This window comes from Streptomyces sp. NPDC085524, assembly GCF_044541755.1.
Taxonomy (GTDB): domain Bacteria; phylum Actinomycetota; class Actinomycetes; order Streptomycetales; family Streptomycetaceae; genus Streptomyces.
Map to the genome: position 1 here is coordinate 308,466 of NZ_JBITTH010000004.1, position 54,950 is coordinate 363,415.

General features: G+C 71.9%; 55 protein-coding genes, 1 tRNA gene and 2 pseudogenes (2 of these 58 cut by a window edge). 35 read left to right on the plus strand and 23 right to left on the minus strand.

Annotated features, from left to right (window positions below):
* From asnB to ACIGFK_RS08370, 9 genes and pseudogenes are all read left to right on the plus strand, one after another.
* Window positions 1-1,321, plus strand: the 3' portion of a protein-coding gene (asnB, locus tag ACIGFK_RS08330) for an asparagine synthase (glutamine-hydrolyzing) (protein WP_376657447.1). The gene continues 533 nt to the left of window position 1, outside the view; only the last 1,321 of its 1,854 coding nucleotides appear in the window; the start codon falls outside the window, past its left edge; it ends in the stop codon at window positions 1,319-1,321.
* A gap of 69 nt (window positions 1,322-1,390) precedes the next feature.
* Window positions 1,391-2,083: a DsbA family protein gene (locus ACIGFK_RS08335; RefSeq protein WP_376657446.1), complete on the plus strand. Its 693-nt coding sequence runs from the start codon at window positions 1,391-1,393 to the stop codon at window positions 2,081-2,083.
* 19 nt (window positions 2,084-2,102) lie between these two features.
* Window positions 2,103-2,816, plus strand: coding sequence for an SDR family oxidoreductase (locus ACIGFK_RS08340; RefSeq protein WP_376657445.1), 714 nt, complete (start codon window positions 2,103-2,105; stop codon window positions 2,814-2,816).
* Between the two features lie 41 nt (window positions 2,817-2,857).
* On the plus strand, window positions 2,858-4,042 hold the full coding sequence (gene aroC / locus ACIGFK_RS08345) for a chorismate synthase (protein ID WP_376657452.1): 1,185 nt from the start codon (window positions 2,858-2,860) through the stop codon (window positions 4,040-4,042).
* A complete protein-coding gene (locus ACIGFK_RS08350) occupies window positions 4,039-4,557 on the plus strand; it encodes a shikimate kinase (RefSeq protein WP_400051005.1) in 519 nt (172 codons plus the stop codon). The genes aroC and ACIGFK_RS08350 overlap by 4 nt, the downstream gene beginning before the upstream one ends.
* Window positions 4,554-5,651, plus strand: a pseudogene (gene aroB / locus ACIGFK_RS08355) (3-dehydroquinate synthase); the annotation flags it as partial. The gene ACIGFK_RS08350 and the pseudogene aroB, both read left to right, overlap by 4 nt.
* A gap of 36 nt (window positions 5,652-5,687) precedes the next feature.
* Window positions 5,688-6,128: a type II 3-dehydroquinate dehydratase gene (aroQ, locus tag ACIGFK_RS08360; RefSeq protein WP_376657451.1), complete on the plus strand. Its 441-nt coding sequence runs from the start codon at window positions 5,688-5,690 to the stop codon at window positions 6,126-6,128.
* Window positions 6,128-6,994, plus strand: coding sequence for a shikimate dehydrogenase (locus tag ACIGFK_RS08365; RefSeq protein WP_400051007.1), 867 nt, complete (start codon window positions 6,128-6,130; stop codon window positions 6,992-6,994). The genes aroQ and ACIGFK_RS08365 overlap by 1 nt, the downstream gene beginning before the upstream one ends.
* Window positions 6,995-7,069: 75 nt before the next feature.
* On the plus strand, window positions 7,070-8,164 hold the full coding sequence (locus ACIGFK_RS08370; protein ID WP_376657450.1) for a CE1758 family FMN-dependent luciferase-like monooxygenase: 1,095 nt from the start codon (window positions 7,070-7,072) through the stop codon (window positions 8,162-8,164).
* Here the strand turns inward: ACIGFK_RS08370 and ACIGFK_RS08375 are convergent.
* Both ACIGFK_RS08375 and ACIGFK_RS08380 read right to left on the minus strand, forming a co-directional pair.
* Window positions 8,140-8,670, minus strand: a complete 531-nt coding sequence (locus ACIGFK_RS08375) for a GNAT family N-acetyltransferase (protein ID WP_376657442.1) — start codon at window positions 8,668-8,670, stop codon at window positions 8,140-8,142. The genes ACIGFK_RS08370 and ACIGFK_RS08375 overlap by 25 nt on opposite strands.
* 86 nt (window positions 8,671-8,756) lie before the next feature.
* A complete protein-coding gene (locus ACIGFK_RS08380) occupies window positions 8,757-10,220 on the minus strand; it encodes an MFS transporter (protein WP_400051009.1) in 1,464 nt (487 codons plus the stop codon).
* Window positions 10,221-10,340: 120 nt separating this feature from the next.
* On the opposite strand from ACIGFK_RS08380, the gene ACIGFK_RS08385 reads away from it, so the two are divergent.
* Both ACIGFK_RS08385 and ACIGFK_RS08390 read left to right on the plus strand, forming a co-directional pair.
* Window positions 10,341-10,820 (plus strand): MarR family winged helix-turn-helix transcriptional regulator, encoded by a 480-nt coding sequence (locus tag ACIGFK_RS08385; RefSeq protein ID WP_376657440.1) that lies wholly within the window; start codon window positions 10,341-10,343, stop codon window positions 10,818-10,820.
* Between the two features lie 110 nt (window positions 10,821-10,930).
* Window positions 10,931-11,473, plus strand: coding sequence for a LysM peptidoglycan-binding domain-containing protein (locus ACIGFK_RS08390; protein ID WP_376657439.1), 543 nt, complete (start codon window positions 10,931-10,933; stop codon window positions 11,471-11,473).
* A gap of 87 nt (window positions 11,474-11,560) precedes the next feature.
* Here the strand turns inward: ACIGFK_RS08390 and ACIGFK_RS08395 are convergent, their stop codons facing one another.
* Window positions 11,561-12,250, minus strand: coding sequence for a DUF5324 family protein (locus ACIGFK_RS08395; protein WP_400051012.1), 690 nt, complete (start codon window positions 12,248-12,250; stop codon window positions 11,561-11,563).
* 174 nt (window positions 12,251-12,424) lie between these two features.
* On the opposite strand from ACIGFK_RS08395, the gene ACIGFK_RS08400 reads away from it, so the two are divergent.
* Both ACIGFK_RS08400 and ACIGFK_RS08405 read left to right on the plus strand, forming a co-directional pair.
* Entirely contained in the window at window positions 12,425-12,952 is a 528-nt protein-coding gene (locus tag ACIGFK_RS08400) for a peptidylprolyl isomerase (protein ID WP_376657449.1), read from the plus strand.
* Window positions 12,953-12,974: 22 nt separating this feature from the next.
* The gene (locus tag ACIGFK_RS08405) at window positions 12,975-13,850 is read left to right on the plus strand and encodes a rhomboid family intramembrane serine protease (protein WP_376657437.1); all 876 of its coding nucleotides are present in this window, start codon (window positions 12,975-12,977) and stop codon (window positions 13,848-13,850) included.
* Window positions 13,851-13,965: 115 nt separating this feature from the next.
* Here the strand turns inward: ACIGFK_RS08405 and crgA are convergent, their stop codons facing one another.
* Window positions 13,966-14,220, minus strand: a complete 255-nt coding sequence (gene crgA, locus ACIGFK_RS08410) for a cell division protein CrgA (protein WP_329382439.1) — start codon at window positions 14,218-14,220, stop codon at window positions 13,966-13,968.
* A gap of 91 nt (window positions 14,221-14,311) precedes the next feature.
* Here crgA and ACIGFK_RS08415 point away from each other — a divergent pair, with 91 nt between their 5' ends.
* From ACIGFK_RS08415 to ACIGFK_RS08440, 6 genes and pseudogenes are all read left to right on the plus strand, one after another.
* A complete protein-coding gene (locus ACIGFK_RS08415; protein ID WP_376657436.1) occupies window positions 14,312-15,100 on the plus strand; it encodes a DUF881 domain-containing protein in 789 nt (262 codons plus the stop codon).
* The gene (locus tag ACIGFK_RS08420) at window positions 15,057-15,833 is read left to right on the plus strand and encodes a class E sortase (protein ID WP_376657435.1); all 777 of its coding nucleotides are present in this window, start codon (window positions 15,057-15,059) and stop codon (window positions 15,831-15,833) included. The genes ACIGFK_RS08415 and ACIGFK_RS08420 overlap by 44 nt, the downstream gene beginning before the upstream one ends.
* A 90-nt stretch (window positions 15,834-15,923) precedes the next feature.
* Window positions 15,924-16,100, plus strand: coding sequence for a hypothetical protein (locus ACIGFK_RS08425; RefSeq protein ID WP_266935629.1), 177 nt, complete (start codon window positions 15,924-15,926; stop codon window positions 16,098-16,100).
* Entirely contained in the window at window positions 16,097-16,735 is a 639-nt protein-coding gene (locus ACIGFK_RS08430) for an aminodeoxychorismate/anthranilate synthase component II (protein WP_376657434.1), read from the plus strand. Before ACIGFK_RS08425 ends, ACIGFK_RS08430 begins: the two co-directional genes overlap by 4 nt.
* A 143-nt stretch (window positions 16,736-16,878) precedes the next feature.
* Window positions 16,879-17,577: pseudogene (locus ACIGFK_RS08435) on the plus strand (class E sortase); the annotation flags it as partial.
* 43 nt (window positions 17,578-17,620) lie between these two features.
* Window positions 17,621-18,325, plus strand: coding sequence for a class E sortase (locus ACIGFK_RS08440; protein ID WP_376657433.1), 705 nt, complete (start codon window positions 17,621-17,623; stop codon window positions 18,323-18,325).
* Here the strand turns inward: ACIGFK_RS08440 and ACIGFK_RS08445 are convergent.
* From ACIGFK_RS08445 to ACIGFK_RS08475, 7 genes are all read right to left on the minus strand, one after another.
* Window positions 18,207-19,418 carry a restriction endonuclease gene (locus ACIGFK_RS08445; protein ID WP_400051015.1) on the minus strand — a complete coding sequence of 404 codons (1,212 nt, stop codon included), beginning with the start codon at window positions 19,416-19,418 and terminating at the stop codon, window positions 18,207-18,209. The genes ACIGFK_RS08440 and ACIGFK_RS08445 overlap by 119 nt on opposite strands.
* A gap of 145 nt (window positions 19,419-19,563) precedes the next feature.
* Window positions 19,564-21,579, minus strand: a complete 2,016-nt coding sequence (pknB, locus tag ACIGFK_RS08450; protein ID WP_376657431.1) for a Stk1 family PASTA domain-containing Ser/Thr kinase — start codon at window positions 21,577-21,579, stop codon at window positions 19,564-19,566.
* A 215-nt stretch (window positions 21,580-21,794) separates the two neighbouring features.
* Window positions 21,795-23,261: a peptidoglycan D,D-transpeptidase FtsI family protein gene (locus ACIGFK_RS08455; protein ID WP_376657430.1), complete on the minus strand. Its 1,467-nt coding sequence runs from the start codon at window positions 23,259-23,261 to the stop codon at window positions 21,795-21,797.
* On the minus strand, window positions 23,258-24,682 hold the full coding sequence (locus ACIGFK_RS08460) for an FtsW/RodA/SpoVE family cell cycle protein (RefSeq protein ID WP_376657429.1): 1,425 nt from the start codon (window positions 24,680-24,682) through the stop codon (window positions 23,258-23,260). Before ACIGFK_RS08460 ends, ACIGFK_RS08455 begins: the two co-directional genes overlap by 4 nt.
* Window positions 24,683-24,713: 31 nt before the next feature.
* Window positions 24,714-26,189: a PP2C family protein-serine/threonine phosphatase gene (locus ACIGFK_RS08465; RefSeq protein WP_376657428.1), complete on the minus strand. Its 1,476-nt coding sequence runs from the start codon at window positions 26,187-26,189 to the stop codon at window positions 24,714-24,716.
* A gap of 138 nt (window positions 26,190-26,327) precedes the next feature.
* The gene (locus tag ACIGFK_RS08470; RefSeq protein ID WP_376657427.1) at window positions 26,328-26,828 is read right to left on the minus strand and encodes an FHA domain-containing protein; all 501 of its coding nucleotides are present in this window, start codon (window positions 26,826-26,828) and stop codon (window positions 26,328-26,330) included.
* Window positions 26,829-26,838: 10 nt separating this feature from the next.
* Window positions 26,839-27,651 carry an FhaA domain-containing protein gene (locus tag ACIGFK_RS08475; protein WP_376657426.1) on the minus strand — a complete coding sequence of 271 codons (813 nt, stop codon included), beginning with the start codon at window positions 27,649-27,651 and terminating at the stop codon, window positions 26,839-26,841.
* 293 nt (window positions 27,652-27,944) lie between these two features.
* Here ACIGFK_RS08475 and ACIGFK_RS08480 point away from each other — a divergent pair.
* The 6 genes from ACIGFK_RS08480 to ACIGFK_RS08505 all read left to right on the plus strand — a co-directional run bounded on the left by ACIGFK_RS08480 (window position 27,945) and on the right by ACIGFK_RS08505 (window position 33,886).
* Window positions 27,945-28,027 (plus strand) — tRNA-Leu (locus ACIGFK_RS08480).
* 189 nt (window positions 28,028-28,216) lie between these two features.
* A complete protein-coding gene (locus tag ACIGFK_RS08485; protein WP_400051018.1) occupies window positions 28,217-29,941 on the plus strand; it encodes a sensor histidine kinase in 1,725 nt (574 codons plus the stop codon).
* Window positions 29,942-29,949: 8 nt separating this feature from the next.
* Window positions 29,950-30,609, plus strand: coding sequence for a response regulator (locus tag ACIGFK_RS08490; RefSeq protein ID WP_376657424.1), 660 nt, complete (start codon window positions 29,950-29,952; stop codon window positions 30,607-30,609).
* A 60-nt stretch (window positions 30,610-30,669) separates the two neighbouring features.
* Window positions 30,670-32,076, plus strand: coding sequence for a DUF2252 domain-containing protein (locus tag ACIGFK_RS08495; protein ID WP_376657423.1), 1,407 nt, complete (start codon window positions 30,670-30,672; stop codon window positions 32,074-32,076).
* Between the two features lie 480 nt (window positions 32,077-32,556).
* Window positions 32,557-33,378 (plus strand): J domain-containing protein, encoded by an 822-nt coding sequence (locus ACIGFK_RS08500; protein ID WP_376657422.1) that lies wholly within the window; start codon window positions 32,557-32,559, stop codon window positions 33,376-33,378.
* 163 nt (window positions 33,379-33,541) lie between these two features.
* On the plus strand, window positions 33,542-33,886 hold the full coding sequence (locus ACIGFK_RS08505) for a rhodanese-like domain-containing protein (RefSeq protein WP_376657421.1): 345 nt from the start codon (window positions 33,542-33,544) through the stop codon (window positions 33,884-33,886).
* Window positions 33,887-33,895: 9 nt separating this feature from the next.
* Here ACIGFK_RS08505 and ACIGFK_RS08510 read toward each other — a convergent pair whose 3' ends face one another.
* From ACIGFK_RS08510 to paaA, 6 genes are all read right to left on the minus strand, one after another.
* Window positions 33,896-35,038 carry an acyl-CoA dehydrogenase family protein gene (locus ACIGFK_RS08510; RefSeq protein ID WP_400051021.1) on the minus strand — a complete coding sequence of 381 codons (1,143 nt, stop codon included), beginning with the start codon at window positions 35,036-35,038 and terminating at the stop codon, window positions 33,896-33,898.
* A gap of 100 nt (window positions 35,039-35,138) precedes the next feature.
* The gene (locus ACIGFK_RS08515; protein WP_376657419.1) at window positions 35,139-36,239 is read right to left on the minus strand and encodes a 2Fe-2S iron-sulfur cluster-binding protein; all 1,101 of its coding nucleotides are present in this window, start codon (window positions 36,237-36,239) and stop codon (window positions 35,139-35,141) included.
* The gene (gene paaD, locus ACIGFK_RS08520; protein ID WP_376657418.1) at window positions 36,240-36,728 is read right to left on the minus strand and encodes a 1,2-phenylacetyl-CoA epoxidase subunit PaaD; all 489 of its coding nucleotides are present in this window, start codon (window positions 36,726-36,728) and stop codon (window positions 36,240-36,242) included.
* Between the two features lie 14 nt (window positions 36,729-36,742).
* On the minus strand, window positions 36,743-37,468 hold the full coding sequence (gene paaC / locus ACIGFK_RS08525) for a 1,2-phenylacetyl-CoA epoxidase subunit PaaC (RefSeq protein ID WP_376657417.1): 726 nt from the start codon (window positions 37,466-37,468) through the stop codon (window positions 36,743-36,745).
* A complete protein-coding gene (gene paaB / locus ACIGFK_RS08530) occupies window positions 37,465-37,749 on the minus strand; it encodes a 1,2-phenylacetyl-CoA epoxidase subunit PaaB (protein WP_030009045.1) in 285 nt (94 codons plus the stop codon). The genes paaC and paaB overlap by 4 nt, the downstream gene beginning before the upstream one ends.
* A complete protein-coding gene (paaA, locus tag ACIGFK_RS08535) occupies window positions 37,746-38,723 on the minus strand; it encodes a 1,2-phenylacetyl-CoA epoxidase subunit PaaA (RefSeq protein WP_376657416.1) in 978 nt (325 codons plus the stop codon). The genes paaB and paaA overlap by 4 nt, the downstream gene beginning before the upstream one ends.
* A gap of 175 nt (window positions 38,724-38,898) precedes the next feature.
* Here paaA and ACIGFK_RS08540 point away from each other — a divergent pair, with 175 nt between their 5' ends.
* The 4 genes from ACIGFK_RS08540 (at window position 38,899) to ACIGFK_RS08555 (ending at window position 42,443) form a co-directional block, all read left to right on the plus strand.
* Window positions 38,899-39,582, plus strand: coding sequence for a DUF5819 family protein (locus ACIGFK_RS08540; protein ID WP_376657415.1), 684 nt, complete (start codon window positions 38,899-38,901; stop codon window positions 39,580-39,582).
* Window positions 39,570-40,730: an HTTM domain-containing protein gene (locus ACIGFK_RS08545; protein ID WP_400051024.1), complete on the plus strand. Its 1,161-nt coding sequence runs from the start codon at window positions 39,570-39,572 to the stop codon at window positions 40,728-40,730. Before ACIGFK_RS08540 ends, ACIGFK_RS08545 begins: the two co-directional genes overlap by 13 nt.
* Before the next feature lie 220 nt (window positions 40,731-40,950).
* Window positions 40,951-41,703, plus strand: coding sequence for a TrmH family RNA methyltransferase (locus ACIGFK_RS08550; protein WP_376657413.1), 753 nt, complete (start codon window positions 40,951-40,953; stop codon window positions 41,701-41,703).
* Between the two features lie 110 nt (window positions 41,704-41,813).
* Window positions 41,814-42,443: a hypothetical protein gene (locus ACIGFK_RS08555; RefSeq protein WP_376657412.1), complete on the plus strand. Its 630-nt coding sequence runs from the start codon at window positions 41,814-41,816 to the stop codon at window positions 42,441-42,443.
* Between the two features lie 62 nt (window positions 42,444-42,505).
* On the opposite strand, the gene paaN is transcribed toward ACIGFK_RS08555, so the two are convergent.
* Entirely contained in the window at window positions 42,506-44,197 is a 1,692-nt protein-coding gene (gene paaN, locus ACIGFK_RS08560; protein WP_386467868.1) for a phenylacetic acid degradation protein PaaN, read from the minus strand.
* A 124-nt stretch (window positions 44,198-44,321) separates the two neighbouring features.
* On the opposite strand from paaN, the gene ACIGFK_RS08565 reads away from it, so the two are divergent.
* Window positions 44,322-45,845, plus strand: a complete 1,524-nt coding sequence (locus tag ACIGFK_RS08565) for a 3-hydroxyacyl-CoA dehydrogenase (RefSeq protein WP_376659015.1) — start codon at window positions 44,322-44,324, stop codon at window positions 45,843-45,845.
* Window positions 45,842-46,429, plus strand: coding sequence for a TetR/AcrR family transcriptional regulator (locus ACIGFK_RS08570; RefSeq protein ID WP_376659014.1), 588 nt, complete (start codon window positions 45,842-45,844; stop codon window positions 46,427-46,429). Before ACIGFK_RS08565 ends, ACIGFK_RS08570 begins: the two co-directional genes overlap by 4 nt.
* Before the next feature lie 80 nt (window positions 46,430-46,509).
* Here ACIGFK_RS08570 and ACIGFK_RS08575 read toward each other — a convergent pair whose 3' ends face one another.
* On the minus strand, window positions 46,510-47,088 hold the full coding sequence (locus ACIGFK_RS08575; protein WP_376659013.1) for an Lrp/AsnC family transcriptional regulator: 579 nt from the start codon (window positions 47,086-47,088) through the stop codon (window positions 46,510-46,512).
* A 179-nt stretch (window positions 47,089-47,267) separates the two neighbouring features.
* On the opposite strand from ACIGFK_RS08575, the gene pdhA reads away from it, so the two are divergent.
* From pdhA to ACIGFK_RS08590, 3 genes are read left to right on the plus strand one after another with little or no spacing between them, the layout of a single operon-like run.
* Window positions 47,268-48,401 (plus strand): pyruvate dehydrogenase (acetyl-transferring) E1 component subunit alpha, encoded by a 1,134-nt coding sequence (pdhA, locus tag ACIGFK_RS08580; protein WP_376659012.1) that lies wholly within the window; start codon window positions 47,268-47,270, stop codon window positions 48,399-48,401.
* Between the two features lie 47 nt (window positions 48,402-48,448).
* Window positions 48,449-49,417, plus strand: coding sequence for an alpha-ketoacid dehydrogenase subunit beta (locus tag ACIGFK_RS08585; protein WP_376659018.1), 969 nt, complete (start codon window positions 48,449-48,451; stop codon window positions 49,415-49,417).
* Entirely contained in the window at window positions 49,417-50,751 is a 1,335-nt protein-coding gene (locus ACIGFK_RS08590; RefSeq protein ID WP_376659011.1) for a dihydrolipoamide acetyltransferase family protein, read from the plus strand. The genes ACIGFK_RS08585 and ACIGFK_RS08590 overlap by 1 nt, the downstream gene beginning before the upstream one ends.
* A gap of 186 nt (window positions 50,752-50,937) precedes the next feature.
* On the opposite strand, the gene ACIGFK_RS08595 is transcribed toward ACIGFK_RS08590, so the two are convergent.
* Window positions 50,938-51,915, minus strand: coding sequence for an NAD(P)H-quinone oxidoreductase (locus ACIGFK_RS08595; RefSeq protein WP_376659010.1), 978 nt, complete (start codon window positions 51,913-51,915; stop codon window positions 50,938-50,940).
* A gap of 102 nt (window positions 51,916-52,017) precedes the next feature.
* Here ACIGFK_RS08595 and ACIGFK_RS08600 point away from each other — a divergent pair, with 102 nt between their 5' ends.
* Window positions 52,018-52,446: a nitroreductase/quinone reductase family protein gene (locus ACIGFK_RS08600; RefSeq protein ID WP_376659009.1), complete on the plus strand. Its 429-nt coding sequence runs from the start codon at window positions 52,018-52,020 to the stop codon at window positions 52,444-52,446.
* 28 nt (window positions 52,447-52,474) lie between these two features.
* On the opposite strand, the gene ACIGFK_RS08605 is transcribed toward ACIGFK_RS08600, so the two are convergent.
* The 3 genes in view from ACIGFK_RS08605 to ACIGFK_RS08615 are tightly spaced (each overlapping or abutting the next) and all read right to left on the minus strand, a layout consistent with a single transcriptional unit that may run on beyond the window.
* Complete coding sequence (locus tag ACIGFK_RS08605) at window positions 52,475-53,575, minus strand: potassium channel family protein (protein WP_376659008.1); 1,101 nt, start codon at window positions 53,573-53,575, stop codon at window positions 52,475-52,477.
* Window positions 53,563-54,909, minus strand: coding sequence for a molybdopterin molybdotransferase MoeA (locus ACIGFK_RS08610; RefSeq protein ID WP_376659007.1), 1,347 nt, complete (start codon window positions 54,907-54,909; stop codon window positions 53,563-53,565). Before ACIGFK_RS08610 ends, ACIGFK_RS08605 begins: the two co-directional genes overlap by 13 nt.
* Window positions 54,906-54,950, minus strand: the final stretch of a protein-coding gene (locus ACIGFK_RS08615) for an NTP transferase domain-containing protein (protein WP_376659006.1). 816 nt of this gene lie beyond the right edge of the window; only the last 45 of its 861 coding nucleotides appear in the window; the start codon falls outside the window, past its right edge; its stop codon occupies window positions 54,906-54,908. The genes ACIGFK_RS08610 and ACIGFK_RS08615 overlap by 4 nt, the downstream gene beginning before the upstream one ends.

Genomic DNA, 54,950 nt, shown 5'->3' on the forward strand with positions numbered 1-54,950 from the left:
CGACGCCGAGGGGCTGAAGGAGATCTTCAGCATCGTCAAGACCCCCGGGCACGCGGTCTTCCGCGGTATGCACGAGGTCCTCCCGGCCACGACCGTCCGCTTCACCCGCGACGGACAGAGCGTGACGACGTACTGGGAGCTCAAGGCCACCCCGCACACCGACGACCTCGACACGACGATCGCCAACGTCCGAGATCTGCTGGAGGACATCGTCGAGCGCCAGCTCGTCGCGGACGTCACCGTCGGCACGCTGCTCTCCGGCGGCCTCGACTCCAGCGCGGTGACCGCGCTCGCCGCCAAGGCCCTCACCAAGCAGGGCGTCGAACAGCCCATCCGCGCCTTCTCCGTGGACTTCACCGGCCATGAGGACCGCTTCGAGGCCAACGTCCAGTGGGCCGACCCGGACACCCCGTTCGCCGTCGAGGTCGCCGAGCAGGTCGGTGCCGAGCACATCATCGTCGAGCTCGACAACGAGGACATCCTCGACCCGGAGGTGCGCAGCACCGTCCTGCGCGCCCAGGACCTGCCGGTCTCCACGGGCGACATGGAGTACTCGCTGCTCATCCTGTGCCGTGCGCTCAAGGAGCAGATGACCGTCGCGCTCTCCGGCGAGGCTGCGGACGAGCTGTTCGGCGGCTACACCTGGTTCCACGACAAGGAAGCCGTCGAGCTGGACAGCTTCCCCTGGCACCACCCCTTCGAGAAGGCCGGCGGCATCGGCGCACTGCGCACGGTCGGCCTGTGGGACAGGCTCGGGCTGACCGAGTACGTCAAGGAGCGCTACACCCAGGCGCTGGAGGAGGTGCCGCGGCTGGAGGGCGAGACCGGCCTCGAGGCCCGGATGCGGGAGGTGACCTACCTCAACCTCACCCGCTGGGAGAACTTCCTGCTGGACCGCAAGGACCGCATCAGCATGGCGGTGAGCCTCGAGGTGCGCGTTCCCTTCACCGACCACCGCCTCGTCGAGTACGTCTACAACACCCCGTGGGCGATGAAGACCTTCGACGGCCGCGAGAAGAGCCTGCTGCGCGCGTCGATGCGGGGTCTGCTGCCCGACTCGGTCCTCGACCGCAAGAAGAACCCGTACCCCTCCACGCAGGACCGCAAGTACGAGATCGCCCTGCGCGAGCAGGTCGAGGGCCTCCTCGTCGAGGGCGCCCCGGTGCTCCAGCTGGTCTCCGAGGCCGACATCCGCAAGCTGCTGGACGTGCCGGTCGGCTCGTACGGCGTCGGCGGCCCCTGGAGTGCCCGCTCCGTGCTGGAGCGGCTCATCGAGTTCAACACCTGGGTCACCGAGTACGGCGTCCGCGTCGAGCTCTGACCGACGTGTGCCCGGCCGCCGTGCGGCGGCCGGGCGCGCGATATGCGTCCCACCCCAGGAGGATCCGACATGGTGACACGAACAGGCAGCCCGACGGTGACCGTCTGGTCGGACATCGGCTGCCCCTGGGCGAGTCTCGCCCTGCACACCCTGCGTGCGGCGGCGCGCCGCCGGTCCCTGCCGCTGCTCATCGACCACCGGGCCTTCCCGCTGGAGCTGTTCAACCGCGAGCCCACCCCCAAGTTCATCGTCGACCCGGAGATCATGGCGATCGCCGCCCGTCTGCCGGAGCTCGGCTGGCGGCTGTGGGACGGTCCGGCGCACGCCTACCCGGTGACGACCCTGCCGGCCCTCGAAGCGGTCCAGGCGGCGAAGGACCCCGCGATAGGCGGGCTGAGGGGCAGCGACGAGCTGGACGAGGCACTGCGCCGGGCGTTCTACGCCGACAGCAGGTGCATCAGCGTCCACGCGGTGATCCTCGACATCGCCGAGCAGTGCGAGCACGTCGACGCCGGGGCACTGGCGGGGGCGCTGGCCCGCGGCAGCGGACGTACCGAGGTCTACGAGCAGTGGCGGACCGCCGAAGGGCCGGACGTCCAGGGCAGCCCGCACCTCTTCGCCGCGGGCGGCTACGCCTCGCACAACCCCGGCGCCAGGTTCACGTGGACGGGCTCCCCCTACGAGGGCGGTCTCCCGCGGCTGGACGACTACAGCCCCGCCTGGGCCGATGAACTGCTCGACACGATCCACCGAGAAGGCTAGAGAAAGAAGGGCTTGAACGATGTCCGCACGTTTCGCTGGAAGGGTCGCACTCGTCGCCGGAACGGGCGACGGCGTCTGCCGGGCGACGGCCGTCGCGTTCGCCCGCGAGGGCGCCACCGTGATGGTCGCGGGACCGGATCCCGAGGAGCTTGCGGGCACGGTCGAGCTGATCCGCGACGCGGGCGGTGAGGCCGATTCCGTCGTGGCGGACATGACGCGGGGCGGCTCCGACGCGGCTGTCCGCATGGTCTCGGCCACGGTCGAGCGGTACGGAGCCCTGGACATCGCCTTCAACAACGCGACCGTCACCGGCCCGAACCGGAACGTCGCGGACATCTGCGAGACCGTCTGGGCGGAGACCCTCGCCGCCAACCTCACCGGTGTGTGGATGGCGATGAAGCACGAACTCGCCGAGATGGGGTCCCGCGGCGGCGGCGTGATCGTGAACACCGCCTGCAACATGGCGAGCACCGGACGCCTGGTCGGCATGGGGGCCTACGCCGCCTCCAAGGCCGCCCTGAGCACGCTGACCCGTACCGCCGCCCACGAATACATCGCCAAGGGCATCCGGATCAACGCGATCAGCCCGGGGCCCGCGCACGAAGCGGGCAGCACCGAGGCCGACGGGGCCACCGCCGAGGAGGTCGCCGAGACCGTGGTGTGGCTCTGCTCCGACGAGGCCGCCTTCGTGGTCGGCCACGATCTGGTGCTCGACAAGAAGACCGTGGTCTGAACCCACAGTCCGGATTTCCGACAAGGAGCAGTGAGAGAGTGCTGAGCAGGTTGCGCTGGCTGACGGCGGGCGAGTCCCACGGCCCCGCGCTGGTGGCCACCCTGGAGGGGCTCCCGGCGGGCGTCCCGGTCGACACCGCGATGGTCGCGGACCACCTGGCCCGTCGCCGGCTCGGTCACGGCCGCGGTGCCCGGATGAAGTTCGAGCAGGACGAGGTGACGTTCCTCGGCGGTGTACGGCACGGACTGTCGCTGGGTTCCCCCGTCGCGGTCATGATCGGCAACAGCGAGTGGCCCAAGTGGGAGACGGTCATGTCGGCCGACCCGGTCGACCCCTCGCTGCTCAAGGACACCGGCCGCAACGCGGCGCTGACCCGGCCGCGGCCGGGTCACGCGGACCTCGCGGGCATGCAGAAGTACGGCTTCGACGAGGCCCGGCCGATCCTGGAGCGCGCCAGCGCCCGCGAGACCGCCGCCCGCGTCGCCCTCGGCGCGGTCGCCCGGTCCTTCCTCAAGGAGGTCGCGGGCATCGAGATCGTCTCGCACGTGGTGGAGCTCGCCTCGGCCAGGGCCCCCTACGGGGTCCACCCGACCCCCGCGGATGTGGAGGAGCTGGATGCGGATCCGGTGCGCTGCCTCGACGCCGACGCCTCGAAGGCGATGGTGGCGGAGATCGACCAGGCCCACAAGGACGGCGACACCCTGGGCGGTGTGGTCGAGGTCCTCGCCTACGGGGTCCCCGTCGGCCTCGGTTCGCACGTCCACTGGGACCGCCGCCTGGACGCACGTCTGGCCGCTGCGCTGATGGGCATCCAGGCCATCAAGGGCGTCGAGGTCGGCGACGGCTTCGAGCTCGCCCGGGTGCCCGGCTCCCGGGCCCACGACGAGATGGTGTCGACCGGCGCCGGCATCCGCCGCACCTCCGAGCGCTCGGGGGGTACCGAGGGCGGTCTGACCACCGGCGAACTGCTGCGCGTCCGCGCCGCGATGAAGCCCATCGCGACCGTGCCGCGCGCCCTCGCCACGGTCGACGTCGCCACCGGTGAGGCGACGGTGGCGCACCACCAGCGCTCCGACGTGTGTGCGGTCCCGGCCGCCGGCATCGTCGCCGAAGCCATGGTGGCCCTGGTCCTCGCGGACGCGGTCGTCGAGAAGTTCGGCGGCGACTCGGTCCCCGAGACCCGCCGCAACGTGCAGTCGTACCTCGACAACCTGCACATCCGGTGACCGGCGGTCCGCTGGCCGTCCTGGTCGGACCGATGGGCGTGGGCAAGTCCACGGTGGGCGCACTGCTGGCCGAGCGGCTCGGGGCTCCCTTCCGCGACACCGACCGGGACGTGGAGAGCGGGACCGGCCGCTCGGTCAGGCAGATCATCACCGGCGAAGGCGAGCGGAGGTTCCGCGAGCTGGAGCACCTGGCGGTGGTGCGCGCGGTCGCCGAGGACGGCGGTGTCCTCGCCCTCGGTGGGGGCGCGGTCCTGCACGCGGGGACCCGCGCACGGCTGGCGGGACTTCCCGTGGCCTTCCTCGACATCGGGGTCGGCGAGGCCATGAAGCGGGTCGGCGAGGGCACCGACCGGCCGCTGCTCGCTCAGGACCCGCAGCGGCGCTGGCAGGAACTGCACGAAGAACGACGCGACTTGTACGTCGGCTGCGCCCGGGTCGTCATCCCGACGGACCGCCGTGCGCCCGAAGACGTCGTACAGGCGGTCATCGACGCATTGGAGCTGAAGAAGGCATGACCAGGCAGTCCGTGGTCCGGATCCGGATCGGTGGGAGTGCCGGCACCGATCCGTACGAAGTCCTGGTCGGGCGGCGGATCCTGGAGGATCCGGCCGAGCTCCACCGGCTGGTCGGCCCGGCCGCCCGCAGGGTGGCCGTGATCCACTCCGAGGCGCTGGCCGCCACCTCCGAGGCGCTGCGCGCGCAGGCCGAGGAACTCGGCTACGAGACGGTGTGCGTCCTGGTGCCGGAGGGGGAGGCGGCCAAGACCGCAGAGGTGGCCGCGTACTGCTGGAAGGCGCTCGGCCAGTCCGGCTTCACCCGCACCGACGTCATCGTCGGCGTCGGCGGGGGAGCCACGACCGACCTCGCGGGCTTCGTCGCGGCCACCTGGCTGCGCGGGGTGCGCTGGATCGCCGTGCCGACCACGGTCCTCGCGATGGTGGACGCGGCGGTCGGCGGCAAGACCGGCATCAACACCGCCGAGGGCAAGAACCTGGTGGGCTCCTTCCACCCGCCGACCGGTGTGCTGTGCGACCTGGCGGCGCTGGACTCGCTGCCGGTCGACGACTACGTCAGCGGTCTCGCCGAGATCATCAAGGCCGGATTCATCTCCGACCCGAAGATCCTCGAACTGATCGAGGAGGACCCGCAGGCGGCCCGTACGCCGGCGGGCCCGCACACCTCCGAGCTGATCGTGCGGTCGATCCGGGTCAAGGCCGACGTGGTCTCCAGCGACCTCAAGGAGTCGGGGATGCGCGAGATCCTCAACTACGGCCACACCCTCGCGCACGCCATCGAGAAGAACGAGCGCTACAAGTGGAGGCACGGCGATGCCGTGTCCGTCGGCATGGTCTTCGCCGCCGAACTCGGCGGGCTCACCGGACGGCTGTCCGCAACGGAGGTCGAACGCCACCGGGCCGTCCTCACCTCCGTGGGCCTTCCGGTGACCTACCGCGGCGACCGCTGGCCCCGGCTGCTGGAGGCGATGCGGCTGGACAAGAAGTCCCGCGGCAACCGGCTGCGCTTCATCGTCCTCGACGGCGTCGGCCACCCCGCCGTCCTGACCGACCCGGCCCCGGACGTCCTGGAGGCCGCCCACGCGAAGATCGCGGGCGCCCTGCAGCCGGCCACCCCCGTGTCCCGCCGGGTGCTCGTCCTCAACGGTCCCAACCTCGGCCGCCTCGGCTGCCGCGAACCCGGGATCTACGGGACGACCTCGTACGCCGGGCTCGTCGAGGACTGCCGGACGCTCGGCAAGGAACTCGGACTCGACGTCGACGTACGCCAGACCGACAACGAGAGCGAACTGGTCCACTGGCTCCACGAGGCCGCCGACTTCGCCCTGCCCGTCGTCCTCAACCCCGCGGCCTTCACGCACTATTCGTACGCGGTGCGCGACGCCGCGGCACAGCGCACGGCCCCGCTCATCGAGGTCCACCTCTCCAATCCCCAGGCCCGTGAGGACTTCCGGCACGTCTCGGTGGTCTCCCCGGTCGCGAGCGGAACCATCGCCGGGCTGGGCATCGGTTCCTACCGTCTCGCCCTGCACGCGCTGGCCGGGACGGGCGCCGAAGAGGAGGTGCGCTGATGCCCCGCCTGCGCCTCGTGGACGAGGGCCCGCGCAGGGCCGCCGTGCTCGGCTCCCCCGTGATCCACTCGCTCTCCCCGCTGCTGCACAGCGTCGCGTACGCCGCGCTCGGCCTGCCCCACTGGTCCTACGGCCGCTTCGAGGTGGACGAGCGGGCGCTGCCGGGCTTCATGTCCCGCCTCGGCGGGCGGTCCGGCTCCGTGTGGGCCGGCCTGTCCCTGACCATGCCGCTCAAACGGGCCGTCATCCCGCTGCTGGACGAAATCACCGGCAGGGCCGCCTCGGTCGAGGCCGTCAACACCGTGATCCGGCACCCCGACGGACGAGTGACCGGCGACAACACCGACATCCCCGGCATGGTCGCGGCACTGGCTGAGCGCGGCGTGACCCACGTCGAGTCGGCCACCGTGCTCGGCGCGGGAGCCACCGCGGCCTCCGCAATCGCCGCCCTCGCGGAGATCTGCTCCGGACCGGTCACCGTCTTCGCGCGGGTTCCCGGGCGCGCCGCCGAGCTGCGCGGCTGGGGCGAACGCCTCGGCGTGGACGTCAGGACGGCGCGGTGGGAGCACGCCGACCGGGCCCTGTCCGCCCCGCTCGTGATCTCCACGACCCCCAAGGGCGCCGCGGACGGTCTCGCGGGAGTCGTGCCCGCCTCTCTCGGGGTCCTGTTCGACGTGGTGTACGACCCGTGGCCCACCTCGCTGGCGGCGGCCTGGGCCGGCCGCGGCGGACCCGTACTCGGCGGACTCGACCTGCTGGTCCACCAGGCGGCACGCCAGGTGGAACTGATGACGGGTCACGGCCCCGCTCCGCTCGGGGCGATGCGGGCGGCGGGCACGGCGGCGCTGGCAGCGGCAGTCGCGTGATGCCGGGCCGGTACGGGCTCGGTCCCTGGTCCGGACGCCGTCGAACACACACAACCTGGAGGACAGATGAGCGCAGTGCAGTTCGGGATATTCACGATCGGAGACGTCACCCCCGATCCGGTGACCGGGAGGGCGCCGACCGAGCACGAGCGGATCAAGGCGATGACCGCGATGGCGGTCAAGGCGGAGGAGGTCGGGCTCGACGTCTTCGCCACCGGTGAGCACCACAACCCGCCGTTCGTCCCCTCGTCCCCCACGACCCTGCTCGCCTGGATCGCGGCGCGGACGGAGCGGCTGATCCTCTCCACGTCCACCACGCTGATCACGACCAATGACCCGGTGAAGATCGCGGAGGACTACGCGACGCTCCAGCACCTGGCCGACGGCCGGACGGACCTGATGCTGGGCCGCGGGAACACCCCGGCCGTCTACCCCTGGTTCGGCAAGGACCAGCGCAAGGCCATACCGCTGGCCGTCGAGAACTACGAACTCCTCCACACCCTGTGGAGGAAGCAGCGCGTGAACTGGGAGGGCACGTTCCGCACCCCCCTGCAGCACTTCACCTCCACCCCCCGCCCGCTGGACGGGGTGGCCCCCTTCGTCTGGCACGGCTCGGTCCGCTCCGCCGAGGTCGCGGAACTGGCCGCGTTCTACGGCGACGGGTTCTTCGCCAACAACATCTTCGCGCCCATGGGCCACTACCGGCCGCTGGTGGAGTACTACCGCGAGCGGTACGCCCACCACGGCCACGGCGCCCCGGAACAGGCCATCGTGGGCCTGGGCGGCCAGACGTTCCTCAAGCCGCGCTCCCAGGACGCCTTCCGGGACTTCCGCCCGTACTTCGACCGCTCACCGGTCTACGGCGGCGGAGCCTCCCTGGAAGACGTCGCCGCCCAGACCCCGCTGACGGTCGGCTGCCCGGATCAGGCGATCGAGAAGACCCTGGCCTTCCGCGAGATCTACGGCGACTACCACCGCCAGCTCTTCCACGTGGACCACGCGGGCCTGCCACTGGAGGCGGCCCTGGAGCAGATCGAGATCCTCGGGACGGAGGTCGTTCCGGTACTGCGCAAGGAGATGGACTCCGTCCGCCGCCCGGGAGTCCCGGACGCCCCCCGCCACCCCGCCACGCGGTCCGCCGAGGGTCAGCGCGAGAGCTCGATCCAATAGCGGCGCTTGGGGCCGATCAGCGTCTCGCGGACGTCCTCCAGGACCCCGCCGTTCGCCTCGATCGTCCGTACGGACGCGGTGTTGTCCGGGTCGCAGGTCAGCAGGACCCGGTCCAGGCCCAGCAGCCGTGCCTCGTACAGGACCTCGCCCAGCGCCCAGCCGGCCAGCCCCCGGCGGCGGGCGGAGGGGCGGATGCCGTAGCCGATGTGGCCGCCCGCATCGAGCAGGAACGCGTTCAGGTAGTGCCGCAGGTCGATGGCGCCCAGGTAGGTGTCGCCCTCGGCGATCCACCAGTACGTCGCGTGGACGCGGCCCTGCTCGACCGGCGCCGTTCGGTCGGACTGGCGGCGCAGCTTCTCCACCCAGGCCGCGAACCCCTCGGCACTCTCCACGTCGTCTCCGGAGCCGAGTCCGGCCCCGTCCATGTGGGCGTCCGGTCCCCACTCCTCCTGTGCGGCGAGCCAGGAAGCGTGCAGGCGGGGGGTGGGGGCGATGAGTTCAGGCATGGTCCGGACGATAACCCCGGCCGATGTTTCACGTGAAACATCGGCCGGGGCCGGCCGCGGGGCCGCCTGCACCCGCTGCCTCCCTGCTATCGCCGGGAGGCGCCACCCGCCCTGAGGAGGGTCGCGGCCAGGACGATCCCGGCCAGGAGCAGCGCGGCACCGATGCCGAACGCCAGGTGGTAGCCGCCCGTGAGGGCCTCGGCCGGTGTACTGCCGCTCCCGGCCAGGGACTCCGTACGGGAGGCCGCCAGTGTGGAGAGGACGGCCACGCCCAGCGCCATCCCGATCTGCTGGGTGGTGTTGAACAGCCCCGAGGCGAGACCCGCGTCGCCCTCGTCGGCGCCGGACATGCCCAGCGTGGTCAGCGCCGGCAGCGCCAGGCCGATGCCGGAGACCAGCAGCATCACCGGCAGCAGGTCGGTGACGTAGTCGGCGTGCACCGGCAGCCGGGTCAGCAGCCCCAGGGCCACGACGAGCAGGCCGAGGCCGGCCATCAGCACGTTGCGCTCGCCGAAGCGGGCGTTCAGCCGGGCGGAGACGCCGAGGGAGACCGCGCCGATCACCAGGGCGGCGGGAAGCATCGCCAGTCCGGTGGCGGCGGCCCCGTAGCCCTGCACCTTCTGGAGGTAGAGGGCCACCAGGATCTGGAAGGAGAACAGGGAGGCCACCAACATCATCTGCACCAGGTTCGCGCCGGTCACCGTGCGGGAGCGGAAGATCCGCAGCGGCACCAGCGGGGTCCGGGCCTTCGCCTGGCGCAGGGTGAAGCCGGCCAGCAGGGCCAGGGAGAGCGCCCCGAGGCCGAGGGTGTGCGCGGAGGTCCAGCCGTACTGCTCCACCTTCACCACGGTGTAGATGCCGAGCATCAGCCCGCCGGTGATCAGGACCGCACCGAGTACGTCGGCACCCGCGCCCAGCCCCGGGCCCCGGCCGGCGGGCAGGGCGGGCAGTGCCAGCAGCAGGGCGGCCAGTCCGATGGGCAGGTTGATGAAGAAGATCCAGTGCCAGTCGAGGGCCTCGGTCAGCACTCCGCCGAGCACCTGGCCCAGCGAGGCGCCCGCCGCGCCGGTGAAGGAGAACACGGCGATCGCCCTGGCCCGCTCCCGGGCCTCGGTGAACAGGGTGATCAGGATGCCGAGGCTGACGGCGGAGGCCATCGCACTGCCGACCCCCTGGAGGAAGCGGGCGGCTATCAGCACGGTGGAGGAGGTGGCGAGGCCGGCGAGCACCGAAGCGCCGGTGAAGACGGCGGTCCCGGCCAGGAACAGCTGCTTGCGGCCGATCAGGTCGCCGAGGCGTCCGGCGAGCAGCAGCAGGCTTCCGAAGGCGATCAGGTAGGCGTTCACGACCCAGCTGAGGCCCGCGGGGGAGAACCCCAGATCGTTCTGGATGGCGGGCATGGCCACGGTGACGATGCTGCCGTCGAGGACCGTCATCAGCATGGCCGTCGAGAGCACGGCCAGGGCGGTCCAGCGGGAGTGCAGCCCGCGCGGGGCGGCCGTGGACGCGCCGGGTGCGGCGGGAGGGGCGGAGGTGAGCGCAGAAGGCATCGGACTCTCCAGTCTGGGAGCGGCAGTTCTGCCGCAGGTGCGGTGCAGCAGCTGGTGCGACCGTACCAGATAGTTTCGTTGCAGACGATTTTCTTCGGATCGAATCGCTACAGTGGATGCATGACTGCGATGGCGCCCACCCGGACCGAGCCCGACCTCTCCTTCCTCCTGGACCACACCAGCCACGTCCTGCGCACCCGCATGGCAGCCGCCCTCGGCGAGATCGGACTCACCCCGCGGATGCACTGCGTCCTCGTCCACGCCCTGGAGGAGGAGCGCACGCAGATCCAGCTCGCCGAGATCGGCGACATGGACAAGACGACGATGGTCGTCACCGTGGACGCCCTGGAGAAGGCCGGACTGGCCGAGCGCCGCCCCTCCGCCAAGGACCGCCGGGCCCGCATCATCGCCGTCACCGAGCAGGGCGCGGCCGTCGCCGTCCGGAGCCGGCGGATCGTCGACCAGGTCCACGCCGACGCCCTCGCCGGCCTCGCCGAAACCGACCGCACCACCCTGCTGCGCGTGCTCGGCCTGCTCGTCGAGGGCGACCTCGCCACCCCCTCCGACAGCCCCCGCCCGGCCCGCCGCGCCCGCCAGTGACGGCATCCCCCGAACGGCCCAGTCACGCGGCCGCCCGCCGCCCCGTGGCGGACAGTGGGGGAAGGCACCGAGCCGAGGGGGGCACCACCCACGCCGGAGGCGTACAGACCATGGGACTCTTCGACTTCCTGAAGTCCGACAAGAAGAAGCCGCACGAGGCATCCGAGAAGGCGAAGGAGCAGGGCGAGCAGCGGATGGACAGCTCGGCCGCCGATGCCGCCTCGGCCACCCGGGCCGCCGCCGAGCGTATGGCCGCGGCCGCGCCCCCCAAGCCCGCCCCTCCCAAGCCGGCGCCCCCCAGGCCGGCGGCCCCGACCCCGGGATCCGCCGCGCACAAGGCGGTGCCCGTCGCCCCCAAGCCCGCCCCCCTGCCGCCGCACCCCGCCGCCGCCGGTGCCGCACCCGGCGCCCCGCACACCCCGACCCCGGCGTCCGCCGCGCACAAGGCCGTCCCCGCAGCGCCGGCCAAGCCGATGCCGGCGGCCAAGAAGCGCACGTACACCGTCAAGTCCGGCGACTCGCTCTCCGAGATCGCCCGCCGCGAGCTGGGCAACGAGGCCCGCTGGCGCGAGCTCTACGCCATGAACCGGGGCGTCATCGGCGCCAACCCCGACCTCATCCGCCCGGGCCAGGTCCTCACCCTCCCCGGCTGACGCCGGGCGCACGAGCCGCCCAACGGGCGAGGGCCCGGATCCAGGGGACCCGGGCCCTCGCCCTGTGCGCGCACGCGGCGCCGCCGGTCAGATCTGCTTGTCGTCGAAGGACGACCCCGCGTCGCGCTCCTTCTCCGCCAGCTCGTCGTCGAAGCTCGCCGGCTCCGCGTCGCTCGCCGACAGCTCCGTCGCCGCGGGCGGCTCGACGAGCCAGTCCGGGTTCGCCTGCTGGTCCCACCACCTCCACGCCGCGAAGGCCCCGATCGCCACCACGCCCGCGATCACGAAGCCCTTGACCCACTTGCCCGCGCACGCCCGCCGCTCGTGGCGCCGCAGCAGCTTCTGCACCTCCTCGGCCGACACCTGGCCGCGCAGCGCCGCCCAGGTCGCCACGGACCGCGAAGCCGCCTCCTCGGCCATCGGAGTGGCCGCCGCGATCGCGCTCTCGATGCGCGGCTGCGTGTACTCGGCGGCCTGCCGCGCCGCCAGCCGCGTCTGCTCCACCGCCCTCGTCGCCGCCCGGTCCACGTTCGGCGGCACGTGCGTGCGTGCGGCCCGGATCCGGGGCTGTACATGGCACTCGTACGTCGACCGCGCCTGTCGCGCGGCCCCGTGTGCGGCGCTCGACACCTTCGGCGCCAGGAGCTCGTTCGCGTCGTGCGCGTACTGCACCGCTGCGTCCCTCGCGGATCCGGCATACGGGGCCACGGCTTCCGCCGCGTACTTCACGGCTTCCCTGGCATGCTCGGCGGCCAGGTGCATGTCCTTGCGGGTCACTGGAACCTCCTCCTCGGCGGTGGACACAGCTCACCTTTCCACCCTTTACCGGATCATGCCTGGCATAAGGCCTCCCGGCATGCGCGACAGGGCATACGGGTGGAGGATTTCTCTGCCGTACAGCCCTCCGTGCGACCATCTGGACCGACAGTGATGACTATGGAAGGCAGATCCGTGGCCGAGAAGCTCTACGCCACCCTGAAGACCAGCCAAGGCGACATCGAGATCGAGCTGCTGCCGAATTTCGCCCCGAAGACCGTCCGCAACTTCGTGGAACTCGCCACCGGCGAGCGGGAGTGGACCCGTCCCACGGACGGCCAGAAGACCACGGACCCGCTCTACGACGGCACCGTCTTCCACCGCGTCATCAGCGGCTTCATGATCCAGGGCGGCGACCCGCTCGGGAACGGCACCGGCGGCCCCGGCTACCAGTTCGCCGACGAGTTCCACCCCGACCTGGCCTTCACCAAGCCGTACCTGCTCGCCATGGCCAACGCCGGCCCGGGCACCAACGGCTCGCAGTTCTTCATCACCGTCGCGCCCACCGCCTGGCTCACGCGCAAGCACACCATCTTCGGCGAGGTCACCGACCCGGCCAGCCGGCAGGTCGTGCACGCCATCGCGTCCAGCGCCACGAACCCGCGCACCGAGCGGCCCGTGGAGGACGTGGTCATCAAGTCCGTCGTCATCGAGAAGCGCTGACCCACGAGCCCCGGGGGAACCGATGGACACCGACCGTCTGCCGCGCTGCTACCGCCACCCGGACCGCGACACGGGAATCAGCTGCACCCGCTGCGAGCGTCCCATCTGCCCCGAGTGCATGATCAGCGCCTCGGTCGGCTTCCAGTGCCCCGAATGCGTCCGCGACGGCTCCGGCACCGGCCACCGCCCCGCCGCGAACGCGCCGCGCAACCTCGCGGGCGGGGTGGTCGCCGCCGACCCCCATCTGGTCACCAAGATCCTGATCGGGATCAACGTCGCGGTGTTCTTCGTGGGGCTGATCGCCCCGGCCGTCGTCATCCAGCTGGAGCTGCTCGGCCGCTACCGCGAGTTCGCCGGCGCCCCCGTCGAGGGGATCTCCACCGGCCAGTACCACCGGCTGCTGACCTCGGTGTTCCTGCACGTCGAGTGGTGGCACCTGGTCGGGAACATGATCGGGCTGTGGTTCATCGGCGGGCCGCTCGAAGCGGCGCTGGGCCGGGCCCGCTACCTCGCGGTCTACCTGCTCTCGGGCCTCGGCGGCAGCGCCCTCGTCTATCTGCTGACCCCGTCGAACACCCCGACGCTCGGTGCGTCCGGCGCGATCTTCGGCCTGCTCGGCGCCACCGTCGTCCTGGCGCGCCGGCTGCGCTACGAGATGCGGCCGGTGATCGTGATGGTCGTGCTGATGCTGGTGCTGACCTTCGTGCCGTTCGGCGGCGCGCTCTCCATCTCCTGGCAGGCCCATGTGGGTGGCCTGATCACGGGAGCGGTACTGGGCCTGGCCATGTTGTGGCCCGCCTCCGGCAGGAATCGCGCACTGGTCCAATGGGGTACCTGTGCGGTGGTATTCCTGCTGGCAGCGGCGGTGATCCTGCTCCGTACGGCAGAACTCACCTGATCACACCGGCGTCAACCCTCCACAGAGTTATCCACAGATCTTCTGTCTTTTCCTCAGGTGTGGATGACGCTGTGGATAACTCATGGGGAGAGCTTCCACCGGAGGGGGATCGGTGCTACTTCCACTGCGTGGAGACGCCGAATCCCGCCGCGATAAATCCGAATCCGACTACAATGTTCCAATTGCCCAGCGATTCGATGGGCAGCCGGGTCTCGGTCACGTAGAAAACGACGATCCACGCGAGTCCGATGAGGAACAGCGCCAGCATGACCGGAGCGACCCAGCTGCGGTTCGTCAGCCGGATGCTCTGCGGCTGCCGGGTCGGCGGCGGGGTGTAGTCGTCCTTCTTGCGGATACGTGACTTCGGCACGAGGGGCTCTCCTGTCGATGGGCTGGGGACCTTGCCTGCCCCGGGCGTCCGTTAGCGTAGTGGACCTGTGGCGTTGAAGGAGAAGGGTACGTTGAGCAATTCCGACGACTCCTCCGCGGGTCCCCGAGGCCGGTTCCGGACGGTCCGGCTGCTGACGGCCGCCGTCTTCGCCCTGGCCGGCCTGCTCTTCGTCACCAGTTTCAACACCTCCAAGGGTACGAACATCCGGACCGACGCCTCGATGCTCAAGCTGTCGGACCTGATCCACGAGCGCAGCCAGGACAACGCCGAACTGGAGCAGAGCCTCGAACCGGTCCGCAGCCGGGTGGACGCCCTCGCCGACCGCGACGACGGCAGCACCAAGGCGGAGGACGCCAAGCTCACCGCCCTGCGCGCGGCCTCGGGCACCGAGGAGCTGTCCGGCAAGGGCCTGACCGTCACCCTCAACGACGCCCCGCCGAACGCCACCGCCCGCATCCCCAACGTGCCCGAGCCGCAGCCCAACGACCTGGTGATCCACCAGCAGGACCTGCAGGCCGTGGTGAACGCCCTGTGGCAGGGCGGCGCCGAGGGCATCCAGGTCATGGACCAGCGGCTCATCTCCACGAGCGCGGTGCGCTGCGTCGGCAACACCCTGATCCTCCAGGGCCGGGTCTACTCCCCTCCGTACAAGGTGACGGCGGTCGGCGACCCGGGCGCGTTGCGCAAGGCCCTCGCCGCCTCTCCGGCCCTGCAGAACTACCAGCTGTACGTGAACGCCTACGGGCTCGGCTGGAAAGTGGACGAGCACAAGGCGGTGACACTTCCGGGGTACTCCGGCACAGTGGACCTCCACTATGCGAAGCCGGCCGGCCCGTCCTCCGAGACGACTCAGCCCTGACGCCGTACTGCGCCTGGCGGTGCGGACGTTCAGCGAGGTGTGCCTGACCGCGGGCACCCTGATCGTGCTGTTCGTGGCGTACGTGCTCTTCTGGACCGGGGTCAAGGCCGACCGGGCCATGGACGGGGAGATGTCGGCCCTGCGCGACCGCTGGGCGGCGGCCCCCGCGGCCGCCCCGGAGGCCGCCCCCGCACCGGCCGCTCCCGCCCCGTCCGCTTCGCCGAAGCCCGCCCCGCCCGCCGCCCCCGAGCCGGCTGCGTACCCGGCGGGCAAGGCCTTCGCCGAGATGTACGTCCCCCGCTTCGGCCGCGGCTGGAACAAGCCCGTCCTGGAGGGCACCGACCCCGACGTGCTGAAGAAGGGTCTCGGCCACTACGCCGGCACCGCCCGCCTCGGAGCCACCGGGAACTTCTCCGTCGCCGGACACCGCCGCACCTACGGCGACCCCTTCAAGGACTTCCCCGACCTGCGCCCGGGCGACGAGGTGATCCTCAAGGACGCCTCCTCCTGGTACACGTACACCGTGCGCGGCGGCCCCCTGCGCACCCTGCCCACCGACATCGGCGTGGTCGACCCGGTACCGGGGAAATCACCGTTCACCACGCCCGGCCGCTATCTGACCCTCACCACCTGCGACCCGGAATGGGGCCACAGCCACCGCCTCGTCGTCTGGGCCGAACTGACCGGCACGCGCCCCGTCGGACAGGGCGAGCCGGAGGGTTTGACCGGCTGACCCACCCGGCGGGGCCGCTGCCTTTAGTCTGTTTGCGTACCGCCCCTTGCGGTGCGTGGGACATACGTGGACGAAAAGGAAACAGGCGGCATGTACGGCTGGATCTGGCGCCATCTGCCGGGAAACGCGTGGGTACGCGCGCTGATCTCGCTCGTGCTGGTCCTCGCGGTGGTCTTCGTGCTCTTCCAGTACGTCTTCCCCTGGGCCGAGCCGCTCCTTCCGTTCAATGACGTGACGGTGGACGAGGGATCGGGAGTCACTCCTTGAGCGCGCGCATTCTGGTTGTCGACAACTACGACAGCTTTGTCTTCAACCTGGTCCAGTACCTCTACCAGCTCGGCGCCGAATGCGAGGTGCTGCGCAACGACGAGGTCGAGCTCTCGCACGCGCAGGACGGTTTCGACGGGGTGCTGCTCTCGCCGGGCCCCGGTACGCCGGAGGAGGCGGGCGTCTGCATCGACATGGTCCGCCACTGCGCGGACACCGGCGTCCCCGTCTTCGGCGTGTGCCTCGGCATGCAGTCGATGGCGGTCGCCTACGGCGGCGTGGTCGGCCGGGCGCCGGAGCTGCTGCACGGCAAGACCTCCCCGGTGGTCCACGAGGGCCTGGGCGTCTTCGCCGGGCTGCCGTCGCCCTTCACCGCGACCCGCTACCACTCGCTCGCCGCCGAACCGCCGACCCTGCCGGACTCGCTGGAGGTCACGGCGCGCACGGAGGACGGGATCATCATGGGCCTGCGCCACCGCGAGCACGACGTCGAGGGCGTGCAGTTCCACCCGGAGTCGGTCCTCACGGAGTGGGGCCACCGGATGCTGGCGAACTGGCTGGTGCGCTGCGGTGACGCGGGCGCGGTGGAGCGTTCGGTGGGGCTCGCCCCGGTGGTGGGCAAGGCCGTCGCGTGACCGCGGTCGCGCCGTCCGCGCCCACGGAGGGCCGGGCCGCGCGACGCAGGGCAGCGCAGGAGGCCGCCAAGCGTGCCGCCAGGCAGACCAGGAGGCGGGGCGGGCGGCGGCGCAGGCGGCCGGCGTCGGGCGGCCCGGTGATCGTCCTGAGCCGGCTGGGCGGGGAACTGTTCATCACGCTCGGACTGGTGATGCTGCTGTTCGTCGCCTACCAGCTCTGGTACACGAACCTGCTGGCGCAGCGGACGGCGGACGGCGCCGCGGGCTCGCTCCAGCAGACGTGGCAGAAGGACCCGGGCGGGGGCGGCAGCGGCGCCGCCTCGGGGGCCGCGCCGCCGCCCGTGACGGCCTTCGAGCCGGGCCAGGGCTTCGCGATCCTGTACATCCCGAAGCTGGACCTGAAGGTGCCGGTCGCGGAGGGCGTCAGCAAGCCGAAGGTCCTCGACAAGGGGATGGTCGGGCACTACGGCGAGGGCGCGCTGAAGACGGCGATGCCGGCGGACAAGACGGGCAACTTCGCGGTGGCGGGCCACCGCAACACCCACGGCGAGCCCTTCCGCTACATCAACAGGCTGGTGCCGGGGGACCCCGTGGTGGTCGAGACCCGGGACGCGTACTACACGTACGAGACGACCTCGACGCTGGCGCAGACCCCGCCGACGAACGTGTCGGTGATCAAGCCCGTGCCGGAGGGCTCGGGGTTCACGGGGCCGGGGCGGTACATCACACTGACGACCTGCACGCCCGAATTCACCAGCACCTACCGGATGATCGTATGGGGCAGGATGACGGACGAACGCCCCCGCAGCCAGGGCCCGCCGCCCGCGCTGACCAGCTCGTAGCCGCCGCCGCAGACCTTTCAGCCGCCCTAAGGACGAACCAGCAGTGTCCTCACGTGCCCCCCACCGCAGCCTGCTCGCCGGATTCCTGAGCTTCCTGGGCGAGGTCCTGATCACCGTGGGCCTGGTGCTGGGCCTGTTCGTGGCGTACTCGCTGTGGTGGACGAACGTCCTCGCTGACCGGCAGGCGTTGGAACGGGGCGACGAGATCCGCCAGCAGTGGAAGGCCCCGGCCGCGGGCGCTCCCGCGGAGCCGGGCGCGCTGGACGTCCAGGGCGGGGTGGGCTTCCTGCACGTCCCGGCGATGAAGAACGGCGAGGTGCTGGTCAAGAAGGGCACCGACCCGGACGTCCTCGACGACGGCGTCGCGGGCTACTACACGCAGCCGGTGAAGTCGGCGCTGCCGTGGGAGGCGAAGGGCAACTTCACGCTCGCCGCGCACCGGGACGGGCACGGTGCGAAGTTCCACAACATCGACAAGGTGAAGAAGGGTGACGCGATCGTCTTCGAGACGCGGGACACCTGGTACGTGTACAAGGTCTTCGCGGAGCTGCGGCAGACGTCGAAGTACAACACGGACGTGATCAACCCGGTCCCGAAGGAGTCGGGCAGGACCGCCCCGGGGCGCTACATCACGCTGACGACGTGCACGCCGGTGTACACCTCGAAGTACCGGTACGTGGTGTGGGGCGAGCTGGTGCGGACGGAGAAGGTCGACGGGAAGCGGACGCCGCCGGCGGAGCTGCGGTGAGGGATTTCCTGAGCTGCATCCTGCAGCTCAGGAACCGCAGCACCTGGAGCTGCACCCCCGCGCTCCAAGCCTCCAGAAGGCCCCTGTGGACGGCTGTGACGCCTCCCTGGGCGGCGAGGGCCAAGGACTCCCGGGTGAAGGCGCACGTGGCCACGTAGAGGGCCACGTCGGCCTCGTGGATGACCTTGGAGGCGCCGAGGAACTTCTGCATCTCGCCGCTGAGCACGTGCCGGAAGGGCGCGAAGTTCTTGCACCGGACGGCGACCGTGCGGCCGTCGGCGGTGCGGGCGGTGATGTCGACCCCGCGGTCGCCGCCGTGCCCGCCGTGCAGCTCGACGTCGGTGCAGCCGTCGCGGCGCAGCAGCTGGGCGACGTGCTCCTCGAACTCCCGCCAGTTCATGGCGTCGATGGTCCCGATGACCCCGGTGAGCGCCTTGACGCCCTGGTCGCGCTGGAGGCGGCTGAGCTGGACGTCGTGCTCGATGAGCTTGATCTGGATCTGCTCCACGTCATTGCGCAGGCCGAGGAGGTCCCTGCGCTGGTCCCCTGCTGTTTCGACGAGCGCGTTGAGCATGGGGACGACGGTCCTGCCGAGCAGCTTGGTGAAGCTCGCCTCGCTGAGCCGGGTGATCCGATCGTCGAGCGATTCGACGTCGGTGGGTACGGACTGCTGCCGGGACGAATCCTCGCGATCCAGCAGGTACGTGCGCACGCTCCGGGCCACCTCGCTGTCGCGCAGCAGCATGGCCACGTTGAGGATGGTGCGGCGGGTGTAGACGGCCAGGTGGACTCGCCCACCACGCCCCTGTGGATAACTTCCCTTTGAAAGAGACAGGTTGTCTCTTTCAAACCTTTCGAGGTCAGAGCCCTTGAGCGTGCGCATGCCGTTGGCGGTGAGCTCCTCGCGATGGCGCTGGCGCAGTCGGTTGACGACCTCTTCTGCGACTTCGAAGTAGGTCGCCACCATCGCTGTCGTCACATGTAGTCCGTCCGGCAGCAGCGACAGGGTCTTCACCTTGTCCAGCACTTCCGTACGCCCCAGAACGCTCGTGCGCATGGTCCTGGATTCCAGCAGCACGCTTTCGTCGATCACGTCTCTTGGTCCTCCCCGGCGGAGTCCAGTACCCCACCCCATCCGGGCTAACGAATTCGCACATATGAAGACACGTACGGAAAAAGGTCCGGCCCCTCTCCGAAGAGAGGGGCCGGACCTTTTCGAGCGAGGGCGGCCGGCGCGGCTAGCGGCGGTTGCCCAGGCCTCCGAAGAAGCCGCCGTCCTGCTGGCCCGCCATGGTGAACACGTCGACGTTCGAGCCCGTGTTGACCGGCTGGCCGGGGCCCGGGTTGGTGTTCACGACGATCGCGTTGTCGTCCGTCGGGCCGGCGATGTTGCCCAGCTTCAGGTTGGCCCGGCGGAGCTCGTCCTTGTACTGGCCCAGGGTCCGGTTGTTCGGCATCGGGACCGTGGTCTGCTGGCTGGACTTGGCGATGGTCACGCTGACCGTCTTGCCGACCTCCAGCTGCTCACCCGCCGCGTACTGCTGCTGGATGATCGTCTTGGGCGCGGCCCCGGGGGACTCCTGCTCCGTCGTGCTGCCGAGCTTCAGCTTGGCGGCGGTGAGGAGCGCGACCGCCTCCTCCTTGGTCTTGCCCATGAGGTCCGGGACGGTGGCCTTGGAGACTTCCTTGGAGACGGTCAGCGTGACGACGGAGTTCTTCTCCGCCTCGCCGCCCGACTTCGGGTTCTGGTCGAGGACCGTGCCCGGGGTGCTGTCGGCCTCCTGGACCTTGCGCTCGACCTGGAAGCCCTTGTCCCGGAGGATCTTCTCGGCGTCCTCGTACTTGATGCGGAGCACGTCGGGGACCGCCACCTTGGGCGCGCCCGTGGAGACCGTCACCGTGACCGTGGAGTCCTTGTCGACCTTGGTGTCGGGGGCCTTGTCCTGCTTGCAGACGTTGCCCTTGGGCTGGTCGTCGCAGGGTGCGTCGGCTCCCTTGACCACCTTGATGCCGACGTTCTCGCCGCTCTTCTGCGCCTGCTCCAGGGTCTGTCCGACGAGCTTGGGCACGGTCGGCCGGTTGTCGGCGCCGTCGCCCAGCAGGGAGCGGCCGATGAGGATCGCGCCGATGAGGACGAGGAGGCCGGCCGCGACCAGGAGGATCGTGGAGGCCTTGCCCTTCTTCTGGCTCTGCCGGCGGTGGGGGCCCTGGTCGTAGCCGCCGTGGCCGCCCTGGTCGGGGTAGCCGTAGCCGCCGTCGTTCGCGCTCATCGGCGGGAGCATGGAGGTCTGGCCGGCGTCGGTGGTGCGCAGGGCGGTGGTGGGCTGGTCGTAGCCCTGCTGGCCGTAGCCGTGGCCCTGGTCGTGCGGGTAGCCGTAGCCGGCGGCGCCCATGGCGGCGGTGGCCGCGACGGGCTGGCCGTCGAGGCAGGCCTCGATGTCGGCGCGCATCTCGTCGGCGGACTGGTAGCGGTAGTCGGGGTCCTTGACCAGGGCCTTGAGGACGATGGCGTCCATCTCGGGCGTGATCTCGGGGTCGAAGTTCGACGGCGGCTGCGGTTCTTCCCGTACGTGCTGGTAGGCGACCGCCACGGGGGAGTCGCCGACGAACGGGGGCCGGACGCACAGGAGCTCGTAGAGCAGGCAGCCCGCGGAGTAGAGGTCGGAGCGCGCGTCGACCTGTTCGCCCTTGGCCTGCTCGGGGGAGAGGTACTGGGCGGTGCCGATGACGGCGGCGGTCTGCGTCATGGTCATGCCGGAGTCGCCCATGGCGCGGGCGATGCCGAAGTCCATGACCTTGACCTGGCCGGTGCGGGTCAGCATGACGTTGGCGGGCTTGATGTCGCGGTGGACGATGCCGGCGCGGTGCGAGTACTCGAGGGCCTGGAGGATGCCGATGCACATTTCCAGGGTGCGCTCGGGCAGCAGTTTGCGGCCGGAGTGCAGGAGCTCGCGCAGCGTGGATCCGTCGACGTACTCCATCACGATGTACGGGATGGAGATGTTGTCGACGTAGTCTTCGCCGGTGTCGTAGACGGCGACGATCGCCGGGTGGTTCAGCGAGGCGGCCGACTGGGCCTCGCGACGGAACCGGGCCTGGAAGGACGGGTCGCGTGCGAGGTCGGCGCGCAGGGTCTTGACGGCGACGGTACGACCGAGCCGGGTGTCGTGGGCGAGGTAGACCTCGGCCATGCCACCGCGGCCGAGCACGTGGCTCAGCTCGTACCGGCCGCCGAGGCGACGCGGCTCTTCCATAACGTGCAGCCCTCTCCGTCAGTCCCGACCGCACCTGTGTGTGGTCCGGCGGTGTGCTGTTCGCGCAAAGGCTACCGGCCGATCGTCTGTGATCGGTTCGCGGCCACAGGCTGATACTGGACCGGTACCGTACGCTCGGATCCGGGCGGGAATGGTGATCCGGATCACATCCGTGGTGCCCCTTGCGACTCTTCCGTGGTGCCCGGCCCCGCCCGTCACCCCTTGCTGCTGCCCAGCACGGCTTCCATGACGACCTTCGCCACCGGGGCGGCGAGGCCGGCGCCGGAGATGTCCTCGCGGTCCGCGCTGCTGTCCTCGATGACGACGGCGACGGCGACCGGCGAGCTGTGGTCGGGGAGCTCTGCGTACGAGATGAACCAGGCGTACGGGCGCTTCTTGTTGCCCTCGCCGTGCTGGGCGGTGCCGGTCTTGCCGCCGACGACCGTGTTCTTGATCTTGGCGGTGGTGCCGGTGCCGTTCTCGACGACGTTGACCATCATCTGCTGGAGCTTCTGGGCGTTCTCCGCGGAGACGGGCCGGCTCATCTCCTGCGGCTCGTGCTTCTCGATGATGTCCAGGTTGGGCGCGGTGAGCTGGTCGACCATGTAGGGCTTCATCAGCTTGCCGTCGTTGGCGACTGCGGCGGCGACCATGGCCATCTGCAGCGGGGTGGCCGCGGTGTTGAACTGGCCGATGGAGCTCAGGGCGTTCCCGTCCTTGCCCATGGTCTTGTCGTAGACGCTCCCGAAGGCGCGGACCGGGATGTCGATCTTGGTGTTGTTGAAGCCGAACTTCTCGGCCGTCTTCACCATGTTGTCCCGCCCCACCTTGTCGCCCATGTTGGCGAAGACGGAGTTGCAGGACACCTTCAGGGCGTCGTTGAGGCTGGCCTTCTCGCATCCGTTGGCGTGGTTGACCATCGGGGTCTTGGTCCCGGGCAGGATGTACGGCTCGGGGGTGTCGGTCGGCGCGTTGATGTCCGAGACGACGCCGTTCTCCAGGGCCGCGGCGGCGGTGACGACCTTGAAGGTCGAGCCGGGCGGGTAGGTCTCGCGCAGGGCGCGGTTGACGAGGTTCTTGTCCTCGCTGTCCTTCAGCTCGACCCAGGCCTTCTCGTCGGCCTTGGAGTTGCCGGCGAAGCGGGAGGGGTCGTACGAGGGGGTGGAGACGAGGGCGAGGATGGCGCCGGTGCGCGGGTCGATGGCGGCTACGGCGCCCTTCTTGTTGCCGAGCTTGTCGTAGGCGGCCTTCTGGGCGGCGGGGTTGAGCGTGGTGACGACGTTGCCGCCGGCCTTCTTCTCGCCGGTGAACATGCCGATGGTGCGGTCGAAGAACAGCCGGTCGTCGTTGCCGGTGAGGATGCCGTCCTCGAGGGACTCCAGCTGGGTGGAGCCGAACGCCTGGGAGGCGTAGCCGGTGACGGGGGCCCACAGGGGGCCGTCGAGGTAGGTCCGCTTGAACTTGTAGTCGCTGCCGTCGGTGACCGCGGAGCCCGTGATCGGCTGGCCGCCGACGATGATGTTGCCGCGTTCGGTGGCGTACTGGGCGATCTGGACCCGGCGGTTCTCCTTGCGCGTGCTGAGTTCCTCGGCCTGGACGTACTGGAGCCAGTTGGTCCGCAGCAGCAGGGCGAGGACGAGCAGCCCGCAGAACAGCGAGATGCGGCGCAGGGGCTTGTTCATGACGGGCGGACCACCTGGGTCATCTCGGAGTCGGGGGACGGGGCGGGGGCCGGGGCGGGGCGGCGTGCGGTGTCGCTGATCCGGATGAGGATGGCGATGAGGACCCAGTTCGCGAGGACGGAGGAGCCGCCGGAGGCGAGGAAGGGCATGGTCATGCCGGTGAGGGGGATGAGGCCCATGACTCCGCCGGCGACGACGAAGATCTGGAGTGCGAAGGCGCCGGAGAGGCCGATCGCGAAGAGCTTGCCGAAGGGGTCGCGGGCGGCGAGGGCGGTGCGGACGCCGCGCTCGATGATCAGCCCGTAGATCAGGAGGAAGGCCATCACGCCGGTCAGGCCGAGTTCTTCGCCGACGGTGGAGAAGATGAAGTCGGAGTTGGCGGCGAAGCCGATGAGGTCGGAGTTGCCCTGGCCCCAGCCGGTGCCGAGGACGCCGCCGGAGCCGAAGCTCATGATCGACTGGCCGACCTGCTCGCAGGCGCCGGACTTGGAGTAGCAGGCGAAGGGGTCGAGCCAGGCGGTGACGCGGGCCTTGACGTGGCTGGCGGTGGCGCCGACGACGGTGGCGCCGCCGACGCTCATGAGCAGGCCGATGACGATCCAGCTGGTGCGCTCGGTGGCCACGTACAGCATGATCACGAACATGCCGAAGAAGAGGAGCGAGGTGCCGAGGTCGTTCTCGAAGACGAGGACGAGCAGGCTCATCGCCCAGATCATCAGGATCGGGCCGAGGTCGCGGCCGCGCGGCAGGTAGAGGCCCATGAAGCGGCGGCTGGCCAGGGCCAGGGCGTCGCGCTTGACCATGAGGTAGCCGGCGAAGAAGACGGCGATGACGATCTTGGCGAACTCACCGGGCTGGATGGAGAAGCCGCCGACGCTGATCCAGATCTTGGCGCCGAAGACGTCGGCGCCGAGGCCCGGGATGACCGGCAGGATCAGCAGGACCAGCGCGGTCACCATGGAGATGTAGGTGAACCGCTGGAGCACGCGGTGGTCCTTGAGGACCAGCAGGACGACGGAGAACAGCGCGATGGCGAGCGCCGTGTACATCATCTGGCGGGGTGCGGACTCGGTGAAGCCGCCGAAGGAGCGCTTGGCGAGGTTCTGCAGCCGCTCGGACTGGTCCAGGCGCCAGATCAGCACGAGGCCCAGCCCGTTGAGGAGGGTGGCCAGCGGCAGCAGCAGGGGGTCGGCGTACTTCGCGTAGCGGCGTACGACCATGTGCGCGATCCCGGCCAGGGCGCCGAGGCCGAGGCCGTAGAGCAGCATGCCGGGGGGCAGCTTGCCGTTGATCGCGAGGCCCACGTTGGCGTAGGCGAACATCGGGATGAGCACGGCGAAGCCGAGCAGCAGGAGCTCGGTGTTCCGCCGGCTCGGCAGCTCGATGGCGCCGATGGTGGTCGTGTTGGTGACAACGCTCATGGTGTGGCAGGCCCCCTGTGCCCGCGAGTGTCTACTGCTTGCCGCACAGGCCGACCACTTGCTGCTCCTGGGGAGTCAGCGCGGAGTCGGTGCCGGGTGTCTGGTTCTGCGCCTCGGCGTTGCGGCGCTTTTCGTCCTTCTGGCAGGCGGAGACCTGGACGCCGAGTTCGTCGATCTTGTCGCGGGCGCCCTGGAGGGTTTCCTCGCTGATGCCGGTCTCGACTTGCTTGCGCTTGAAGGGCGGCAGGTACTTCAGTTCGATGTCGGGGCGGTCGGTCTCCACCTTGGAGAGCTCCAGAGGGCCGAGCTTCTGGCTGATGCCCTTGAAGAGTGCGACGTGTTCGCCCTTGACGCCGACGTAGTACTGGTTCTGGGTCCAGCGCCAGCCGGCGTACAGGCCGCCGCCGATGACTCCGGCGACGATCAGCAGGGTCAGGGTGCGGGTGGCCCACTTGCGGCCTTTGCCGCGGCGCCTGCTGCGGGGCTTGTCGTACGTGTCCTCGTAGCCGGAGTCGCCGTTGTAGGCGTCGGCTTCGCCGAAGCTGCCGTAGGCGCCGCCGCCCGGGCCCTGGCCCTGGTCGGGGTATCCGTAGCCGGGGGCCTCGCCGCTGCCGGGGGGGCCGAAGGCGCCCGCGGGGGGCGGGGCCTGGCGGCCCAGGCCCGAGGCGCGGCCGGCGGCGCTCTGCATGGCGTTGCCGCCGTCGAAGAGCTGGTGCTGGTTCTCGGCGACCGCGCCGACGACGACGGGGGTGTCGCTGACCTGGGCGGCGAGGGTGTCGCCGCTGTCGGTGTCGAGGACGTCGGCGACGATGCAGGTGATGTTGTCGGGTCCGCCGCCGCGCAGGGCGAGCTGGATGAGGGACTGCACGGTGGCGCCGGGGCCGTGGTAGTCGGCGAGGGTCTCTTCCAGGGTCTGGTGGGAGACGACGCCGGAGAGCCCGTCGGAGCAGATCAGGTAGCGGTCGCCGGCGCGGACCTCGCGGATCGAGAGGTCGGGTTCGACGATGTCGCCGCTGCCCAGCGCGCGCATCAGCAGGGAGCGCTGCGGGTGGGTGGTGGCTTCCTCTTCGGTGATCCGGCCCTCGTCGACGAGGCGCTGCACCCAGGTGTGGTCCTGGGTGATCTGGGTGAGGACGCCGTCGCGCAGCAGGTAGGCGCGGGAGTCGCCGACGTGGACGAGGCCGAGGCGCTGGCCGGTCCACAGCAGGGCGGTCAGGGTGGTGCCCATGCCCTCGAGCTGGGGGTCCTCCTCGACCATGAGGCGCAGCTGGTCGTTGGCGCGCTGCACGGCGGTGCCGAGGGAGGTGAGGATGTCGGAGCCCGGGACGTCGTCGTCGAGCTGCACGAGGGTGGAGATCACCTCGGAGCTGGCGACCTCGCCCGCGGCCTGGCCGCCCATGCCGTCGGCGATCGCGAGGAGACGGGGTCCGGCGTAGCCGGAGTCCTCGTTGCCCTCGCGGATCATGCCTTTGTGCGATCCGGCGGCGAACCGCAGGGACAGACTCATGCGCACCTCGCCGGTCGGCTCCGGGTACAACCGGTCTCGAGCCACACTGCCCACCCTCCGGTCGGGAGCGCGCGCGTGTCCGTGTCCTCGGTGGGACGGATCACCGCAGCGTGCTCGCTCCGCTCGCTCATTCTCGTACTACTTCCGCAGCTCGATGACGGTCTTGCCGATGCGGATCGGGGCACCCGGCGGAATGGGCGTCGGGGTGGTCAGCCGGGTCCGGTCGAGATACGTGCCGTTGGTGGACCCGAGATCCTCGACGATCCACTGTCCGTCCCGGTCGGGATAGATCCTGGCATGGCGGCTGGACGCGTAGTCGTCGTCCAGCACGATCGTGGAGTCGTGGGCGCGGCCCAGCGTGATCGTCTGGCCGGCGAGGGCCACCGTGGTGCCCGTGAGGGTGCCCTCGGAGACGACGAGCTTGGTGGGCGCACCGCGGCGCTGGCGCTGCTGCGGCGGGGCCGTCTGGCGTCCGCCGGCCTGCGCTGGCGCACCCGTGGTCCCGCCGCGGCGCGAGCCGCGCTGGGTCACCCGCGTCCCGAACAGGTCGCTGCGGATGACCTGTACGGCCACGATGACGAACAGCCACAGAACGGCCAGGAAACCCAACCGCATGACCGTCAGGGTCAGCTCTGACATTGCCCCCGCTTCACCCTTCGGCTTGCCGGTAAATGATGGTGGTGCTGCCCACGACGATCCGCGAGCCGTCGCGGAGCGTAGCGCGGGTGGTGTGCTGCCCGTCCACCACGATGCCGTTGGTGGACCCGAGATCCTGGATCGTCGAGGGCGTTCCGGTCCGGATCTCACAGTGCCGGCGCGATACGCCGGGGTCGTCGATCCGCACGTCGGCTTCGGTGCTTCGGCCGAGTACGAGCGTGGGGCGCGAGATCTGGTGGCGGGTGCCGTTGATCTCGATCCAGTGGCGCCGCGGGGTTCCCGTGGCGGGTACGGGGGCCGGTCCGCCGCCGGCCGGCCGGCGCGCGGCGCCCGGGGGCGGTCCTGCGGGCATCGGCGGGGCGGCGACCGGGGGGTAGCCGTAGCCGCCGGGCTGGCCCTGCTGGGCCTGGGGCTGCTGCGGCTGGGAGGTGCTGGAGGCGAGCGTGCGGCTGCGGACCCGGTACAGGCCGGTGTCGAGGTCGTCGGCCTTCTCCAGGTGGACCTTGATGGGGCCCATGAAGCTGTAGCGCTGCTGCTTGGCGTAGTCGCGGACGAGGCCCGCGAGCTCGTCGCCGAGCTGCCCGGAGTAGGGGCTCAGGCGGTCGTAGTCGCCGGCGCTGAGTTCGACGATGAAGTCGTTGGGGACGACGGTCCGCTCGCGGTTCCAGATCGTGGCGTTGTTGTCGCACTCGCGCTGGAGGGCGCCGGCGATCTCCACGGGCTGGACCTCGGACTTGAAGACCTTGGCGAAGGTGCCGTTCACCAGACCTTCGAGTCGCTGCTCGAACCGCTTCAGGACTCCCATGGGGCACCTCCTCCGTCGTTGTCGCCCTGTACTGCTTACTGATCGTATCCACGCGTGGCGGATTCGGCTGGTTCCCCATCGGTCCTGTGCGGACGAGTGTTGGTCCTCACAAGGGATCGTAGGGGCGGCCCAGGGACAGTGTCCCGCACCGGGAGCGGAGTGCGGGAGGGGCTGTCCACGGCAGGCTGCGGGGGTCCGGGGAAAGCGATGTGAATCCACCCCGTCCGACGTGCTAATGTTTCGACGTCGCCAGGGGAACGGCCCGAAAGGGAAGAGCCACTGGGACGCTGCTCGGGCGAGTGGCGGAACGGCAGACGCGCTGGCTTCAGGTGCCAGTGTCCTTCGGGACGTGGGGGTTCAAATCCCCCCTCGCCCACATCGACGGAACGGTCGTCATCGCGAAAGCGGTGGCGGCCGTTTCGTGTTTCCCCGGGTCATGTCCTTCCGGGGGAAGGGTGATCCAGGACACAAGCCCGGGCCGGCGGGCGCCCGGTCCGACTTTCGTCGAGCGGGGCGCGACGAAAGAGGGCGGCCGGGCGGAGGCCCGGGTGTCTAGGGTCGGCGCGTGGATGTGAAGGCGAAGGCGCGGGCGGGGTGGGACTGGCTGAAGGGGCCCGACCCCTGGACACGGCGGATGCTGGCCGGTGACCTGGCCGTCGTCGTCGTGCTGGGCGTGCTCGGTCTGGGCGTCGAGGAGCTCGACAAGGGGTCCGGGCTGCGGATGGCGGCGTCCGTGGTGGTCGTCGCGGTGCTGATGCTGCTGCGGCGGCGGCTGCCGGGGACCACGCTCGTGGTCGGCTCGGCGGCGGGCGCGGTGCTGCCCGGGGCGTTCCTGGTCACGGTGGTGCTGGGCTGGTCTGCGGGGCGCCGGATCGTGGGGGTGGGCCGGGCGCTGGCCGCGTTCACGCTGGCCTTCCTCGCGGCGGTGGGTCTCAGCGTGCTGGACCAGTGGTCGCAGATGCGGCCGTTGCTGGTGCTGGTCTTCTCCACGCTGATGTTCCTGGTGATCACGCTGATGCCGGGTCTGGCCAGCCGGTACTGGTCGCAGCGCCGGACGCTGCTGCGGGCGCTGCAGGAGCGCAACGGCCAACTGCTGCGCGAGCGCGCCATGGTCGCCGGGCAGGCGCGGCTGCGCGAGCGGCAGCGCATCGCGCAGGACATGCACGACAGCCTGGGGCACCAGCTGGCGCTGATCTCCGTGCACACGGGTGCGCTGGAGGTGGACCCGAAGCTGACCGACCGCCAGCGCGAGGCGGTGGGGGTGCTGCGGCAGGCCTCGGTGGCGGCGATGCACGAACTGCGCGAGGTCGTGGGGATCCTGCGGGACGGGGTGGAGGCGCCGCTGCCCGTGGAGGAGGCGGCCCAGCCCGCGGCGCGCGGGGTGGCCGGCATCGAGGGGGTCGTGGAGGCCGCGCGGGTCGCGGGCACGGACGTACGGCTGACCGCGTCGGGGCGTCCCAGGCCGCTCGTCGCGGCCTGCGACCACGCGGCGTACCGGATCGTGCAGGAGGCGCTGACGAACGCGTACAAGCACGCTCCGGGGGCGCCGATCACGGTGGAACTGCGCTACGAGGACGACTCGTTGGTGGTGGAGATCGCCAACGGGCCAGCGGCGGGCCCGGGGGCCGGCGACGTGGTGTCGGGCGGGCAGGGGCTCACCGGGCTGCGGGAACGGGCCCGGCTGGTCGGCGGGATGGTGCACGCGGGCCCGGCCGAGGGCGGCGGGTTCCGGGTGGCCGGGGTGCTGCCGTACGGGGCCGGGCCGGCCGGGGCCGAGGAGGAGGAGGCCGGGGCCGGGGAGATGGCCGACGACTTCGGGCAGCAGGCCCAGGCGCGGGGGCTGTGGGGCGCCAGGGCCCCCAAGAGCGTGCCGCCGATGGACTGGGACGCGGTGGACCGGGAGTTGGCCGTGAAGGTGCGCAGCCGGTCCGGGGGCGTCGCCATGGGATGCGGGATCGCGGTGGCGGCCTTGGTGCTGCTGGTGATCGTGATCGGTGCCGGGGCGGTGTTCCTGGTGGGGTCGGTGAACAACGCGATGATCGACCGGGCGGAGTTCGACGCCGTGAAGGCGGGCGAGTCCGAGGAGACGGTACGGGGCCGGATGCCCGACGGGGCCAACCTGATCACGCAGGGGCTGGACCGCAAGGGGCCGCCGCGGCCGGAGGGTTCGAGCTGTCTGACGCTGCTGTCGACGGAGCCGCAGGAGGACTTGACCACCGACACCGTTTTCCGGTTCTGCTTCAAGGACGGCAAGCTCGTGGACAAGCAGGTCTACGAGGTCAAGCAGTAGGAGCGCGGGTGACAGCCGAAGTGATCAGAGTGGTGATCGCCGACGACGAGCCGCTGATCCGGGCCGGGATCAGGATGATCCTCACCTCGGCACCGGACATCGAGGTCGTCGCGGAGGCCGCGAACGGCCGGGAGGCGGTGGAGCTGGCCCGCTCGCACGCGCCCGACGTGATGCTGCTGGACATCCAGATGCCCGTGCTCGACGGGCTGACCGCGCTCGGCGAGCTGGGGCGGGCCGCGCCGCAGGTGCGGGCGCTGATCCTGACCACCTTCGGCGAGAAGGAGAACGTGCTGCGGGCGCTGGGCCAGGGCGGCGCGGGGTTCCTGCTGAAGGACTCGGCCCCGGGTGAGCTGATCGGCGCGGTGCGGGCGGCCGCGGCCGGGGACGCGTACCTGTCGCCGGCGGCGACCCGGCACGTGGTGGACCAGCTGGCCTCGGGGAAGGCCGCCGTGCGCGGTGAGGAGGCCCGGCGGCAGGTGGCGGAGCTGAGCGAGCGGGAGCGCGGGGTGCTGGCGCTGCTGGGGGAGGGCCTGTCGAACGCGGACGCGGGCCGGCGGCTGCACATGAGCGAGGCGACCGTGAAGACGTACGTGAGCCGGATCCTGGCGAAGCTGGGGTGCGAGAACCGGGTCCAGGCGGCGCTGCTGGCCAGGGACGCCGGGCTGTAGATACGGTTCAGCCCGTTCTGGAAGCGATCAATGCACGGGTGATGGGTGGGGGCGGCGCGAATGGCTGCGGTTTCGACGGTTGCCGGTCAGCGGATACCGGTGGTGGCGGGCTTCGGACCGAAGGTGGCGGCGGGCTCGCCCAAGGAGGAGGGCAAGGCGCTGCGCGGCCGGGTGCCGAGGTCGGCGCACGCCCGCTTCGAGGCCCCTGCCGGGCGGCCGGACGCCGTGCGGGCGGTGGAGGAGTCCAACGCCGGCCGGGTCGCCGAGCTGACTCCGATACGGGTGGGCCGGATGGCCGCGAACCCCTTCGCCTTCCTGCGCGGGGCGGCCGGGCTGATGGCGCACGACCTGTCCGGCGGCGTGGTGACCGGCATCGGCACCCAGCTGTGCGGGGACGCGCACGCGGCGAACTTCGGCCTGTACGGGGACGCGCGCGGGCGGCTCGTCATCGACCTGAACGACTTCGACGAGACCGTGTTCGGTCCGTGGGAGTGGGACGTGAAGCGGCTGGCGACCTCGCTGGTGATGGCCGGGCGCGTGGCCGGCGCGGACGAGGACACCTGCCGGGCGGCGGCGCTGGACGCGGTGGGCGCCTACCGGCGGACCATGCGGCTGCTGGCCAAGCTGCCGGCGCTGGACTCGTGGAACGCCATCGCGGACGAGGAGCTCGTCTCGCACACCGATGCCCGTGATCTGCTGGGCACGCTGGAGCGGGTCTCCGAGAAGGCCCGCAACAACACCTCGGCCCGGTTCGCGGCCAAGTCCACGGAGACCGGCCCGGACGGCGGCCGCCGCTTCGTGGACGCGCTGCCGGTGCTGCGGCGGGTCGGGGACGGGGAGGCTGCGGCCGTGGCGGCCTCGCTGGGCCCGTACCTGAGCACGCTCCAGGGGGACCGGCTGCCGCTGCTGGCCCGTTATGCGATCCACGACGTGGCGTTCCGGGTGGTGGGTACCGGGAGCGTGGGCACGCGCTCGTACGTGGTGCTGCTGCTGGACCACCGGGGCGAGCCGCTGGTGCTCCAGGTGAAGGAGGCGCGGCCGTCGGTGCTGCTGCCGCACCTGCCGGCCGGTTTCGAGGCGGCGCCGGTGGAGCACGAGGGACGCCGGGTGGTGGCCGGGCAGAAGCGGATGCAGGTCGTCTCCGACATCATGCTCGGGTGGACCACGGTGGAGGGCCGGCCGTTCCAGGTGCGGCAGTTCCGCAACCGCAAGGGCAGCGTGGATCCGGCGGCGCTGGCCGTCGACCAGATCGACGACTACGGGCGGATGACGGGTGCGCTGCTGGCCCGGGCGCACGCGCACAGCGCCGACCCGCGGCTGCTGGCCGGGTACTGCGGCAAGAACGACGAGCTGGACGAGGCGATCGCCGCCTTCGCGGTGGCCTACGCGGACCGTACGGAGGCCGACCACGCGGATCTGGTGGCGGCGGTGCGGAGCGGGCGGATCGCGGCGGAGATGGGCGTCTGACGGGTCGCCTCGCCGGGTCGCCTCGCGGCGGGCCGGGCGGGTCTGGGCGGGGTGCTCCGTGCGGGGTGCGGTAGGGCCGTGCAGGGTGCTCCGACGGGTGCCTGGCGGCGGGCCTCGCCGGGGGCTTCGACGGGGGCTTCGACGGGGTGGCTTGTGGCGGGTCGGGCGGGGGCGCTCCGTGCGGGGCGTCTTGCGGCGGCCGGGTGGGCCCGTTCGGCGCCGGGGGCCGGATCCTCGGCTCCGGCTCCGAGGGGGGTGCCAGGGCCCGGGCCCTGGTCGGAGGGGCGGTGTCCTGCCGGAGTGTCTCCTCGTCCTCGCGCACCGAGCCGCCGCTGCGAGCGGTGAGGGTGGTCGCGCGCTCGTCCTGCGGGGCCACTCCGCCGTGTCCCCGCCCCGGCTGCGGGGCCCGGGGCAGGGGGGCTCCGGGGGATGTTTCACGTGGAACGTGGCCCCGGTGCGGGAGGGCCTTAGGCTGGCCGGGTGAGTGAGCACACCGAGCAGTCTGAGCAGACCGCCGACGAGCGGCCCGAGGCCCGGCTGGAGCGGGCCGTGCGGGCCGCCGAGCAGGCGCTGATCGAGTTCGAGATCGCGGTGGAGACCTTCCGGGTGGAGGTGGAGAACTTCTCCCGCCTGCACCACCAGAAGCTCGGCCCCATGTACACGCGGCTCGACGAACTGGACGCGCTGATCGCCGAGGCGAAGGCGGCGCGCACCGGGGACCCCGAGGACCTGCGGCGGGCGCGGGACGCGCGTTCGCTGGTCATGCCGATGCCCGGCGTGGACGAGCTGTTCCACGACTGGATGGGCTCGGAGGGGATCTCCGACGACGCGGGCGCGATGCTCACCGATCAGCCCGTGCGGCCGCCGGAGCGGGTGCGGCCGACGGAGGAGGTCCGGCGCCTCTACCGCGAGCTGGTCCGGCAGGCCCACCCGGACCTCGCCCAGGACGAGGCCGAGCGGGAGCGGCGCGACGCGTTCATCGCGCGGGTCAATGCCGCGTACGGGCGGGGCGAGGAGAAGCTGCTGCGCGAGCTCGCCGAGGAGTGGGCGGCCGGGCCCGAGGTCGCGCCGTCGGCCCCGAGCGAGAGCGAGGAGCTGTATGCGCGGCTGGAGTGGCTCTCGCAGCGCAAGGAGCTGCTGGCGCTCGTCGCCAAGGAGCTGGAGGACAGTGCGATCGGGTCCATGCTGAGGATGGCCCCGGACGACCCGGACCGGCTGCTGGAGGAGATCGCGGAGCAGCTGCTTGCGCAGGTCTCCGAGCGGGAGGCGGAACTGGCCGCGGAGCTGGCTGCCGCCGGTTGATCCGGGCCGGGTGGCCTGGTCGGCCGGGTGGCCGCCGTGTGGGCGGCCCGGGCTGCGCCCGGCGCTCGCGCTGCGAACGCCGGCGGGCTGATTCGGTCGGCGGCTGGAGTGGTGGGGGGTCGGATAGGTTGGGAGTCGGATCTGTGATGAGAGAAGGCGACGCATGAACTTCGGACCGCTTCCCTCGGTGGACGCTGCCTCGGTGCCCGCCGAAGGCTTTGTCCTGGACGTCCGTGAGGACGACGAATGGGCGGCCGGGCACGTCGAGGGTGCGCTGCACATCCCGATGAGCGACTTCGTGGCCCGCTTCGGCGAGCTGACGGAGGCCGTCGAGGACGGCCGCCGGGTGCACGTGATGTGCCGGGTCGGCGGGCGTTCCGCGCAGGTCACCCAGTACCTGGTGCGCCAGGAGATCGACGCCGTGAACATCGACGGCGGAATGCAGGCCTGGGAGCGTGCCGGGCGCCCGATGGTGACGGACAGCGGGAACCCGGCCTTCGTGCTTTAGGCAGGGCCGCTACGCGAGGGGATGGGCGGCCAGCAGGTCGCCCAGGGCCTCCTCGTGTGCGGCGGCCGGGCCGAGCTGGAGTTCCAGCTGCTTGGCCCACGCGTGGTAGCGGTGCAGCGGGTAGTCGGTGTCGGCGCCGAAGCCGCCGTGCAGGTGCTGGGCGGTCTGCACGACCCTGCGCACGCCCTCCGAGGCCCAGATCTTGGCCACCGCGACGTCACCGGAGCTCGGCAGCGGGCCGCCCGCGCCGGCCGTGGCCGCGTCGAGCCGCCAGGCGGCCTGCCAGAGGGTGACTTCCATGGCACGCAGGTCGATGTAGCGGTCGGCGGCCTGGACGGCGACGGCCTGGAAGGTGGCCACGGGGAAGCCGAACTGTTCGCGCTTGCTGGTGTACTGGCTGGTCATCGCCAGGACGCCCTCGCCGAGTCCGAGGGCCAGCGCACAGGTCCCGGCGGCCAGGAGCTGACGCAGCGACTCCCAGGCGCCGGGGGTCTCGATGAGGTGCGTGGCGGCCACCCGTACGCCGTCCAGGGCGAGTTCGGCGAACCGCTCGCCGTTGGTGGAGACCTGCTCGGCGAGTGCGAGGCCGCAGGCGGTCCGGGCGACGAGTGCGAGGACGGCGTCGCCTTCGCCGGTGTGGGCCGGTACGGCGATCCAGTCGGCGCTCTGCGCCCAGGGCACGGCGGTCTGGGTGCCCTCCAGAACCCACTCGGCGCCGTCCCGGCGGGCGGTGACGGCGAGTTCGGCCGGGTCGTGGCCGGAGCGGCCGTGCGCGGCGACGGTCAGCACGAGGCTGCCGTTACCGGCTCCGGGCAGCAGTGCGGCCGTGAGTTCGGGGCTGCCGTGGGCCTGGACGGCCATGGCGGTGGCGCAGTGCTCCAGCAGCGGCACCCGGGCCAGCACCTTCGCCGACTCGCGCAGCACCAGGCACAGGGCGATGGCATCCAGGCCGGCCCCGCCGTGTTCCTCGGCGAGGACCAGGCTCAGCAGGTCGGAACCGGCGAGCCTGGCCCACAGCGGCCGGTCGAAGTCGTCGGCGACGGCCCCGGGGGTGAGCGCGGGGCTGGGCACGCCGTCGGCCGCGACGTCCGCGAACACGGCCCTGGCCGCTTCGACGGCCGCCTGCTGCTCCTCGGTGAAGGTGAAGTCCACTGCCTGTCCTCCCGTGCGCGCACCGGATCCGTTCGGTCTGACGGTGCGTCAAGATAGAACAGGTTCCTGTAATTGCACAGGGGGCCGGGCGGGCGGCGCCTCAGCGGTCGAAGTCGATCTCCACTTCCTCCGTCACCGCGTGCGACTGGCAGGCCAGGACGAAACCGGCCTCCGTCTCCTCGGATTCCAGCGCGAAGTTCCGCTCCATCGTGACCTCGCCCGAGACGACGAACGCCCGGCAGGTGCCGCAGACGCCGCCCTTGCAGGCGTACGGGGCGTCCGCGCGGTTGCGGAGCACCGCGTCGAGGAGGGACTCGCCGTCCTGGACGGGCCAGGTGCCGGAGCGGCCGTCGAGGCGGGCGGTGACCCGCACGTGGGAGGCGGCAGGGGTCGCCGTGCGGACCGGGGCGGCGGTGTCCTCGACGTGGAAGATCTCCTCGTGCACCCGGGTCCGCGGGACGCCGAGTGCGGCCAGGGTCCGCTCTGCGCCCTGCACCAGCCCGTACGGGCCGCACAGGAACCAGCCCGTCACCTCGGCCACCGGCAGCAGCGCGGGCAGCAGGCCGGCCAGCCGCTCCTCGTCGAGCCGGCCCGACGGCAGCCCGGCCTCCTGTTCCTCGCGGGAGAGGACCGTGACCAGCTGGAACCGGGACGGGTAGCGGTCCTTGAGGTCGGCGACCTCCTCCAGGAACATCGTCGAGGCCGCGGTGCGGTCGCTGCGGACCAGGCAGAACCGGGCGTCGGGCCGCGCCGCCAGCAGCGAGGCGGCGATCGACAGCACCGGCGTGATGCCGCTGCCGCCCACGATCGCCGCGTAGTGCCCCGCGGCGGGGGCGGCGGCCGGCTCCAGCACGAACCGGCCGGCCGGGACCATCACGTCCAGTACGTCCCCGGCGGCGATCTCCTTGTGCGCGAACGTGGAGAACTCACCGCCCTCCACCAGCCGCACCCCGACCCGCAGCAGCTCCGGGCCCGGGCCGTCCGGCGCCGGGGCGGCGGAGCAGATCGAATAGGTGCGCCGGATCTCGGTGCCGCCCTCGGGGGCGGGGCGGCGCAGGGTCAGGTGCTGGCCGGGGGCGTGCCGGTAGTCCTCGCGCAGTTCCCCGGGAACCCGCAGGGTCAGGGCCACCGAGTCGTCGGTGAGCCGGTCGACTGCCGCCACCGTCAGCGGGTGGAACGCGCCGTGGCGGGGTGCGGCCATCTACAGCTCCTTGAAGTGGTCGAACGGTTCGCGGCAGGCGACGCAGCGGCGCAGCGCCTTGCACGCGGTGGAGGAGAACCGGCTGAGCAGTTCGGTGTCGGTCGATCCGCAGTTCGGGCAGCGGACGGACAGGGTGAGCGGGACCGGCCCCCCGGCCGCGTGCGGCCGGGGCGGGGCGATGCCGAACTCGGCGAGCTTGCGGCGGCCCTCGGCGCTGATGTCGTCCGTGGACCAGGCCGGGGCCAGCACCGTGGTCACCTGCACCGCGGGTATGCCGTGGCCGGTCAGGGCCCGCTCGATGTCGGCGGACATGGCCTCGATGGCCGGGCAGCCGGTGTAGGTGGGGGTGAGGGTGACCTCGGCGTGGCCGTCCGCGTGCATCCGCACCCCGCGGACCACGCCCAGCTCCCCGAGGGTGAGCACGGGCAGTTCGGGGTCGGGCACGGATCCGGCCAGCTCGGCCAGCTCGGCCTCCAGGCGGCTGGTCACGGTCCCCGCCCCGGTCACCACGACGCCCCCGGATGGCTGCGGTGCAGGTGCTGCATCTCGGCGAGCATCCGGCCGAACGGCTCGGTGTGCAGGCCCTGGCGGCCCGCTCCGGCCGCCCAGGCCCCGGTGCGCGGCCCCTCGGGCAGCGTGAGCCCGGCCTGCTCCAGTACGCCGCCGACCGCGGCCAGCCAGCGCTGTTCCAGCGCTGCCCAGTCCACGCCGTCGAGCCCTTCCACCGGCTGGAACATCTCCCCGGTGAACTTCCACAGGGCGTCCACGGCGGTCTGCATCCGGGCGTGGCTCTCCTGCGTGCCGTCGCCGAGGCGCAGGGTCCACTGCTCCGCGTGGTCCCGGTGGTACGCGGTCTCCTTGACGGCCTTGGCCGCCAGCGGCGCGAACGGGCCGTCCCCGAGCGCGAGCTCCCCGTACAGCTCGTGCTGGTGGAAGGAGAAGAAGAGCTGGCGGGCGATGGTGTGGGCGAAGTCGCCGTTGGGCTGCTCGACCAGCTGGAGGTTGCGGAAGGCTCGCTCCTCGCGCAGGAACGCCAGCTCGTCCTCGTCGCCCGCCATGGAGAGCAGGATGCGGGCCTGGCCGAGCAGGTCGAGGGCGATGTTGGCGAGCGCGACCTCCTCCTCCAGGACGGGGGCGTGCCCGGCCCACTCGCCGAGGCGGTGGGAGAGGATCAGCGCGTCGTCGCCGAGGGCGAGCGCGGCCGACAGGGTGACATCGGTGCTGGTCACAGGTGGCTCACCCCCTCCGGGATGTCGTAGAAGGTGGGGTGCCGGTACGGCTTGTCGGCGGACGGGGCGAAGAAGGGGTCGCGCTCGTCGGGCGAGGAGGCGGTTATCTCCGTGGAGGGCACCACCCAGATGGAGATGCCCTCGCCGCGCCGGGTGTACAGGTCGCGGGCGTTGCGCAGGGCCATTTCCGCGTCGGGGGCGTGCAGGCTTCCCGCGTGCGTGTGCGAGAGGCCGCGGCGCGAGCGCACGAACACCTCCCACAGGGGCCAGTTCTGCGTCATACCCGTGCCTCCACGTCGTTCTGTGCGATCTGTGCGTTCTCTGCGGCGGTCTTCGCCGCCTGCTTGCCCGCGTACGCCGCGGCGGCGTCGCGCACCCAGGCGCCTTCCTCGTGGGCCGCGCGCCGCTGGCCGAGCCGCTGCTCGTTGCAGGGGCCGTTGCCCTTGAGCACGTCCCAGAACTCGGCCCAGTCGATGGCGCCGAAGTCGTGGTGGCCGCGCTCCTCGTTCCACTTGAGGTCCGGGTCGGGCAGGGTCAGGCCCAGGGCCTCCGCCTGCGGGACGGCGATGTCGACGAACCGCTGGCGCAGCTCGTCGTTGGAGTGCCGCTTGATCCGCCAGGCCATCGACTGCGCCGAGTGCGAGGACTCGTCGTCGGGCGGGCCGAACATCATCAGCGAGGGCCACCACCAGCGGTTCACGGCGTCCTGCGCCATGGCGTGCTGGGCCTCGGTGCCCTGGGACAGGGCCATGAGGAGCTCGAAGCCCTGGCGCTGGTGGAAGGACTCCTCCTTGCAGATCCGGACCATGGCGCGGGCGTAGGGCCCGTACGAGCAGCGGCAGATCGGCACCTGGTTGGTGATCGCCGCGCCGTCCACGAGCCAGCCGATGGCGCCGACGTCCGCCCAGGTCAGGGTGGGGTAGTTGAAGATCGAGGAGTACTTCTGCTTGCCCGCGTGGAGCATGTCGAGCAGCTCGTCGCGGCTGGTGCCGAGGGTTTCGGCCGCGCTGTAGAGGTACAGCCCGTGGCCGGCCTCGTCCTGGACCTTGGCCATCAGGATGGCCTTGCGGCGCAGCGAGGGGGCGCGGGTGATCCAGTTCGCCTCGGGCTGCATGCCGATGATCTCGGAGTGGGCGTGCTGGGCCATCTGGCGGACCAGGGTCTTGCGGTATGCCTCCGGCATCCAGTCGCGCGGTTCCACGCGCTCTTCCGCCGCCACGGCCGCGTCGAACGCCGCCGCGAGCTGTGCGCTCATGCCCGGATCTGTTTCCGGGGTCACTGCCACCATCCCGGCCCCTCGTCAGTGTCTGCCTGCTGTCTGCCGCCCGACCGACCGATCGTTCGGTTCATCCTCTTCAATGGTGAGACGGCGGCCCGTAGGGTGTCAACCTCTGTGGTCAACCCTGTGGACGCCGGACGATCGGGGCGGGATGGATTCGTACGAGGACGAGAGCGCGGAAGGGGCCGCCGAGCCACCCGGTCCAGCGGCCTCGAGGGCGCCCGGGATCGCCGGTCTCTCCACGCCGTTCCGGGTCGTCGCCGCCCTCGCCCTCGGGGCCGTGGCGGTGGCCGCCTGTGCGCACATCGCGCTGGTCTTCCTGCACGTCGCCCCGTCCAACACGCTGAGCAAGCGGCATGCGAAGACGGTCGACGACTGGATCTATCCCGAGTTCGAGCAGAACTGGAAGCTCTTCGCGCCCAACCCGCTCCAGCAGAACATCGCCGTGCAGGTCCGCGCGCAGGTCCGCACCGCGGGCGGCGAGCTGGTCACCACCGACTGGCGCGACCTGAGCGCCGAGGACGGCGCGGCCATCCGGCACAGCCTGCTGCCGAGCCACACCGAGCAGAACGAGCTCCGCAGGGCCTGGGACTTCTTCACCGGCTCCCACGACGACGACAACAAGCCCAACGGGGAGCGCGGCGAGCTGTCCGAGCAGTACCTGCGGCGGATCGCGGTGAACCGGCTGACGCCGGAGCACGTGGACCGCGCGGGCGGACGCCTGCTGCGGGTCCAGCTGCGCTCGGCGACGACGTCGGTGGCCGCCCCGAAGTGGAGCGACGAGACCACCGACACCCAGACGTACTACCGGGAGCTGCCGTGGTGGACCGTGTGAGAGCCGGTCTGGCGAGGGGGCTGGAACAGGTCACGGGGCGGGCCCTGGGCCCGTACCAGAGCGCCGTCGTACGCATCGGCTTCGCCGGGACGTGGCTCTTCTTCCTGCTGCGTGAGTTCCCCAACCGCGGTGAGCTGTACGGGCCGGACGGGCCGTGGAGCTGGGCCCTCGCGGAGCGGCTGACGGCCTCCAACGGGGCCTTCAGCGTGCTGATGTGGTCCGGCTCGGAGGTGTGGTTCGAGATCGTCTACGCGGTCGCGGTGCTGGCGAGCGCCGGGCTGCTGCTGGGCTGGCGGACCAGGGCCACCTCCGTGGTGTTCATGGTCGGCGTGCTGTCGCTGCAGAACCGCAGCGTCTTCATGGGCGACGGCGGCGACAACGTCATCCACCTGATGGCGATCTACCTGGTGCTCACCCGGTGCGCGCAGGTGTGGTCGCTGGACGCGCGGCGGGCCCGGCGGTGCGGCTCGGCGACGGCGGGTGCGGCCGGGCCGCTGCTGTGGGGCGTCCTGGGCGCGGTGTACGCGTACGGGGCGGCGGCCGGTCGGTTCAGCGCGGGATGGCTGGCGGCGTTCGCGGCGGTGTGGGTGATGTGCGGGCTGTGGTGGCTGGTGGACCGCTACGAGCCGGAGGGGGAGCGGCGGGCCGTCCTGGACGTGCTGGCCAACCTGCTGCACAACGCGGGGATGCTGGTGATCATGGCGGAGGTCTGCCTGATCTACGCGACGGCGGGCTGGTACAAGATCCAGGGCTCGCGGTGGCAGGACGGCACGGCCCTGTACTACCCGCTGGGGCTGGACTACTTCACCCCGTGGCCGGGGCTGTCGGGGCTGCTGGCGGGCAGCGGGACGCTGGTGATGCTGCTGACGTACGGGACGGTGGCGGCGCAGGTGGCGTTCCCGTTCACGCTGTTCAACCGGCGGATCAAGAACGTGCTGCTCGGCGTGATGATGCTGGAGCACGCGGGGATCGCGGTGCTGCTGGGCCTGCCGTTCTTCTCGTTGGCGATGATCGCCGCTGACGCGGTGTTCCTGCCGACGGGGTTCCTGGTGTGGGCGGGGGCGCGGGTGGCGGTGCGGCGGGTCGCCCCGGCGGAGCCGGCCCTCGCCGCCGCCGCGGAGCCGGCCCCGAGTACGAGCGGCGGCTGAGCGGGGGCGGTCCCTGCGGGGCTGGTCCCCTACCCGTCTTCCGGCGCCCGGCGTGCACCTGCGAGCCGACAGGGGCCATTCCAGCCTCGCCGGCGTTTGAGGCGCGGGGTCCGGGGCGGAGCCCCAGGGAACGGCCAGGCGCACCGGGGCGGCACCGGGGCGGCACCGGGGCGGCACCGCGCGGTGGGTGGGGGGCCGGGCGGGCCTTAGGGTCGGGGGTATGAGCGATGGGCAGGGGGCCGACCAGGCCGGGCGGGAGTGGCGGGAGGCTGCCGGGGACGGCGAGGTCGTGCTGCTCGACGGGTTCCACGCGCTGAAGCACGCCCTGCGGTTCGGCGCCGACGTGCGGATGGCCGTCGCCGATGACCCGGACGCCGTACGGGCCCTGGCCCGCCAGCTGGCCCCGGACGTCGAGGCGGACGTGGCGCGACTGGTGCGGAGGGCCGACCTCAGGGAACTGCTGCCCCGCGTCCACCCCACCGGGGTCGCCGCGCTCGCCCTGCGGCCCGACCGGGCCCAGGGGCTCGCCGGACTGGGGCGGATGCCCAGGCCCGCTCCGGTCGTCGTGCTCGACAACCCCCGCAACCTCGGCAACGTCGGCGCGGTCGTCCGCCTCGCCGCAGGCTTCGGTGCCACCGGCGTCGTGACCCGCGGCGACCTCGACCCCTGGCACCCGAACGTGGTCCGGGCCGGCGCCGGGCTGCACTACGCCACCACGGTGGAGCGGATCACGCTGGACACGCTGCCGCCCGGGCCGCTCTACGCGCTCGACCCCGAGGGCGAGGACATCCGCTCCCTCACCCTGCCCGACGACGCCCTGCTCGCCTTCGGCTCGGAACGCCACGGCATCTCGCCCGAGCTGCGCGCCCGCGCCGATCACCTGGTGTCGCTGCCGATGCGGCCGCAGGTCTCCAGCTACAACCTGGCGACGAGCGTCGCGATGACCCTGTTCCACTGGGGTGGCCCCCGATAGTCCGTTCGATAATCGTCCGATAGTTCGTTCAACGGACATTCAGGCGACGTCCACGGCTCCCCCGCATCGTGGTCGTGTCGTGAAGCCGCCGTCCGCGAGGGGGACCCGCCATGGCCACCGCAACGATCACCGGGAACGTCGTCAACGTCGATGTGGAGGGGACCTGGCCGCTCCGGCTCGGCATGTCCCTGCAGCGCCACTCCTACCGCCACTGCGGCAGCAGCCCGGCCGCCGTGGCGCTCAACAGCCTCTTCCACTCGTCGGTCGCCGACGCGACGATCCTCGCCGAGGCCGTGGAGGTCGGCGAGTTCGTCGAAGGGCTGCTGCGGAAGTCGAGCGGCAGGTGGGCCGACCTGTTCGGCAAGGACCTGACGGTCCGGTCCGGCCGCACCTACCTGGTCGACAACAGCGCCCTCAACCCCAACGGCTCGCCCAACCACTTCTTCATCACGGGCGGCACCGGGGTCTGGGCGAGGATCTCCCAGGCCGACTACCTGGCCGCCCGGGACCTGCGCCGCGTCGAGGACGAGATCTCCGCCCGCCGGCTGCGGGGCGACACCTACGACTACGTGGACCCGAAGGCGCTCCACGCGAAGTCGCAGGAGCCCGGCGGCGCCGACAACCCGGTGGTGCGGGCCGTGAACGCGGCGCGCGTCAGCCTCGCCGCGGGCTCGCGCGACCAGGCGGCGCTCATCGCGGCGTCGGGCCGCGCGGACCTGGTCGCCCTCGTCCGCGGCTGAGCGCAGGAACCTGCTGCCGGGTCCCGGGCCGTGCCACCTGCACGGCCCGGGACCACGGGGCCTCAGGCCTGGCGGCGGACCTCCACCACGCGGAAGCGGTTCGAGACGAACGCGCCGTCGCAGAGCGCCGCGTTGGCCGCCGGGTTGCCGCCGGAGCCGTGGAAGTCCGAGAAGGCCGCGGTCTGGTTGACGTAGACCCCGCCGGTCAGGTTCAGGGAGAGCTGCGCGGACTCCTCCAGGCAGACCTCCTCGATCGCCCGCTCGGTGTCCGCGGAGGTGGTGTAGGCGCCGACCGTCATGGCGCCCTTCTCCCGGACCGTGCGGCGCAGCAGCTCGAGGGCGTCCGCCGTGGAGTCCACCGCGACCGCGAAGGAGACCGGGCCGAAGCACTCCGAGAGGTACGGCGCCTCCGGGTCCGGCTTGGCGGCGTCCAGCTTGACCATCACCGGGGTGCGGACCACGGCGCCCGGGAACTCGGGGTTCGCGACCTCGCGGGACGGGAGCGCGACCTCGCCGAGGGCGGCCGCGGCCTCCAGGCGGGCCTTGACGTCCGGGTTGACCAGCGCGCCGAGCAGGGCGTTGGCCCGGGCGTCGTCGCCCAGCAGGCCGCCGACGGAGGCCGCGAGGTCGGCGACGACCTCGTCGTACGTCTTGCGGCCGGCATCGGTGTCGATGCCGTCGCGCGGGATCAGCAGGTTCTGCGGGGTGGTGCACATCTGGCCGCTGTAGAGGGACAGCGCGAAGGCCAGGTTGGACAGCATGCCCTTGTAGTTGTCGGTCGAGTCGATGACGACGGTGTTGACGCCCGCCTTCTCCGTGTAGACCTGCGCCTGGCGGGCGTTGGCCTCCAGCCAGTCGCCGAACTCCGTGGAGCCGGTGTAGTCGATCAGCTTGATCTCGGGGCGGACGGCCAGCGTCTTGGCGATGCCCTCGCCCGGGCGCTCGACGGCGAGCGCGACCAGGTTCGGGTCGAAGCCGGTCTCGGCGAGGACCTCGCGGGCCACCTTGACCGTGAGGGCCAGCGGGAGGACGGCGCGCGGGTGCGGCTTGACCAGCACCGCGTTGCCCGTGGCCAGGGAGGCGAACAGGCCCGGGTAGCCGTTCCAGGTGGGGAAGGTGTTGCAGCCGATCATCAGGGCGATGCCCCGCGGGACCGCGGTGAAGGTCTTGCCGAGCTCCAGCGGCTCCTTCTTGCCCTGCGGCTTCGACCAGTCGGCCTGCGCGGGGACCCGCATCTGCTCCTCGTACGCGTACGCCACCGCCTCCAGGCCGCGGTCCTGCGCGTGGGGGCCGCCCGCCTGGAAGGCCATCATGAAGGCCTGCCCGCTGGTGTGCATGACCGCGTGCGCGAACTCGTGCGTGCGGGCGGAGATGCGCGACAGGATCTCGATGCAGACCAGGGCGCGCGCCTCGGGGCCCGCGTCGCGCCAGGCGCCCATGCCGGCCTTCATCGCGGGCAGCAGTACGTCGATGTCCGCGTGCGGGTACTCCACGCCGAGCTCCGGGCCGTACGGGGAGACCTCGCCGCCGGTCCAGCCGTCGGTGCCGGGCTGGTCCAGCTCGAACCGGGTGCCGCTCAGGGCCTGGAACGCGGCGAGCCCGTCGGCGGGGGCGGTCTCGCCGTAGGCCTTGGGGTGCTCGGGGTGCGGGGACCAGTAGGCGCGGCTGCGGATCGCGGACAGGGCCTGGTCCAGGGTGGGCCGGTGCCGTTCGGCGAGCGCGGACAGCTGGGGGACGGTGAGCTCGGCGGCCATCAGGGACCAACTCCTCGTTGAGCCGGGCGAAGGTGAGCAGACTGGAGTTAGAGTAACCGAACGATCGGTCGGGACAAGAGGGCCCGGCGGACCTGTGGACAAGTCGGTGCGGGAGGATCAGGACATGACAGCAATCGAGCGGTCCCGCACAGTGGCGGTCATCGGCGCGGGAACCATGGGGCAGGGCATCGCCCAGGTCGCCCTTCTCGCAGGTCACCGCGTGCTGATCCACGACATCGACGCCGCACTCTCCGCCGACGGGGTCTCCATGGTGCAGGACCGCGTCGAGAGGATGGCCGCCAAGGGCCGCCTCGACCGCGCCGAGGCCGAGGACGCGATCGGCCGAATCGATTCGGCCGGCTCCCTCGCGGACCTCGCCGGCGCCGCCCTCGTCATCGAGGCGATCGTCGAGAACGTCGGCATCAAGAACGCGCTGTTCAAGGCCCTCGAAGAGGTGGTTGCGCCGGACGCGCTGCTGGCCACCAACACCTCCTCCCTCTCCGTCACCGAGCTCGCCGCCGGGCTCGCGCACCCCGGCCGCTTCCTCGGCCTGCACTTCTTCAACCCGGCCCCGCTGCTCCCGCTCGTCGAGGTGGTCAGCGGTTTCGCGACCGATCCGGCCGCCGCCGAGCTCGCGTACCGCACGGTCCTCGGCTGGGGGAAGACCCCGGTCCGCTGCGCCGACACCCCCGGATTCATCGTCAACCGGATCGCCCGCCCCTTCTACGCCGAGGCCTTCGCGGTCTACGAGGAGCAGGGCGCCGACCCGGCCACCATCGACGCCGTGCTCCGCGAGAGCGGCGGCTTCAAGATGGGCCCGTTCCAGCTGACCGACCTGATCGGCCAGGACGTCAACGAAGCCGTGACCCGCTCGGTGTGGGAGTCCTTCTTCCGCAGCCCCAAGTTCACCCCGTCCCTCGCGCAGCGCCGGCTGGTCCAGTCGGGCCGCCTCGGCCGCAAGTCGGGGCACGGCTGGTACCCGTACGGCCCCGACGCGCAGGTGCCCGGCCCGCACACGGCCGGCCCCGAGGACGCCCCGGAGAAGGTCACCGTCGTCGGAGACCTCGGCCCCGCGGCGGAGCTGGCCGACCTCATGGAGGAGGCCGGGATCGCGGTCGAGGCCGTCGAGTCCGGGGGCCCGTACATCCAGCTGCCCGGCGACGGCCAGCTGGTCCTCGCGGACGGCAAGACCTCCGTGGAGTTCGCGGACGTCGTCTACTTCGACCTCGCGCTCGACTACCGGGGCGCCACCCGGATCGCGCTCTCCGCCAGCACCGACACGAGCGAGCGGACCCTGGCCGAGGCGGTCGGCCTCTTCCAGAAGCTCGGCAAGCAGGTCTCCGTCATCGGCGACGTCCCCGGCATGATCGTCGCCCGGACCGTCGCGATGCTGATCGACCTGACGGCCGACGCCGTCGCCCGCGGAGTCGCCACCGCCGAGGACATCGACACGGCGATGCGTCTCGGGGTCAACTATCCGGTGGGCCCGGCCGAATGGCACGACCGGCTGGGCCGGGACTGGGCGTACGACCTGCTGCACCACCTGGACGAGCGCTGCCCGGGCGGCCGGTACGCGCCCTCGCTCGCCCTGTTCAAGCTGGGCTACGAGGCGGGCGAGGACGAGGACGATACGGGGGAGACGGAATGACCACGGTCAAGCGGGACACCTACACGCCCGAGACGCTGCTGTCCGTCGCCGTCCAGGTCTTCAACGAGCGTGGATACGACGGCACTTCGATGGAGCACCTCTCCAAGGCCGCCGGCATCTCGAAGTCCTCGATCTACCACCACGTCACCGGCAAGGAGGAGCTGCTGCGCCGCGCCGTCAGCCGCGCCCTCGACGGCCTCTTCGGGATCCTGGAGGAGCCGGGCGCCGTAGGGGGCCGCGCGGTCGAGCGCGTCGAGTACGTCACGCGCCGCACCGTCGAGGTGCTGGTCTCCGAGCTGCCGTACGTGACGCTGCTGCTGCGCGTCCGCGGCAACACCCGCACCGAGCGCTGGGCGCTGGAGCGCCGCCGCGAGTTCGACCACCAGGTGGCGGACCTCCTCAAGGCCGCCGCGGCCGACGGCGACCTGCGCGCGGACGTGGACATCCGGCTCGCCACCCGGCTGCTCTTCGGCATGGTGAACTCCCTGGTCGAGTGGTACCGCCCCCACCCGGGCACGAGCCACGCCCAGCTCGCCGACGCGGTGGTCCACATGGCCTTCGACGGGCTCCGCACGGCCCGCTGAGCGGCCCGGACGCGCTTCCGCCGGTAAGGGCCGGCAAAGGCCGGTAGAGCGCCGTCGGCCGGTTGCGTCGCCCGGACGGCCTAGTCCTCCGAGATCGGCGGGGCGGGGAGCCGGCCCGGGCCCGGGTCCAGGAGGTCCGTTTCCTCGAAGACCAGCAGGGTGCGGGTCGAGAGGACCTCCGGGATGGCCTGGAGGCGGGTCAGGACCAGTTCGCGCAGGGTGCGGTTGTCCGGGGTGTGGACCAGCAGGAGGACGTCGAAGTCGCCGCTGACGAGGGCGATGTGGGCGGCGCCCGGGAGCTCGCGGAGCTGTTCGCGTACCGTGCGCCAGGAGTTCTGGACGATCTTCAGCGTGATGTAGGCCGAGGCGCCCTGGCCTGCCCTTTCGTGGTTGACGCGGGCCGTGAACCCGCGGATCACCCCGTCGTCGATGAGCCGGTTGATCCGGGCGTAGGCGTTCGCGCGCGAGACGTGCACCTGTTCGGCCACGGAGCGTATCGAGGTGCGGCCGTCCGCCTGGAGCAGTCTGATGATCGACCGGTCGATCGGATCCAGGGGGCGGGGTGCGGCGGGTGCTGCCGGTGGGGCCGCGGGGGCCGCAGGGGTGCCTCCCGGTGGGGCCGGTGTGGGAACCGCTCCGGCCATTTGTTCATCCGGCATTGCCCGATGCCTCCCTCTCCTGGACGTCCTGCATCCATCCCAGAGCCCCGGCGCCCGTTTGTCCACAGCCTGGAGCCGCCTGTAGCCAAATTGCGCGGACAACCGAACAATCGGTAGGTGAGGCGTCTCACACCCGAGCCGTCGCCCTGCCCGCTTCCCACGAGGAGGTGTACGCCGCCATGACGGTCCAAGAGCTGCCCGGTGCCGGTGCGTCCCACCGTTCCACCCCGCCCGCCTGGAGGCCCCGTACGGACGCCGCTCCGCTGCTGCCCGACGCCGAGCCCTACCGGGTCCTCGGCACGGCGGCGGCCGAGCGGCTGGACCCCGCGCTGATGCGCCGCTGCTACGCCGAGCTGGTGCGCGGCCGCCGCTACAACGCCCAGGCCACGGCACTGACCAAGCAGGGCCGGCTCGCCGTGTACCCCTCGACCGTCGGGCAGGAGGCCTGCGAGATCGCGGCCGCGATGGTGCTGGAGGACCAGGACTGGCTCTTCCCGAGCTACCGCGACACCCTGGCGGCCGTGGCCCGCGGACTGGACCCGGTGCAGGCCCTCACGCTGCTGCGCGGCGACTGGCACACCGGCTACGACCCCCGTGAGCACCGGATAGCCCCGCTCTCCACCCCGCTCGCCACCCAGCTGCCGCACGCGGTGGGCCTGGCCCACGCCGCCCGGCTGCGCGGCGACGACGTCGTCGCGCTGGCCATGGTCGGCGACGGCGGCACCAGCGAGGGCGACTTCCACGAGGCGCTGAACTTCGCCGCCGTCTGGCAGGCCCCCGTCGTCTTCCTCGTGCAGAACAACGGCTTCGCTATATCCGTCCCGCTCGCCAAGCAGAGCGCCGCCCCGACGCTGGCGCACAAGGCCGTCGGATACGGCATGCCCGGCCGGCTGGTCGACGGCAACGACATCGCGGCCATGCACGAGGTGCTGGCCGAAGCCGTCCGGCGCGCCCGGTCCGGTGGCGGTCCGACCCTGATCGAGGCCGTCACCTACCGGATGGAGGCCCACACGAACGCCGACGACGCGACCCGCTACCGGGGAGACGCCGAGGTCGAGGCCTGGAAGGCGCACGACCCGATCGAGCTGCTGGAGCGCGAGCTGACCGCCCGCGGGATCCTCGACGAGGCGGGCGTGCAGCAGGCGCGCGACGACGCCGAGGCGATGGCGGCGGCCCTGCGCGAGGGGATGAACGCGGACCCCGTGCTGAACCCGATGGACCTGTTCGAAAACGTCTACGCGGAGCAGACCGGCCTGCTGCGCGAGCAGGCGGCCATGCTGCGTGCCGAGCTCGAAGCCGGGGACCAGGAGTGACGACGGTGGCGGCGAAGTCCGCGAAGTCGGGCGTCAAGCCCGCGACCATGGCCCAGGCCCTGACCCGGGCCATGCGCGACGCGATGGCCGAGGACCCGACGGTCCACGTCATGGGCGAGGACGTCGGCACGCTCGGCGGGGTCTTCCGGATCACCGACGGGCTCGCGAAGGAGTTCGGCGAGGACCGCTGCACGGACACCCCGCTCGCGGAGGCCGGAATCCTGGGCGCGGCCGTCGGCATGGCCATGTACGGGCTGCGGCCGGTCGTGGAGATGCAGTTCGACGCGTTCGCGTACCCGGCCTTCGAGCAGCTGATCTCGCACGTCGCGAAGATGCGCAACCGCACCCGCGGCGCCATGCCGCTGCCCATCACCATCCGGGTGCCGTACGGCGGCGGGATCGGCGGCGTGGAGCACCACTGCGACTCCTCCGAGGCGTACTACGTGGCCACGCCCGGCCTGCACGTGGTGACCCCGGCGACCGTCGAGGACGCGTACGGGCTGCTGCGCGCGTCGATCGCGAGCGACGACCCGGTGGTCTTCCTGGAGCCCAAGCGGCTGTACTGGTCCAAGGCGGACTGGTCCCCGCAGGCGCCGACGGCCGTTCCCGGCATCGGGAAGGCGCTGGTGCGCCGGACGGGCACGAGCGCCACGCTGATCACCTACGGGCCCTCGCTGCCGGTGTGCCTGGAGGCGGCGGAGGCGGCCCGCGAGGAGGGCTGGGACCTGGAGGTCGTGGACCTGCGCTCGCTCGTGCCCTTCGACGAGGAGACGGTCGTGCAGTCCGTACGCCGGACCGGGCGCGCCGTGGTGGTCCACGAGGCCAGCGGCTTCGGCGGACCGGGCGCGGAGATCGCCGCCCGCATCACGGAGCGGTGCTTCCACCACCTGGAGGCGCCGGTGCTGCGCGTGACGGGCTTCGACATCCCGTACCCGCCGCCGATGCTGGAGAAGCACCACCTGCCCGGTGTCGACCGGATCCTGGACACCGTGGCCCGCCTGCAGTGGGAGAACTGATGGCGCAGGTAATGGAGTTCAAGCTTCCCGATCTCGGGGAGGGCCTGACCGAGGCCGAGATCGTGCGCTGGCTGGTGGCGGTGGGCGATGTCGTCGCCATCGACCAGCCCGTGGTCGAGGTCGAGACGGCCAAGGCGATGGTGGAGGTTCCGTGCCCCTACGGCGGTGTCGTCACCGCCCGCTTCGGGGAGGAGGGCACGGAACTCCCCGTCGGGGCGCCGCTGATCACCGTGGCGGTGGGGGCGCAGACCGTGCCGGTCGAATCCGCCGCCCCCGGGGAGGAGCCCTCGGGCTCCGGCAACGTGCCCCGGCCCCTGATCGGTTACGGCTCGGACGACTCGCGCCCGGCGCGTCGGCGACGGGTGCGACCCGTCACCGCCGCGGTCTCGGCGCCGGTCGTTCCGGCCGTCCCGGCGGCTCCTGCGGCTCCCGTGGTTCCTGTGGCACCCGTGGCTCCGGCCGGGCCCGTTCCGGTCATCTCGCCGCTGGTGCGCAAGCTGGCGCGGGACGGCGGGATCGACCTGCGCGGGCTGTCGGGGTCGGGGCCGGACGGCCTGATCATGCGGGCGGACGTCGAGAAGGCGCTGGCGGCCCTGCGGGCCCCGGAGCCGGTCGCCGTCGCCACCGCCGCCCCTTCGCGGGCGGAGGGGGTCCGCGTGCCGCTCAAGGGCGTGCGCGGGGCGGTCGCGGAGAAGCTGTCGCGCAGCCGGCGGGAGATCCCGGACGCCACCTGCTGGGTCGACGCGGACGCCACCGAACTGATGGCGGCGCGGGCCGCGATGAACGCGGTGGGCGGGCCCAAGATCTCGGTGCTGGCGCTGCTGGCCCGGATCTGCACGGCCGCGCTCGCGAAGTACCCGGAGCTGAACTCCACGGTGGACCTTGCGGCGAACGAGATCGTCCGGCTGCCGTCGGTGCACCTGGGCTTCGCCGCGCAGACGGAACGCGGGCTCATGGTCCCGGTGGTCCGGGACGCGCACGCGATGAACCCGGAGGCCCTGTCGGCGGAGTTCGCCCGCCTGACGGAGCTGGCGCGGGGCGGGAAGCTGTCCCCGGCGGACCTCACCGGCGGGACGTTCACCCTCAACAACTACGGGGTGTTCGGGGTCGACGGCTCGACGCCGATCATCAACCACCCGGAGGCGGCCATGCTCGGCGTGGGCCGCATCATGGCGAAGCCGTGGGTGCACCGGGGGGAGCTGGCGGTCCGGCAGGTCGTACAGCTGTCGCTGACCTTCGACCACCGGGTGTGCGACGGGGGGACGGCGGGCGGGTTCCTGCGGTACGTCGCGGACTGTGTGGAGTCGCCGGCGGTGCTGTTGCGTTCGCTGTAGCGGGGGTGTGGGCGGGTGCGGGTGCGGTGCCGCTGCGCGGAGCTGCTCCCCGCCCCGCCCTTCCTCCGTTCCCCGGGCTCTGCCCGGACCCGTTCAAGACCCGGGGCTCCGCCCCGGACCCCGCGACTCGAACGCCGGCGGGGCTGGTGTTTCCGCCCGGCGGCGTTCGAGCCCCCGCAGTGGCGGTCAGGTCGTGAGCAGGACCTTGCCCACGTGGGTGCTCGCCTCCAGGACGCGGTGCGCCTCGGGCGCCCGGGCCATGGGGAACACCTCGTGGACCACCGGGCGGACCCGGCCCGCCGACACCAGGGGCCACACGTGTTCCCGTACGGCCGCGACGATCGCCGCCTTCTCCTCCAGCGGGCGGGCCCGCAGCGAGGTGGCGGTGATCGCGGCGCGCTTGGCGAGCAGGGCGCCGAGGTTCAGCTCGGCCTTCAGCCCGCCCTGGAGGCCGATCACCGCGAGCCGGCCGTTCACGGCCAGGGCCGCCACGTTCCGCTCCAGGTACTTCGCGCCCATGATGTCCAGGATCACGTCCGCCCCGGAACCACCGGTCGCCGCCTTGATCTCCTCCACGAAGTCCTGCTCGCGGTAGTCGATCAGGATGTCCGCGCCCAGTTCCGCGCAGCGGTCGAGCTTCTCCTTGCTGCCCGCCGTCACCGCCACCCGCGCGCCGACCGCCTTCGCGAGCTGGATGGCCGTCGTCCCGATGCCGCTGGAGCCTCCGTGGACGAGGAGGGTCTCGCCGGGGCGCAGTCCGGCCACCATGAACACGTTGGACCACACCGTGCAGACGGTCTCGGGCAGAGCGGCCGCCGTCACCAGGTCCAGGCCCGCCGGGACCGGCAGCAGCTGGCCCGCCGGGACGGCCACCTTCTGCGCGTACCCGCCGCCCGCCAGCAGGGCGCAGACCTCGTCGCCCACCGCCCAGCCGGAGACCCCCGGCCCGATCGCGGCGATCCGCCCGGAGCACTCCAGGCCGGGGTAGGGGGAGGAGCCGGGCGGGGGATCGTAGAACCCCTGCCGCTGCAGGAGGTCGGCGCGGTTCACGGCGCTCGCCGCGACCTCGACGAGGACCTCGCCCTCGCCCGCCACCGGATCGGGTACGTCGGTCCAGACGAGGGCCTCGGGGCCGCCGGGCTGCTCGATGGTGATCGCATGCATGGCCCGGAGGCTACGCGAAGCCGCCCGCGCGGCCCAAGCACCTGGGATCCTTGGGGGCGCTGGACGGGACGGAATCATCAACTTCCTTGGAGGGAAGCCGACATGTCCGAAGAGCGTTTACAGCGCAATCAGCTGGTGATCGACGAGTTCCGCGCCGCCGGCGGGGTGGTGGGCGGGGACTTCGCCGGGCTTCCGCTGCTGCTCCTCACCACCACCGGCGCCCGCAGCGGCGAGTCGCGCACCATGCCGATGGCCTATCTGCGCGATGGGGAAAGGCTGGTGGTGTTCGCGGCCAACGGCGGCCGTGAAAACCGCCCGGGGTGGTACTACAACCTGCTCGCAGACCCCTCTGCACGTGTCGAGGTCGGCACCGAGGCGTACGGGGTGACGGCGGTGGAGACCGACGGCGCGGAGCGGGAGCGGCTCTGGGAACTCCAGCTGAAGCACACCCCGTTCCTCGCGGATCTCCAGGAGCGGGCCGGCCGCCGGGTCCCGGTCATGGCGTTGAGCCGGACGGACGGCGCCGCGTAGCGCACACCCGCCGACCCTGGGCCCGGTGCTATTCCGTTGGGCCCAGGGTGACGGGCGGGGAGGGGTGCGGGACCGCGCGGACGATGGCGATCACACGGTCCGTCAGCTGGAGCGGGCTCGCGTGCGGGTCGTCGTAGGCCAGCAGCCGGTGTCCGCGCAGCACGCTCACCACCAGGTCGGAGGTCTCGCGCACCGACTTGCCGACCTCGGACCTCTCCACGGGCCGTTCGATGAGGTCGAGGCCGCTGCCCTGGTGGATCAGGTCCTCCATGACGGTGCCCGCGCTGGGGCTGAGCACCGACAGGCCCAGCAGCCGGCCGGCTGCGCTCGCGCTCGTGATGACCGCGTCGGCGCCGGACTGGCGCAGCAGCGGGGCGTTCTCCTCCTCGCGGACCGCGGCGACGATCTTCGCTCCCTTGTTGAGCTGGCGGGCCGTCAGGGTGACCAGTACGGCGGTGTCGTCCCGCTGGGTGGCGATGATGATGCGCCGGGCCTTCTGCAGTTCCGCGCGCAGCAGTACGTCGGAGCGGGTGGCGTCGCCGACGACGCCCGTGAATCCCTCGGCGTTGGCCGTGTCGATCACCTTGGCGCTGGGGTCGACGATGACGACCTGCTCCTTGGAGAGTCCGGTGGCCAGCAGCGTCTGCAGGGCGGAGCGGCCCTTGGTGCCGAAGCCGACGACGACCGTGTGCTCACGCAAGTTCTTCCTCCAGCGGTTCAGCCGCCACTCTTCCCTCGTCCGTTCCGTGAGGACTTCCAGGGTGGTACCGACCAGAATGATCAGGAACAGCACGCGGAGCGGGGTGATCAGCAGGATGTTGATCAGCCGCGCACTGTCGCTGTACGGGACGATGTCTCCGTAGCCGGTCGTCGACAGGGTGACGGTGGCGTAGTAGACGCAGTCGAGGAAGTCGACCGTCTCGTTGGCGTTGTCGTGGTAGCCATCACGGTCCAGCCACACGATCAGGACCGTCAGGGCCAGCACGAGCAGGGCCATCAGCAGGCGTTTGGACACCTGCCGCAAGGGGCGCTCGACCACGCGCTTGGGCAGTTTGATGCGCCGGGAGGCGAGTTTCTCGTCGGCGTCGCGGGCCATGGCGTCATGACCGTGAAGTTTCACGTGAAACATCCCCCTGCGGCCCAGGGCAGGTCCAGGATCTCCAGCTCCTGCCCGGACCGTGCACCCTTCGGCGGTACGACGGCCAGCGCGTCCGCAGCCGCCACACCGCGCAGCATCGCGGGGCCGTGGTACCGCAGCGGCACCGCGTGCTCGTCGCCCAGCATCACCGGGACGAGCCGGGTGTCGAACGGGTGGCCCGGTACGTCGCCCTCGACCGTCGCCGTGTAGCGGGGGCGCCTGCGGCGGCCGGCGAGGGCGCGCAGCAGCGGTTCGGCGAGGGTCAGCAGCCCGGAGACGGCGGCGAGGGGGTTCCCGGGCAGCCCGACCAGGTGCCTTCCGTCGGCCCGGTCGCCGATCCGGGCCAGCAGCATGGGATGGCCCGGGCGTACGGCAACCCCGTCGACGAGCAGTTCGGCTCCGGCCCGCTCCAGCACGGGGTGGACGTGGTCCACGGGCCCGGAGGCGGTGCCGCCGGTGGTGAGGATGACGTCGGCGGTGGAGGTCGTGACGGCCTTCAGCAGGGCCTCGACCCCTGCGGGGTCGTCGCCGAGCCGCCGGGTGCCCACGACCTCGGCGCCGAGCCGGGTGAGCCAGGGGCCGAGCATGGGGCTGAGGGCGTCCCGGATCAGGCCGTCGTGCGGGAGGCCCTCGGTGAGCAGCTCGTCGCCGAGCACCAGGATCTCCACGCGCGGCCGGGGCCGGGTGGTCAGCTCGTCGTAGCCGGCGGCCGCGGCGAGACCGAGCACGGCCGGGGTGACCAGGGAGCCGGCGGGCAGCAGCAGGTCGCCCGAGCGGCACTCCTGGCCGCGCGGGCGGATGTCCTGGCCGGTGACGACGGTCCGCTCGGCGAAGAGCTGGGTGCCGGACTCGCGGCTGTGCTCGCTGCGGATGACGGCGGTGGTGTCGGCGGGGATCCGGGCGCCGGTGGCGATCCGTACGGCCTCGCCGTCCGCGAGGGGCTCGGGCAGGCCGGTGCCGGCGAGGACGTCCGCGCCGCCGCGGACGGTCCAGGGGCCGGGTCCGGCGACGGCCCAGCCGTCCATGGCCGAGGTGTCGAAGGACGGCAGGTCGGTCAGGGCGTCCAGGGGCGCGGCCAGCACCTCGCCGAGGGCGTCGGCGAGGGGCACCCGGTGGGTCCGGGCCCGGGCACCGTTCCCGGCCCGGACGGCGGCCTCCCGGGCCCCGGGCCAGGAGGCGGCGCGGTGGCCGGAGCCCGGGGAGGCTCCGGAGCTGCCGGAGGCTCCGGGGTCTCCGGGGCCGGCGTGCGGGCCGTGGCCGGGGGCGCTCCGGCTGACCAGGGCCAGTGCCTGGTCGAGCGCGTGGTCGGCGTCGGTGGGGGTCATCCGGAGCCGTTCTGTTCGTCGGCCTGCGCCTCGGAGGCCCA

Bases quoted from the DNA above. Each gene is read 5' to 3' on its own strand.
- pknB (WP_376657431.1), bottom strand. From the start codon at position 21,579: ATGGAAGAGCCGCGTCGCCTCGGCGGCCGGTACGAGCTGAGCCACGTG.
- ACIGFK_RS08390 (WP_376657439.1), top strand. From the start codon at position 10,931: ATGGGACTCTTCGACTTCCTGAAGTCCGACAAGAAGAAGCCGCACGAG.
- ACIGFK_RS08375 (WP_376657442.1), bottom strand. From the start codon at position 8,670: ATGCCTGAACTCATCGCCCCCACCCCCCGCCTGCACGCTTCCTGGCTC.
- ACIGFK_RS08570 (WP_376659014.1), top strand. From the start codon at position 45,842: ATGACCACGGTCAAGCGGGACACCTACACGCCCGAGACGCTGCTGTCC.
- pdhA (WP_376659012.1), top strand. From the start codon at position 47,268: ATGACGGTCCAAGAGCTGCCCGGTGCCGGTGCGTCCCACCGTTCCACC.
- ACIGFK_RS08505 (WP_376657421.1), top strand. From the start codon at position 33,542: ATGAACTTCGGACCGCTTCCCTCGGTGGACGCTGCCTCGGTGCCCGCC.
- ACIGFK_RS08590 (WP_376659011.1), top strand. From the start codon at position 49,417: ATGGCGCAGGTAATGGAGTTCAAGCTTCCCGATCTCGGGGAGGGCCTG.
- ACIGFK_RS08385 (WP_376657440.1), top strand. From the start codon at position 10,341: ATGACTGCGATGGCGCCCACCCGGACCGAGCCCGACCTCTCCTTCCTC.
- ACIGFK_RS08470 (WP_376657427.1), bottom strand. From the start codon at position 26,828: ATGTCAGAGCTGACCCTGACGGTCATGCGGTTGGGTTTCCTGGCCGTT.
- ACIGFK_RS08465 (WP_376657428.1), bottom strand. From the start codon at position 26,189: ATGAGTCTGTCCCTGCGGTTCGCCGCCGGATCGCACAAAGGCATGATC.
- ACIGFK_RS08540 (WP_376657415.1), top strand. From the start codon at position 38,899: ATGGATTCGTACGAGGACGAGAGCGCGGAAGGGGCCGCCGAGCCACCC.
- paaB (WP_030009045.1), bottom strand. From the start codon at position 37,749: ATGACGCAGAACTGGCCCCTGTGGGAGGTGTTCGTGCGCTCGCGCCGC.
- ACIGFK_RS08575 (WP_376659013.1), bottom strand. From the start codon at position 47,088: ATGCCGGATGAACAAATGGCCGGAGCGGTTCCCACACCGGCCCCACCG.
- ACIGFK_RS08495 (WP_376657423.1), top strand. From the start codon at position 30,670: ATGGCTGCGGTTTCGACGGTTGCCGGTCAGCGGATACCGGTGGTGGCG.
- ACIGFK_RS08565 (WP_376659015.1), top strand. From the start codon at position 44,322: ATGACAGCAATCGAGCGGTCCCGCACAGTGGCGGTCATCGGCGCGGGA.
- ACIGFK_RS08515 (WP_376657419.1), bottom strand. From the start codon at position 36,239: ATGGCCGCACCCCGCCACGGCGCGTTCCACCCGCTGACGGTGGCGGCA.
- ACIGFK_RS08365 (WP_400051007.1), top strand. From the start codon at position 6,128: ATGCCCCGCCTGCGCCTCGTGGACGAGGGCCCGCGCAGGGCCGCCGTG.
- ACIGFK_RS08455 (WP_376657430.1), bottom strand. From the start codon at position 23,261: ATGAACAAGCCCCTGCGCCGCATCTCGCTGTTCTGCGGGCTGCTCGTC.
- ACIGFK_RS08420 (WP_376657435.1), top strand. From the start codon at position 15,057: ATGCGAAGCCGGCCGGCCCGTCCTCCGAGACGACTCAGCCCTGACGCC.
- ACIGFK_RS08340 (WP_376657445.1), top strand. From the start codon at position 2,103: ATGTCCGCACGTTTCGCTGGAAGGGTCGCACTCGTCGCCGGAACGGGC.
- ACIGFK_RS08380 (WP_400051009.1), bottom strand. From the start codon at position 10,220: ATGCCTTCTGCGCTCACCTCCGCCCCTCCCGCCGCACCCGGCGCGTCC.
- ACIGFK_RS08405 (WP_376657437.1), top strand. From the start codon at position 12,975: ATGGACACCGACCGTCTGCCGCGCTGCTACCGCCACCCGGACCGCGAC.
- ACIGFK_RS08460 (WP_376657429.1), bottom strand. From the start codon at position 24,682: ATGAGCGTTGTCACCAACACGACCACCATCGGCGCCATCGAGCTGCCG.
- ACIGFK_RS08610 (WP_376659007.1), bottom strand. From the start codon at position 54,909: ATGACCCCCACCGACGCCGACCACGCGCTCGACCAGGCACTGGCCCTG.
- ACIGFK_RS08555 (WP_376657412.1), top strand. From the start codon at position 41,814: ATGGCCACCGCAACGATCACCGGGAACGTCGTCAACGTCGATGTGGAG.
- ACIGFK_RS08600 (WP_376659009.1), top strand. From the start codon at position 52,018: ATGTCCGAAGAGCGTTTACAGCGCAATCAGCTGGTGATCGACGAGTTC.
- ACIGFK_RS08550 (WP_376657413.1), top strand. From the start codon at position 40,951: ATGAGCGATGGGCAGGGGGCCGACCAGGCCGGGCGGGAGTGGCGGGAG.
- ACIGFK_RS08585 (WP_376659018.1), top strand. From the start codon at position 48,449: ATGGCCCAGGCCCTGACCCGGGCCATGCGCGACGCGATGGCCGAGGAC.
- ACIGFK_RS08605 (WP_376659008.1), bottom strand. From the start codon at position 53,575: ATGTTTCACGTGAAACTTCACGGTCATGACGCCATGGCCCGCGACGCC.
- ACIGFK_RS08335 (WP_376657446.1), top strand. From the start codon at position 1,391: ATGGTGACACGAACAGGCAGCCCGACGGTGACCGTCTGGTCGGACATC.
- paaN (WP_386467868.1), bottom strand. From the start codon at position 44,197: ATGGCCGCCGAGCTCACCGTCCCCCAGCTGTCCGCGCTCGCCGAACGG.
- ACIGFK_RS08425 (WP_266935629.1), top strand. From the start codon at position 15,924: ATGTACGGCTGGATCTGGCGCCATCTGCCGGGAAACGCGTGGGTACGC.
- ACIGFK_RS08475 (WP_376657426.1), bottom strand. From the start codon at position 27,651: ATGGGAGTCCTGAAGCGGTTCGAGCAGCGACTCGAAGGTCTGGTGAAC.
- paaA (WP_376657416.1), bottom strand. From the start codon at position 38,723: ATGAGCGCACAGCTCGCGGCGGCGTTCGACGCGGCCGTGGCGGCGGAA.
- ACIGFK_RS08595 (WP_376659010.1), bottom strand. From the start codon at position 51,915: ATGCATGCGATCACCATCGAGCAGCCCGGCGGCCCCGAGGCCCTCGTC.